Annotated in this window: 55 protein-coding genes (2 of these 55 running past the window's edge); 40 read left to right on the top strand and 15 right to left on the bottom strand. The window is 42.5% G+C overall.

Translation table 11 applies throughout. From position 1 onward, the window contains the following. The 18 genes from HMPREF1535_RS01045 to HMPREF1535_RS00955 all read left to right on the top strand — a co-directional run. Positions 1-43, top strand: partial view of a PBSX family phage terminase large subunit gene (locus HMPREF1535_RS01045; protein WP_046145044.1) — the final stretch only. Its footprint begins 1,226 nt before the window's first position; only the last 43 of its 1,269 coding nucleotides appear in the window; its start codon lies off the left edge, out of view; its stop codon occupies positions 41-43. 10 nt (positions 44-53) lie between these two features. After that, positions 54-1,535, top strand: coding sequence for a phage portal protein (locus HMPREF1535_RS01040; RefSeq protein WP_046145043.1), 1,482 nt, complete (start codon positions 54-56; stop codon positions 1,533-1,535). A 152-nt stretch (positions 1,536-1,687) separates the two neighbouring features. Continuing rightward, a complete protein-coding gene (locus tag HMPREF1535_RS01035) occupies positions 1,688-2,035 on the top strand; it encodes a type II toxin-antitoxin system RelE/ParE family toxin (RefSeq protein ID WP_046145042.1) in 348 nt (115 codons plus the stop codon). Continuing rightward, positions 2,001-2,303 (top strand): helix-turn-helix domain-containing protein, encoded by a 303-nt coding sequence (locus HMPREF1535_RS01030; protein WP_046145041.1) that lies wholly within the window; start codon positions 2,001-2,003, stop codon positions 2,301-2,303. Before HMPREF1535_RS01035 ends, HMPREF1535_RS01030 begins: the two co-directional genes overlap by 35 nt. Further along, complete coding sequence (locus HMPREF1535_RS26055; protein ID WP_187386415.1) at positions 2,303-2,647, top strand: hypothetical protein; 345 nt, start codon at positions 2,303-2,305, stop codon at positions 2,645-2,647. Before HMPREF1535_RS01030 ends, HMPREF1535_RS26055 begins: the two co-directional genes overlap by 1 nt. Positions 2,648-2,803: 156 nt before the next feature. Beyond that, positions 2,804-3,427 (top strand): hypothetical protein, encoded by a 624-nt coding sequence (locus HMPREF1535_RS01015; protein ID WP_046145040.1) that lies wholly within the window; start codon positions 2,804-2,806, stop codon positions 3,425-3,427. Positions 3,428-3,429: 2 nt separating this feature from the next. Next, positions 3,430-4,029, top strand: coding sequence for a head fiber protein (locus HMPREF1535_RS01010; protein ID WP_046145039.1), 600 nt, complete (start codon positions 3,430-3,432; stop codon positions 4,027-4,029). 17 nt (positions 4,030-4,046) lie between these two features. Beyond that, entirely contained in the window at positions 4,047-5,138 is a 1,092-nt protein-coding gene (locus tag HMPREF1535_RS01005; RefSeq protein WP_046145038.1) for a hypothetical protein, read from the top strand. A 10-nt stretch (positions 5,139-5,148) separates the two neighbouring features. Continuing rightward, on the top strand, positions 5,149-5,472 hold the full coding sequence (locus tag HMPREF1535_RS01000) for a hypothetical protein (protein ID WP_046145037.1): 324 nt from the start codon (positions 5,149-5,151) through the stop codon (positions 5,470-5,472). A 58-nt stretch (positions 5,473-5,530) separates the two neighbouring features. Further along, complete coding sequence (locus HMPREF1535_RS00995; protein WP_046145036.1) at positions 5,531-5,869, top strand: hypothetical protein; 339 nt, start codon at positions 5,531-5,533, stop codon at positions 5,867-5,869. Between the two features lies 1 nt (position 5,870). Beyond that, positions 5,871-6,188: a DUF6706 family protein gene (locus tag HMPREF1535_RS00990; protein WP_046145035.1), complete on the top strand. Its 318-nt coding sequence runs from the start codon at positions 5,871-5,873 to the stop codon at positions 6,186-6,188. After that, the gene (locus HMPREF1535_RS00985; RefSeq protein ID WP_046145034.1) at positions 6,188-6,517 is read left to right on the top strand and encodes a hypothetical protein; all 330 of its coding nucleotides are present in this window, start codon (positions 6,188-6,190) and stop codon (positions 6,515-6,517) included. The genes HMPREF1535_RS00990 and HMPREF1535_RS00985 overlap by 1 nt, the downstream gene beginning before the upstream one ends. Beyond that, positions 6,505-6,804: a hypothetical protein gene (locus HMPREF1535_RS00980; protein ID WP_046145033.1), complete on the top strand. Its 300-nt coding sequence runs from the start codon at positions 6,505-6,507 to the stop codon at positions 6,802-6,804. Before HMPREF1535_RS00985 ends, HMPREF1535_RS00980 begins: the two co-directional genes overlap by 13 nt. Further along, entirely contained in the window at positions 6,801-7,196 is a 396-nt protein-coding gene (locus tag HMPREF1535_RS00975; RefSeq protein WP_046145032.1) for a hypothetical protein, read from the top strand. Before HMPREF1535_RS00980 ends, HMPREF1535_RS00975 begins: the two co-directional genes overlap by 4 nt. Before the next feature lie 4 nt (positions 7,197-7,200). Then, a complete protein-coding gene (locus HMPREF1535_RS00970; protein WP_046145031.1) occupies positions 7,201-7,779 on the top strand; it encodes a hypothetical protein in 579 nt (192 codons plus the stop codon). A gap of 75 nt (positions 7,780-7,854) precedes the next feature. Next, positions 7,855-8,271: a hypothetical protein gene (locus HMPREF1535_RS00965; protein WP_046145030.1), complete on the top strand. Its 417-nt coding sequence runs from the start codon at positions 7,855-7,857 to the stop codon at positions 8,269-8,271. Between the two features lie 11 nt (positions 8,272-8,282). Then, positions 8,283-8,462, top strand: coding sequence for a hypothetical protein (locus HMPREF1535_RS26050; protein WP_046145029.1), 180 nt, complete (start codon positions 8,283-8,285; stop codon positions 8,460-8,462). Then, on the top strand, positions 8,459-13,459 hold the full coding sequence (locus HMPREF1535_RS00955; RefSeq protein WP_046145028.1) for a tape measure protein: 5,001 nt from the start codon (positions 8,459-8,461) through the stop codon (positions 13,457-13,459). The genes HMPREF1535_RS26050 and HMPREF1535_RS00955 overlap by 4 nt, the downstream gene beginning before the upstream one ends. 33 nt (positions 13,460-13,492) lie before the next feature. Here HMPREF1535_RS00955 and HMPREF1535_RS25700 read toward each other — a convergent pair whose 3' ends face one another. Then, positions 13,493-13,717 (bottom strand): hypothetical protein, encoded by a 225-nt coding sequence (locus HMPREF1535_RS25700; RefSeq protein ID WP_129698245.1) that lies wholly within the window; start codon positions 13,715-13,717, stop codon positions 13,493-13,495. Positions 13,718-13,769: 52 nt separating this feature from the next. Here HMPREF1535_RS25700 and HMPREF1535_RS00950 point away from each other — a divergent pair, with 52 nt between their 5' ends. The 9 genes from HMPREF1535_RS00950 to HMPREF1535_RS00905 all read left to right on the top strand — a co-directional run bounded on the left by HMPREF1535_RS00950 (position 13,770) and on the right by HMPREF1535_RS00905 (position 24,664). Continuing rightward, a complete protein-coding gene (locus HMPREF1535_RS00950) occupies positions 13,770-14,189 on the top strand; it encodes a hypothetical protein (RefSeq protein WP_046145027.1) in 420 nt (139 codons plus the stop codon). An 86-nt stretch (positions 14,190-14,275) separates the two neighbouring features. Continuing rightward, positions 14,276-18,859, top strand: a complete 4,584-nt coding sequence (locus HMPREF1535_RS25000; RefSeq protein ID WP_148499094.1) for a hypothetical protein — start codon at positions 14,276-14,278, stop codon at positions 18,857-18,859. After that, the gene (locus tag HMPREF1535_RS24995; RefSeq protein WP_052716625.1) at positions 18,856-19,218 is read left to right on the top strand and encodes a hypothetical protein; all 363 of its coding nucleotides are present in this window, start codon (positions 18,856-18,858) and stop codon (positions 19,216-19,218) included. Before HMPREF1535_RS25000 ends, HMPREF1535_RS24995 begins: the two co-directional genes overlap by 4 nt. A 4-nt stretch (positions 19,219-19,222) precedes the next feature. Beyond that, positions 19,223-19,516, top strand: coding sequence for a hypothetical protein (locus tag HMPREF1535_RS00935; protein WP_046145026.1), 294 nt, complete (start codon positions 19,223-19,225; stop codon positions 19,514-19,516). Positions 19,517-19,812: 296 nt separating this feature from the next. Continuing rightward, positions 19,813-21,873, top strand: coding sequence for a hypothetical protein (locus HMPREF1535_RS24990; RefSeq protein ID WP_052716624.1), 2,061 nt, complete (start codon positions 19,813-19,815; stop codon positions 21,871-21,873). Beyond that, on the top strand, positions 21,873-23,213 hold the full coding sequence (locus HMPREF1535_RS00920; protein WP_148499093.1) for a glycine-rich domain-containing protein: 1,341 nt from the start codon (positions 21,873-21,875) through the stop codon (positions 23,211-23,213). Before HMPREF1535_RS24990 ends, HMPREF1535_RS00920 begins: the two co-directional genes overlap by 1 nt. A gap of 101 nt (positions 23,214-23,314) precedes the next feature. Then, entirely contained in the window at positions 23,315-23,740 is a 426-nt protein-coding gene (locus HMPREF1535_RS00915) for a hypothetical protein (RefSeq protein WP_046145024.1), read from the top strand. Continuing rightward, positions 23,724-24,200 carry an N-acetylmuramoyl-L-alanine amidase gene (locus HMPREF1535_RS00910; RefSeq protein ID WP_046145023.1) on the top strand — a complete coding sequence of 159 codons (477 nt, stop codon included), beginning with the start codon at positions 23,724-23,726 and terminating at the stop codon, positions 24,198-24,200. Before HMPREF1535_RS00915 ends, HMPREF1535_RS00910 begins: the two co-directional genes overlap by 17 nt. Continuing rightward, positions 24,197-24,664 (top strand): hypothetical protein, encoded by a 468-nt coding sequence (locus HMPREF1535_RS00905; RefSeq protein WP_046145022.1) that lies wholly within the window; start codon positions 24,197-24,199, stop codon positions 24,662-24,664. The genes HMPREF1535_RS00910 and HMPREF1535_RS00905 overlap by 4 nt, the downstream gene beginning before the upstream one ends. Positions 24,665-25,071: 407 nt before the next feature. On the opposite strand, the gene HMPREF1535_RS00895 is transcribed toward HMPREF1535_RS00905, so the two are convergent. Beyond that, positions 25,072-26,085, bottom strand: a complete 1,014-nt coding sequence (locus HMPREF1535_RS00895; RefSeq protein WP_046145020.1) for a hypothetical protein — start codon at positions 26,083-26,085, stop codon at positions 25,072-25,074. Positions 26,086-26,385: 300 nt separating this feature from the next. Here HMPREF1535_RS00895 and HMPREF1535_RS25695 point away from each other — a divergent pair, with 300 nt between their 5' ends. Further along, the gene (locus HMPREF1535_RS25695) at positions 26,386-26,559 is read left to right on the top strand and encodes a hypothetical protein (RefSeq protein ID WP_154670863.1); all 174 of its coding nucleotides are present in this window, start codon (positions 26,386-26,388) and stop codon (positions 26,557-26,559) included. Positions 26,560-26,655: 96 nt separating this feature from the next. Beyond that, entirely contained in the window at positions 26,656-27,081 is a 426-nt protein-coding gene (locus HMPREF1535_RS00890) for a DUF5053 domain-containing protein (RefSeq protein WP_046145019.1), read from the top strand. Between the two features lie 302 nt (positions 27,082-27,383). On the opposite strand, the gene HMPREF1535_RS00880 is transcribed toward HMPREF1535_RS00890, so the two are convergent. Continuing rightward, entirely contained in the window at positions 27,384-28,292 is a 909-nt protein-coding gene (locus HMPREF1535_RS00880; protein WP_046145017.1) for a helicase associated domain-containing protein, read from the bottom strand. 354 nt (positions 28,293-28,646) lie between these two features. Here HMPREF1535_RS00880 and HMPREF1535_RS00875 point away from each other — a divergent pair, with 354 nt between their 5' ends. Then, entirely contained in the window at positions 28,647-28,973 is a 327-nt protein-coding gene (locus HMPREF1535_RS00875) for a D-Ala-D-Ala carboxypeptidase family metallohydrolase (protein WP_010802422.1), read from the top strand. Between the two features lie 73 nt (positions 28,974-29,046). On the opposite strand, the gene HMPREF1535_RS00870 is transcribed toward HMPREF1535_RS00875, so the two are convergent. After that, a complete protein-coding gene (locus HMPREF1535_RS00870; RefSeq protein WP_007658983.1) occupies positions 29,047-30,540 on the bottom strand; it encodes an IMP dehydrogenase in 1,494 nt (497 codons plus the stop codon). Positions 30,541-30,718: 178 nt separating this feature from the next. On the opposite strand from HMPREF1535_RS00870, the gene HMPREF1535_RS00865 reads away from it, so the two are divergent. After that, positions 30,719-31,426, top strand: a complete 708-nt coding sequence (locus HMPREF1535_RS00865) for a pirin family protein (RefSeq protein ID WP_010802423.1) — start codon at positions 30,719-30,721, stop codon at positions 31,424-31,426. A gap of 83 nt (positions 31,427-31,509) precedes the next feature. Here the strand turns inward: HMPREF1535_RS00865 and HMPREF1535_RS00860 are convergent, their stop codons facing one another. After that, positions 31,510-32,796: a M64 family metallopeptidase gene (locus HMPREF1535_RS00860; protein ID WP_046145016.1), complete on the bottom strand. Its 1,287-nt coding sequence runs from the start codon at positions 32,794-32,796 to the stop codon at positions 31,510-31,512. 376 nt (positions 32,797-33,172) lie between these two features. On the opposite strand from HMPREF1535_RS00860, the gene HMPREF1535_RS00855 reads away from it, so the two are divergent. After that, positions 33,173-35,026, top strand: coding sequence for a PAS domain-containing sensor histidine kinase (locus HMPREF1535_RS00855; RefSeq protein ID WP_046145015.1), 1,854 nt, complete (start codon positions 33,173-33,175; stop codon positions 35,024-35,026). Here the strand turns inward: HMPREF1535_RS00855 and HMPREF1535_RS00850 are convergent. Next, positions 35,010-38,954 (bottom strand): hybrid sensor histidine kinase/response regulator transcription factor, encoded by a 3,945-nt coding sequence (locus tag HMPREF1535_RS00850; RefSeq protein WP_046145014.1) that lies wholly within the window; start codon positions 38,952-38,954, stop codon positions 35,010-35,012. The two genes, HMPREF1535_RS00855 and HMPREF1535_RS00850, sit on opposite strands and share 17 nt — an antisense overlap. Before the next feature lie 178 nt (positions 38,955-39,132). On the opposite strand from HMPREF1535_RS00850, the gene HMPREF1535_RS00845 reads away from it, so the two are divergent. The 8 genes from HMPREF1535_RS00845 (at position 39,133) to HMPREF1535_RS00810 (ending at position 47,602) form a co-directional block, all read left to right on the top strand. Then, a complete protein-coding gene (locus HMPREF1535_RS00845; RefSeq protein ID WP_046146342.1) occupies positions 39,133-40,944 on the top strand; it encodes a glycoside hydrolase family 2 protein in 1,812 nt (603 codons plus the stop codon). Between the two features lie 130 nt (positions 40,945-41,074). Further along, positions 41,075-41,674, top strand: coding sequence for a DUF4290 domain-containing protein (locus tag HMPREF1535_RS00840; RefSeq protein ID WP_007658975.1), 600 nt, complete (start codon positions 41,075-41,077; stop codon positions 41,672-41,674). Continuing rightward, a complete protein-coding gene (murA, locus tag HMPREF1535_RS00835) occupies positions 41,671-42,975 on the top strand; it encodes a UDP-N-acetylglucosamine 1-carboxyvinyltransferase (protein WP_007658974.1) in 1,305 nt (434 codons plus the stop codon). Before HMPREF1535_RS00840 ends, murA begins: the two co-directional genes overlap by 4 nt. A gap of 11 nt (positions 42,976-42,986) precedes the next feature. Then, positions 42,987-43,508: a ribosome maturation factor RimM gene (gene rimM / locus HMPREF1535_RS00830; protein WP_046145013.1), complete on the top strand. Its 522-nt coding sequence runs from the start codon at positions 42,987-42,989 to the stop codon at positions 43,506-43,508. Positions 43,509-43,579: 71 nt separating this feature from the next. Further along, positions 43,580-44,452 (top strand): M23 family metallopeptidase, encoded by an 873-nt coding sequence (locus HMPREF1535_RS00825; protein ID WP_046145012.1) that lies wholly within the window; start codon positions 43,580-43,582, stop codon positions 44,450-44,452. A 4-nt stretch (positions 44,453-44,456) separates the two neighbouring features. After that, positions 44,457-45,623 (top strand): 1-deoxy-D-xylulose-5-phosphate reductoisomerase, encoded by a 1,167-nt coding sequence (locus HMPREF1535_RS00820; protein WP_007658969.1) that lies wholly within the window; start codon positions 44,457-44,459, stop codon positions 45,621-45,623. A 55-nt stretch (positions 45,624-45,678) separates the two neighbouring features. Beyond that, positions 45,679-47,010, top strand: coding sequence for an RIP metalloprotease RseP (gene rseP, locus HMPREF1535_RS00815; RefSeq protein ID WP_046145011.1), 1,332 nt, complete (start codon positions 45,679-45,681; stop codon positions 47,008-47,010). A gap of 199 nt (positions 47,011-47,209) precedes the next feature. Continuing rightward, positions 47,210-47,602 (top strand): HU family DNA-binding protein, encoded by a 393-nt coding sequence (locus tag HMPREF1535_RS00810; RefSeq protein WP_007658958.1) that lies wholly within the window; start codon positions 47,210-47,212, stop codon positions 47,600-47,602. A 91-nt stretch (positions 47,603-47,693) separates the two neighbouring features. Here the strand turns inward: HMPREF1535_RS00810 and HMPREF1535_RS00805 are convergent, their stop codons facing one another. From HMPREF1535_RS00805 to HMPREF1535_RS00765, 9 genes are all read right to left on the bottom strand, one after another. Further along, complete coding sequence (locus HMPREF1535_RS00805) at positions 47,694-48,413, bottom strand: tetratricopeptide repeat protein (RefSeq protein ID WP_007658956.1); 720 nt, start codon at positions 48,411-48,413, stop codon at positions 47,694-47,696. Between the two features lie 165 nt (positions 48,414-48,578). Next, on the bottom strand, positions 48,579-49,685 hold the full coding sequence (gene ald, locus HMPREF1535_RS00800) for an alanine dehydrogenase (RefSeq protein WP_046145010.1): 1,107 nt from the start codon (positions 49,683-49,685) through the stop codon (positions 48,579-48,581). Positions 49,686-49,848: 163 nt separating this feature from the next. Continuing rightward, entirely contained in the window at positions 49,849-50,589 is a 741-nt protein-coding gene (locus tag HMPREF1535_RS00795) for an acyltransferase (protein ID WP_007658953.1), read from the bottom strand. 6 nt (positions 50,590-50,595) lie between these two features. Then, complete coding sequence (locus HMPREF1535_RS00790; protein ID WP_046145009.1) at positions 50,596-51,780, bottom strand: glycerate kinase family protein; 1,185 nt, start codon at positions 51,778-51,780, stop codon at positions 50,596-50,598. A gap of 10 nt (positions 51,781-51,790) precedes the next feature. Then, positions 51,791-52,012: a DUF3791 domain-containing protein gene (locus HMPREF1535_RS00785; protein WP_007658951.1), complete on the bottom strand. Its 222-nt coding sequence runs from the start codon at positions 52,010-52,012 to the stop codon at positions 51,791-51,793. Further along, positions 51,996-52,514, bottom strand: coding sequence for a DUF3990 domain-containing protein (locus HMPREF1535_RS00780; protein WP_007658950.1), 519 nt, complete (start codon positions 52,512-52,514; stop codon positions 51,996-51,998). Before HMPREF1535_RS00780 ends, HMPREF1535_RS00785 begins: the two co-directional genes overlap by 17 nt. Beyond that, a complete protein-coding gene (locus HMPREF1535_RS00775) occupies positions 52,511-52,741 on the bottom strand; it encodes a DUF3791 domain-containing protein (protein ID WP_007658949.1) in 231 nt (76 codons plus the stop codon). Before HMPREF1535_RS00775 ends, HMPREF1535_RS00780 begins: the two co-directional genes overlap by 4 nt. A 92-nt stretch (positions 52,742-52,833) precedes the next feature. Then, positions 52,834-56,211: a preprotein translocase subunit SecA gene (gene secA / locus HMPREF1535_RS00770; RefSeq protein WP_007658948.1), complete on the bottom strand. Its 3,378-nt coding sequence runs from the start codon at positions 56,209-56,211 to the stop codon at positions 52,834-52,836. Positions 56,212-56,384: 173 nt separating this feature from the next. Further along, a protein-coding gene (locus HMPREF1535_RS00765) for an alkaline phosphatase family protein (protein ID WP_010802433.1) crosses the window boundary here: on the bottom strand, positions 56,385-57,671 show its 3' portion. 303 nt of this gene lie beyond the right edge of the window; only the last 1,287 of its 1,590 coding nucleotides appear in the window; its start codon lies beyond the right edge, outside the window; the stop codon is at positions 56,385-56,387.

Genomic DNA, 57,671 nt, shown 5'->3' with positions numbered 1-57,671 from the left:
GATTTTGAAACCCAAAGATAATTCTGGAGTATTTGCACATTAAAAATAAGCGTATGAAAACATTAGAAGAAATATTATCACTCGAAGATGTAGAACGTAAAATCTACTATCTTAAGAAAGGCCGGAAAACTCAGCTTCCGGATCGGGGAAAACTATATGCTGATTGGGATCCGAATAAGCATGAAATTTTCGATAAAGAGAAATATCCCCAGATCGAAATCACAATTGAGCAGGAGAAGGAAGAGTATGACGAAAAGGCCGGAAAAAAGGTAACTATCCCGAAAAAGACTAAGAAGGTCGATCCTAACCGTATTGCTCTTCCCTTGGAACAGGATATCGTGAATATTCAGACTGCTTTCACCGTTGGTACAGAACCAAAGATGGATTGTACCCCTGCTGAATCGGAGAAAGGTATCTTCGAAGCCCTGAAACAGGTTTTGAAGAAGAATAAAATCAAGTATCAGAACCGGAAGATTGTTCGTGCCTGGCTTTCAGAACAGGAGTGTGCCGAATATTGGTATGTGACAAAAGATGATGGCTTTTGGGCTAAGCTGAAAGCGAAAGTAGCTAATCTGTTTGGCAAGTCTATGCCTCAGTATAAATTACGTAGTGTTCTGTGGTCTCCGTTCCGAGGGGATAAGCTCTATCCCTTCTTTGATGATTCAGGGGATATGGTAGCTTTCTCCCGTGAGTATAAGAAGAAAGACCTGGACGATCACGAAATCACTTGCTTTATGACTGTAACGAAAGATATGGTTTATCAATGGGAATTAGACAAAGGCTGGCAATTGGTTGCTGCCTTTAAACATGGATTCAAGAAACTACCGGTTCTCTATTGTTATCGTCCTGAAGCATACTGTGAGAAGATAAAGACTATCCGTGTCCGATTGGAGAAACTTCTTTCCAGTTATGCGGATTGTATCGATTACCACTTCTTCCCGATCCTAAAATTGTTTGGAGACGTAGATAAAATGTCTGGCGAATTTAGAAACAGGGTTGTCCAACTGACAGGGGAGGGAGCGGATGCCGCCTACTTGACCTGGAATCAAGCAAGTGATCCGGTAAAAGTCGAATTTGAAAATCACTTCAATCAGGCGTATGCACTTACCAATACTCCGCGTATCTCATTTGAAAACCTGAAAGGAACCGGCAATGCTTTATCTGGAGAAGCTTTTCGATATGTTTTCATGGGCGCTCACATGGCGGTCGAAAATTCGGCAGAAGAAATAGGCCCTTTCTTACAGAGGCGTATTAATTTCTTAATTTCTGCGCTTGGTTCGATTAATACCAATTTCGAAAAACCTTCCGAAACAATTGATATTGATGTTGAAATACAGCCTTATATTATTGATAATTTGGAAGATAAAGTCTCTGTTGCTGTAAAGGCTGTTCAAGGACAGGTTTGGTCTCAAAAGCATGGCGTTATGTTTGCAGGTAACTTAGAACGGCTGGATGAAGAACTTGCTGAAATAAAAGAAGAACAAGCTGCTCGTAAGAATGAAATCTTAAAAACAGAACATAAAAACGCTTCTTAGTCAGAAAAAATACGGGGTTTATAATTTCGTTATTTAAAAATAGAACAGTTGGCGGTTGCTCCGGTGGGGTAGCCGCTATTTTTTTTACATATCAGTCTTATTTTAATTACGCAAAAGTTGCTCAACTGATATACTTTGTGTATCTTTGCTACATGAAACGAAAGATAAGAACATACGGTGGATACTTTGAGGCTTTTATGGATACGTTATCTGTAAAAGAGCAGGATAAAGTACAATATGCGCTACTTTTGCTTAAAACCCAAGATCGACTGCCAACCAAGTTTGTGAAGTTCATTAGAGATGGACTTTATGAACTGCGAATAGAATCAAATAGTAATATCTATCGTGTGTTTTTCATCTTTGATGATGGACAAATTGTGGTCTTGTTCAATGGTTTTCAGAAGAAAACACAAAAAACACCATCGAATGAAATAAAAAAAGCATTAAAAATAAAGGAGGAATATTATGGAGACAAACAATCACAAAATAGTGGATTATGATGTTGTGCTTGATGCGAAGTTTGGCAAAGAAGGGACACCAGAGCGGGCTGCAGCCGAGGAGAGAGCTAACGCTTTTTTCACTGGGATGATTATTGAGGAAGCCAGGAAGAAAGCAAAAATGACTCAAGCGGAGCTTGCTGAGAAGATAGGTACTAATAAATCCTATATATCCCGTGTAGAGAATGGAATTACTGAGCCTAAAGTTTCAACATTTTATCGTATTGCATCTGCATTGGGCTTGACTGTTGAGTTAACTCCTGCTATGTGATGGTTGAAATCAAAAACGACACTGAATATAAAGCCATTTGTCAAAGGATAGAAGAACTCCTTCCTATGACAAATAATGAAACACCTGCTACTGATAGGAGATTAGTTGAATTAGATATCTTATCAAATCTTGTAGCTGATTACGAAGAAGAACATCTTCCAATTGGAGAAGAATTGAAGTACCAAGGTTATTCAGGAACTGTCGAATATAGCAAAGAAGATGGTTGCTTGTTTGGTAAAGTTCTTGGTATGAAGAAAAGCCTTATAACCTATGAGGGAAGAACTCTAACAGAGTTAAGAAAAGATTTTGAACTGAGTATTGATTTCTATTTAGAAAACAGATAATAATAAAAGAGGCGCGATTCCTCCCCGGTTTCGCGTCTTTTTTATTTACTTTCCCACAATCGCCCGATTGTGGTTTACTACCTTCCTTAATATTTCCTTTCAATAAGTAAGCTATCTACTTTTATACCAAAGATTTTAAACGAAAATTCATACGGTATGAAAGAAAAGATTTTAGCATTACTCAAAACCAAATTCCCTGGGGTTGATGAAGCTACTTTGATCCGAATCGCAGAAAAGAAAGCGACCGGTGTAACGGATGAAAGCCAAGTACAGCCAATTGTGGATGGAGTAAGCTTTCAAGACGTGTTAAATTCCTATGGTGATTTCCGGGCTAATGGTGCAGTTTCTTCCGCAGTAATCAACTACGAGAAGAAACACAATCTGAAGGACGGTAAACCAATCGAGAACCCCAATCCGAACCCAGAAGAAAAGAAAGAAGATGTTCCTGTATGGGCGCAAACGTTGATTGATTCTAATAAGAATCTTTCGACTGAACTTTCGGCTTTAAAGCAAGAAAAGTTACAGGCTACCCGTCAAGAACAGATTTTGTCAAAGGCAAAGGAGTACGGTATTCCCGAAACACTTGTTCCCATGTTGAAAGTTACAGATGATGCGGACTTAGATGTCTTTATGAAGGACGCAAAGCAGACTTTCGTTAATGCGGGATTTGCAGAAGTGAAAAGCCCTGAAATAGGAGGAGATGACAAGACCGAAAGTGAAGCTATTGCCGGTATGATTTCGGAGGGCACAAAAACGATTGTTGAACAAAACAAAAATTAATTATGGCAGCAGGTACACATTATGATGTAACTCCGCAGTACGAACCGCAGGAGTTTTACCGTGTTGAAACTGGCGTTAGAAAGAGCGGCCCCTGGAAGTTGGACATTACCAATTTGCTTGTCGGTTCTTTCTTACCTGTATTCACTCCGGTTCAGGCTGATTTGGTAAAGCGCACACTGGTTCCGGTTCGCAACGTGAAAGTTGTAGAGGCCTACACCACTGAAGCAGATGCTTTATCCATCAAAATTGCAAAGAAATCGCTGGCTTATGTCGGCATGTTTATTGGAAGTGGCAAGAAAGGAGCGAAGGTAACCGCTATCGACAAGGCCAATAAGAACTATGACGTTCTGACCATCGAAGCCGCTTTTGGGGAGAATATCGCAAAGGATGCCGTTCTGTTTGAAGCGACCGCAGTAGGAGGCACAGCAAAGAAGAATACAGCAAACTTCGTTCTCTACGATGCGAAGAAAGTTGAAAGCGATGGCGTTGTTCTTTGTACTCTCCTGATGCAGGCCTATGAAGTGAAGGAAAGTAAGCTGATCCTTCCGATCCATGACCTGGATAAAGTCGGATTGACAAGCCGTTTCCAGTTTGAGTATTAATCATTAAAAGTTTAGATATGAATTTGACCATACAAACTTTATTTACAGATCCTAACATCGTCAAGGCGGTGATTGATCGTGTGCTCCAATTGAGATTGGATACAATCTACTGGAAGCAATACGGTGATTTCTTGGAAACCAAACAGCGCGTTTTCAAGACGTATATGGGGACGGTTACAGGTGTTGTTGCCGGTTCTATTCTTGGCAAGAATGACCAGAAGCCGTTGAGAGAAAGACGTAACCTCGGAAGTGGTTATACTGAAATCGCTTATCTAGGTGACCGTTACCAAATGGATATTGAACGCCTGTCACAGTTGCAGGATATCATTGACAAGTTCAATGCTGCTAACACTGCTGACCAGCGTACGATTTTGCAGGAAATTATTGACTTTATCGTTGATGATTATCGTCAAATCCTGCTTGCTCCGCACAAGCGTATGGATATCGTTGTTCCGGAGTTGATGATGACTGGAAAGTCTGTCGTTTACATGGCGGATAACAAAGAAAACATTGAACTGCTTGACATTGAGTTGCCGTTCCACTTTCTTACTCCGGAAGCCGCGGTAAAAAATATGTTTATCTCTTACTTACAGCAGGAGATTCAAAAGCTGAAAGCCAAATACGGTGTGTTCTCTAAGATGATTATGTCTCGGGGAACATTTATGAAGAACATCGTAGGGGCTTCCGAGTTCGGTGACAAGTTCAAGATGATTCTTGGCGAGCGTGAGTTCATGGTTAATGCAGGGTTGGTGACTGACCAGATGGCCTCCAGTGTTTTTACAGGCATCGGACTTCCAGCGATCGAGATTAAGGAGGATTACGTAGAGAATCAGGCGGGCGAGAACGTGCAGATTTATGCTGATAACCGTATTACCCTGTTGCAGACAGACAAGGTGATGAAGATGCGCCACCATAAGCCGTATGTTATGACCGATCCGGTTCCGGGACGTTCTTATAATACCGCTGAAGGTCAGATGTCAGTATGTAACTATCGTGACGAAGAAGGTCGATACATGGAGTATACCGCTGAGTGGATTCCTGAATTTACTTCTCCGAATAAGATTGTGAATTTCGATTTATCAACCATGAACGCTGTCCCGGAGGGATAAGGAGGATTCTATGAAGATTAAAGTGATTGATATTTTCCGCGACAAGTTTACTGGCGAAGTGTACAATCCAGGTACAATCCTCGATTTTGAAGACGAAACCCGCGTGAAAGACCTTTCGGAACGCAAACTTGCCGAAGTTATCGAAGAGAAGAAAGCCTCTAAGGGGATTTTTCTCTTCGAACAGGAGTTTGAAAAGAAAGACGTTGTAGAAGCATTGAAGTCTATCGGTGTCTCTGTAACTGCAAATATGAGAGAGGGAACACTTCTTTCTAAAGTAGGGGAACTGGATGAAGAAAAGACTTCTGCTTTGAAAGAAGCATTAGGTATCGAATAAAAGGGATAGGGTAGTATCTCTATCCTTCCATTGTTTAATTTTATAAATCAGTAAAGAAATGAAGAATTTTATTTTTGCCATGTGTGGCTTTTTGATGATGTCCTTGGTTTCATTGGGCGTACAGGCATCAAGTATTAGTGAACCTATTTTGCCAAAATCAGATGTCGTGATGGTTGATGTTGGTCTGCCGATGACTCAGAACGAGGTGGTTAAAATCGTTCCAATGGATTACTTGGTGTTAACAGCACCGCAACCTGTATTTGTTATTGCTGAAAGTCCGGCTATTCAAAGCAAGCTGGTTGCTGTTCCTAAATGTCCGTTCCGATACGTATATAAATCGAAGTATTGTACGCATTATAGTTACACTGCATATAGTAGATTGATTACACCATATTAAGATGACGGTAAACGACTACATACAACAGAAGTTTCAGACATTCGGCATTCAGGTGTCGGAGGCTGACCTTTTGGATATGTGTCTTACCTCGAAGATAAGCGGAGAGGATGAGATGAATGAGGATTGCTACGATCGTGTCTCTGTGGCAATAGCGAAGTTCATCCCCTCTCTTTTGCTTCGAGCAACCTCTATCGGAGAAAGCGGTTTTTCTATGTCTTGGAATATCCAGGGGATTAAGGATTATTATTCCTTCTTGTGTAAGAAGCATGGTTTGAAAGATGAGTTGAACACCAATAAACCTAAAGTTTCTTTCCGGTGATGATATTCGCTCCACACATATTGCAGGTTAAAGTGACTAAGCCGATGGACAAGGATGGTTTCGGTCGGCCGATTCCCGGTACCGGTGGTGAAAGCTGGCAGGATGTATGTAAGTGCCGTTGTGATGATGTGAGTGCGGAAAAGAAAGTTTCTATCAATGGTGTTCTGTATGATTTCAAATATAAGGTAGTCTTTGACAAGCCGATAAAGGTTGAAGCAGGTGAGGAAGTCCGTTGTTTGAATCTTGATGGAAGCATAAGAGGGGAGGGGATTGCTAAAAGTCCCTTAGAAACAAACTATTTTCCTTACAGACAGATATGGTTGGAGTAGATTTTGATTTCTCAGATGTTGATGATTTCCTCAATAAAGGGGAATGGGAAGTCGAGAAGAAGATGATTGATGTGGGCGATGAAGCCGTGAAGTACGCAGAGGAACATGGCGATTATAAAGACCATACGCTCACTTTGAGAACGTCCAATGATTATGATGTTGACCAAAGTGGTTTAACTCTGAAAAACGAAGCGGAATATGCTTCATTCGTAGAATCCAAAGGATTTGATGTTTTGAGTGGTGCCGCTTTATATGCAGAGAAACGACTAAAAGAAGAATTTGAATGATAGTAACTACCGACATTGGAAACATTCTTTACCAGGATTGCAAGGCTTTCGGAATAGACATAGTGCCTGACGGTGAAACGCTGACGGGTGAATTGAAGTCTGAAAGGATTGCTATCCACGCGAAGAAGCAACAGCCGGGGACTTATTGGAGAAAGTCTTTCGCGGAAGTGAATCTTTGCGTTCCTGATTTTAGCGAGAGCGAAGCGAATACTATCCGTTTGAATGAACTTGAAAGAGAAGCTATGAAACGGTTTGATAAAGTGGTAAGCTCCTATGACGGTACAACCTATTGTTACTCTATTGATGCTATCGGCACAGAAGCGGAAACAGCTTTAAAGTGTCATTATGTGAATGTGAGGATTTTATTTGAAGTGTTAAATGTAAAACTATAAAATTATGATTTCAGCAGTAGGAATTAAAAAAATCTTGTATGCCGACACAAGTGTAGTTACGGCAGACATTACTCCCGAAATTGCAAAGACTTTGATTCAGGCGGCTATTACCGCTAAGAATGAAGTACAGAATGTGCATGGGGAAACGTGGCAGATTGAAGAATCGGAAGCCTCCGTTACTGGTCACAAGAATCAGTTGAACGGTCAGAATTATCGCTATGATACTACCCCTGGTGACATTACGCCTTCTTTTTCGATTGGACAATACGATTGGAAAACGAAAGCCGATATGATGGGTGGCGAAGCGGTCAAAAAAGGCGGAAGTGGTGCAGATAAAGATGAAGTGGTAGGATGGAAACGTCCGACAGGCAAAGTCGTTATTAACAAGGCTCTTTTCTGCCTCACAGACGATCATGTTTGGTTTATCTTCCCTAATGCGCAGATCGTCGCCCGTGAATCGAATACAGACAAGGCGATTGCCATAGCTGTCAAAGGATTAGTACAGACATCTAAAGTCGCAGGCGTTTCTTCTGAATACAACTATGAAGAAAGCGCGGTTGGCTCCTTGGTTGCAGAGGGTTAATAGGTGATAGATTTAATAAAAACTAAGGGTGGGAGTGGCTTGGTTCACCTTCACCCTTTTTAATTCTAAGAGTTTATGAATCAAGCAGCAGAATTGGTGTCAGGTAGCCTGTTAGGTGAAAGTATGGCTACGATAATCATTGGAAGGAAAGTATATACGGTCAATCCTCCAGCAATAAAAGTTATTTGCCGCGCTTGCTCGGCTTTTGCAAAGATCAGGCTAGAAGGAGATTATACAAAGTTAAGTGTGATTGGAGAAATACCGTGTAATGCTCCGCATATAATCAAAGGACTTTCTGCTTTGATCGTAGGTGATGTTAAGCATTGGAGGTGGAAGGCTTATAAGGTAAGCCGATATCTACAATCAGCCACGAATAAAGAGTTGAACGAAGCCTGGGAGACTATTTATCCATTAATTGGTGGTGAGGATTTTTTCGCCTATGCGTTTTCCATGAAGAACGCCGTAAAAATGATAGCGAAGGAAAAGTTGTAGGAAACGAGACTATGCTAGGGCAGATCGCTTCGTTCATGGAAGAGCTTCACCTGTCATACAGAGAGGTCTTTGAGGTGATACCCTATCGGAATCTAATCATCATGCAGAAAGATAAACTACATGAGGCCCATGGAGAATTGGTCAAAAAAATATCAGGGAAAGAATTAGCTACAAAGAGAAGAAAGAAATGAGTAAACTATATTTCAAAGTAGGTAGTGACTGGCAAGAGGTTGTTCGTCTTCGTAATGAGATAACCAAGTTGGAAGCACAGATAAAGTCTATGGATGCAAATAAGGCTCCACAGGCTGTTGCTGTGCTTAATACCCAGATGCAACAGGCAAAACAACAGATGCAGGGAATGATAACCGAAGCGGCCAAAGCCGGGGCTGTGATGGACAATGATTTTAAGCAGAAAATCTTTGAAGCCTCACAGGGGGTAAATAGCTTTACCGAGAAGATTATTGCTCAAAAAGCAGTGGTTAAAGACGTAGAAGCTGATGTGAAACGGTTGGGCGAAGCCTATCGCTCTGCTTTGAAGAATAATCCTTTATCCGCTAATAGTAAGCTCTCCGAATATACATCTGCAAAGAAAACACTTAATGAAGAAAAAGCGGCATTGTTCGGACTAACTCAGGAACAGGCTAATGCTCGATTGTCTGTTAAAAAACTTCGGGATGAATACACATTGTTTAAAGACGATTCTCAAAAGATAGTCACCGTAAATGAGGGTGTGGGTGTATCATTTAAAAAGATACTGGCCGGCATTGGTGGAGTGGCGGCAATTAAACATTTGGGATCAGAGATTATCAATATTCGTGGTCAATTCCGGTCAATGGAAGTTTCTTTGAATACTATGATTGGAGAAACAAAAGCAAAGCCTCTTTTGACTGATATTAAGCAATATGCGGCTCTATCTCCACTCCAGTTGAAAGATGTATCTTCTGCTACTGAAATGATGATCGGCTTCAATATAGAAGCAGAGAAAACTCCGCGCTTCATCCGTGCGATCGGCGATATCTCCCGGGGCGAATCACAGAAGTTCAATTCTCTTACTTTGGCCTTTTCTCAGATGTCGGCTGCCGGTAAATTGATGGGGCAGGATCTTAACCAAATGATTAACGCAGGATTTAACCCGTTGCAGATTATCTCAGAAAAGACTGGCAAGTCCATAGCTCAGTTAAAAGATGAAATGTCAAAAGGAGCAATCTCTGCTGAAATGGTGCAACAAGCATTTATTGATGTCACATCAGAGGGAGGAAAATTCTACAAGATGTCGGAAAACGCCAGTAAAGAAATGGCGGGTCAGATGTCTATGCTTCAAGATGCTATTGATAGTGTGTTCAATGAAATAGGTCAAAACAATGAGGGCGCTATTGTCAAGGGTATTCAGATGACAACCAAGCTTGTAGAAAACTATGAGACAGTTGGACGGGTATTAACAGGACTGGTTGGTGTTTATGGAACTTATCGGACAGCATTGATTCTTAACGCTGTTGTTGAACAAGGATTTAATAAGGCTATTTGGGCGAATGTTTCAGCCACAAAGGCTTATACTGCAGCACAGGTCTTATTGCAAAAAGTTCTTAAACTTAACCCGTATATTGCCATTGGATCCGCTGTTGTTTCTCTTGGCCTCGCATTTTGGGCGTTAGCAGATCATACAACAGCCGCAGAAAAAGCACAGGCCAATTACAATAAGCGAAAAGAAGAAGCAGCCCAAGTTGAAGATAAACACAAACAGGAGATTGAAAAACTTATCACTACTGCTCAAAATGAGTACTCTTCATCAATAGATCGGGTCGATGCTTTAAATAAACTAAAGGATGCCTATCCTGGTATCATTCAGAAATATATTGACGAAGAAGGTCATTTAAAGGATATTTTGGGTCTTAAAAAAGAAATAGCAGAAATTGATTCCCGAAAGATAATTGAAGATACGGATTCTATCGTTACAGATTATCAATCTCGAATCAAAACTCTTCAGGATGAGATTGCTTTTCGGCATCAAAACTACGGAAATGGTCAGTATAAAAATCCTCTCTTACAAAGTAAGACAACTAATCAATTAGAGAAGGAGCTAAAGCAACTGGAAGAAGATGTAAAACCTTATGCAAAAGATCAGCGTCAGAATCGGTTAAACCAGTGGCAAATTGATCTTAAAAAAGAAACGGACGCTAAGATCAAGACTGAACTTGACGAAGCAAAACGTCTGCAAGCTATGCGGAAGAACAATCCTTTATACACTTTAAATATAATGGAGGGTTCTTTGCGGGGCCAGATATCGGGTGAAGAGTTGAATACGCGTATAGATGTTTTGCAATCAGAGCTTGATCTTCGATCCCCAAAGTCTGAAACAAAGAATAAAGCCTATTGGGAGAAAAAGAAAAAGGAAGCAGAAGCTGCCCGCGACGCTTTGGGGGTAGAAAAGCAAAACTCAAAAGATTGGAATGAGTATTCCATGCAGATCAAGGAAGCCCAGAAGAATATTGATAAGTATTCTGATTCAAAAACGACTAAGCAAGAGAATCAGGCCGAAAAGCTTCGTAAAGAATCAGAGAAATACAAACTCTTTCTTGATAAGAATAAACGCATCCAGGATCGAGCGGAAGTCGATGCTCAGAATGAAATTACTCAAAGTATCATTGATGCTATGGAGAATGGTTCCGCTAAAACTTTAGCGCAAAGAGAACTCAATCACAAAAAAGAGATAGAAGCTATCCGTCGTGAAGGAGAAGACCGGAAACAACAATTGATTGACGGCGCTAGAACTGAATTTCAAGCTGATCCTGTTAATAAAAAAAGAAGCTTCGATCTTACCGAGTTCCTAAAAAACAAATCTGTTCAAGACCAATTTAAACGGATAGATGAGCAGACGGCTAATAAACTGGGTACGAAAAATACTAAATATGTCCGTGGTGATGATATGGTTGAACTCCTTGATGAATACAAAGACTATACGGACAAACGTCTTATTATCGAAAAGAAATTTAATGATGATATTGCTGTACTACAAGAACAACGTAAACAGGCTGAGAAAAGTGGAAACACGGGTCAGGTAGAGCGAATTGATCGGTCTATTGCACAAGCAACGAAAGATAAAGGTAAATCGCTAATGGGATTGGATTATGAGAAGTTGAAACAATCCCCGGAATACGTACGTGCTTTCGAAAATTTAAGACAGACATCGACAGAAACGCTAAACTCCCTGTTGTCCCAATTTGAAAACGCTAAACAGTCGGCGGCTCAAGTATTGTCGCCCGATCAACTTCGGGAATATACTACCACTATTCAGTCAATCATGGATGAACTGGATGAAAGGAATCCATTTCAGGCGTTAGCAGATAGAAAGAAAGAACTGGCAGATGCCGAGAATGAACTGGCGGAAGCAAAGAGACAACTCGATCTTGTAAACGATGGTGGTAAAATTGTTACTGGTGTAAAAAACTCAAAACTGGAAAAGGGTAAGATCAGCTTTGAAAACACTTATCTATCTTCTGCTGATGCACTTAAAAAATACAACGAGGCGAAAGATAAAGCTGCAAAGGCAAGTAATAGGTATCAGAAAGCGGAAAAAGAGGTAGCCGATGTCGTTGATAAACTATTTACCTCAATAAAAGATGTCGGAAGTACGATCGGAGGAACGTCTGGCGAAGTTCTTTCTTTCATTGGCGATATAGGCTTGTTTGTCACAAGCTCTATTAACGCATGGGAGACAGCAGCTAGTGCCGGCTCAAAGGCTGTTCAGGCGGTGGAGAAAGCTTCTGTTATTCTTGCTGTTATATCTACCGTAATACAATTGATGGAGAAGCTTTCTTCTCTATCGAAATCTGCCTATGAGCAATATGAAGCATTTGCAGAGAAGGTTAAAGAGATAAATTTGCTTACCGACGCTGTTAATGAGTATCGCATAGCTGCATTAGAAGCACAACAAGTAGAAAACAACTGGTTTTCAAAGGATAATCTCCAGAATTTACGCGATTATCGTAAGCTGCATGAAGAGGTTGCCAAAGCTTATAAAGATAAAGCAGAAGAGGATCAGGCCACATATCAGAACCAAAAAGGAGGAGGGTGGTTAACTGGTGGACTGAATGGTATAATGAACTGGCTTTCCCCTCTGGGTTGGTCTGGCATGTGGCAGAAGTGGACTAATCAGAATTACAAAGAGGGGACAACCGCAGCAATCGATAACCTTCGAATTGAGACAAGGAAAAAGAGTAAGGGTTTTCTCGGTACTGGCATTGGATCTAAATCTCAAAAAACAGAAGATTTAGCTTCATGGATTAAAAAGCAAAAAGGATGGGAAGATGAAGATTTATTTGATGAAGACAAGCTTATTAATGCAGGTTTAGCAAAGGAGGTTATTGAAAAGTTTGGAGATAAGTTAGTAGGTCAAACAAAAGAAACGCTAGAGGCTCTTATCGATCTTAGAGAACAGTACGATGAGTATCTGGATCAGCTCCATGAATATGTGAGTTCTTTGTATGAACCGCTTGTCGATAATGTCGTTGATAGTCTTTGGGATTGGCTGGATACGGGCAAGGACGCTTTAGATAGTTTTAAAGATTATGCATCTGATACATTTAAAGACATTGTCTCTGATATGATGCGTTCGATAGTTTTAAGTAAGGTTGTAGATGGCTTTGATAAGCAAGTTTCCGATTTATATGAGAAGTATGCTAAAGGAGATATTGATGAACAAGAATTAATGAAACAGGTTGCAGAAAAGACTGGTGAACTTGTCGATAGATACGAGCAGAATATGCCAACGCTTCAAGAGATTCTTGGTACTGTTAATGGATATTTTAAAGATGCGGGAATTGACTTAAAAGATAAAAATGCTAATTCTCAGTCCTCTTCTAAAGCTGTTTCTGTAATGGCTTCACAGGATTCTATTGATGAAACAAATGGACGTCTTACGGGCATACAGATGGCCGGTGAAGAAATAAAGGTTCAAAACGTATCTCAGTCCGAATCGCTAAATATCCTTACTGTAAAAGCTGATGCAATCCTGTCAGTTAATACCGATACAAGGAATATTGCCGATGAAATCCGAACTATTCAGGTAAACTCATATCTGGAACTGCAAGAGATAAGGGAAAATACAGGAAATTCGGCTAAATACCTGAAAGATATTAAAGCTGATATGGCAGAAGTGAAAAAGAATACTTCAGGCCTTAATTCAAGATAAAAATAGGGTGCTAATGTGTGGCACCCTATTTGTTTATTGCTTTGAAAAAGTTAGTTGTATTACGTAATGCCGTTCTTCATTTTCATCTATTTCTCCCATGATTATTTCATTGGAAGTTAGCTTGTAAGAATTTCCATTACGATGAATAACAACATCGCTTTTTGTGTAAGCAAAATAGTCCGAGAGAGAATAGGGCTCTTCTATGGAATCACTTTCATAGGGACTGTTTACAAAAACATACTGAATTGTTTTTTCCATGATAAATTGAATTTGAGTATATAAACAAAGGTACAAATAAAAATTATAAATTATGGCAGACTTAATAATTAATGGCTTTGATGCCTTTTTACAATGGGGTATAAGAATGGGCGACGGCTTTCTTGATGCAATCTTCGCCCCGGAACCTTTGAAGGAATTTATAGAGAATAAATCCCGGTTAAACAACGGTAAGCAAGTAGTCTATAATAACCCTAAGATCGATGAAAGAGATGTTACGCTGGTATTCACCTTAGAAGGAGAGACTCCGGATGATTACCTATCGAAATACAGCGCCTTTAAAACCGAACTTCAAAAGGGAAAAATAGAGATTAAAGTACCGGCACTTGGCAATCAGGTGTATCGGCTTACTTATCTCCGATCTGCTTCATTCGGATTAAATACTCCCCGTACTTTCTCAAAGATTTCGGTCAAATTCAATGAGCCTAACCCTAGTCAGGAAGGCAGGAAATAGCTAGTTTCCCACAAGGCTTTAATTGTGGGAAACGGAAACTCTAATTTTTAGGGCTTCTTTTTTTTATCACCGAAATTTGATGTGTTATGATTGACATCAAAGACACATCAAATAACAATCGTTTGTCGACTCAAGTTAATGAAGGGTCGATTTATAAATACACACTGCTGAAGGAAGAATATATTCTTTTGAAGTTCAGTGTGGAAAATCCTATCTATTTCCGGTTAGGTGACTATACAGATATATATGAAGGTTTATTTGAAATAGTAGATTTAGTTTTTCCGACTTACAACAAGTCTACTGGCGGATATGATTACGATCTCCGTATGGACGCTCATTATTGGAAATGGAAGCACAAAAAGCTTTTCTATGATCGTCAGAAGGGCAAAGAAGCCAAGTGGAGTCTTACTAGAACGCCGGATGCCCATATGTCAATTGTCGTTTCTAATATAGCGGCATTGGGTTATACCTATAAAGGGAAACCGTATGTATTTTCAATGGATGCTACGGTGAAGATGGAGCCTATTTTTATTCAGTATGACAATACTAACATCATAGATGGTATATCGATGATTGCCGAAGCCTGTGGTTGCGAGTGGTGGGTAAAAGAGAACTATATCTTTTTAGGGCACTGTGAAGACACGATAAAGGATGTCATTACTTTAGAAATGGGCAATGAATTGTCCGACATGACTCGTAGTGATAGTACATCTACTTACGCCACAAGAATTATTTCGTTTGGTTCAGAGAGAAATATTCCCAAAAACTATCGTCCTGATAGTGATGACTTAGTTATTGAAGGTGTTGTTCAGAGGCGATTAAAGTTGCCGGAAGGTATTCCATATGTTGATGCTTATCCTGATATGACAACCGAGGAGGCCATCGAAAATGTCGTTTTATTTGATAATGTCTATCCTAGAAGAATAGGAACGATATCAGAAGTAAACGAGACTAGAGGAAACATCGTTGATGAGAATGGGAAGCCTACAGGAGAGACTTATCCTATCTTCACAATTAGAGATGCCGGCCTAAAGAACTTTAAAAAAGAATACCTGCTTGATGAACTTCGATTTGTGTTTCAATCGGGGAGTATGAATGGTATGCATTTTGCTCTTGAATTGAAATCGAGTGATGATACAGGAACTGTCTTTGAAATTGAAAGGAACCAGAATTACGGTCAGTTCTTGCCGAATGACATAATGAAGCCTGAGAAAGATGGAACTTACATTCTCTACGGCTATGACACATCTTTCATATCAGATACACTAATTGGTGAAGCTGAACAGGAATTGCTGGAAGAAACACAGAAATACGTAGAGAAGAGCAAGATTGATCCATCTGTCTACGTCTGCCCAACTAACCCGGTAAGGTGTGCCGGTTACATAGACGGTAAACATAATCAACAGAAAGAAATTGATCTGGAGATTGGTCGTCGAGTGAAGCTTATCAATAATGCGTTTTTCAAAGATGGCCGCGAATCCCGCATCTATGGTTTTGAAAAGAAACTGGATAATCCGTTTGAATGTACTTATACCGTTGGAGAATCAACGCAGTATTCTCGTATTGGTGATATAGAAAACCGGCTGGATGAACTTAAATATAGTGGAAATACTTATGTGAATACAGGGGGAGGATCTGGAGGAATCTATGTTATTAAAACAAATGATTCCACGATTCCAACGGACCAGAATGTGTATTCCGCCTTAATGACTGACGCAAAAATCTACAAGGCTATAGAGGACAATTTACAAGACCTTGACGGCATGTTTTTGCGCAAAGATATTCCGGATACAGCGCATGGCGCGATTTCTTTTGAAGATATGGCGCAAAGTACATTGTTTGCCGAAGGTTACGAATGGGGAGCCGGTTGGGGGATCAATAATGAGGGATTAGGCTGGTTTGGAGAATTGAAGGTTCGGGATAATGTTTATATCGGTAAGATGTCCGGTTCTCCTTCGTCTGCCTCTGGTATGATGGGTTACGGTACTATACTGGATATGCAAAAAGCGTCTGGGGAATTTGATTATCTCCTTGCCCGTAAAGAGTTCCGTGTTAACACAATGGTCGTAAATGAAACATTGGGACTGAATGGCAATCGTTTTGTATCCGATTTCAATAAGATCGAATCTGTTCAGGAACTTTCGGATCGTTACCGTTGTAAGATTGACAAGATCGAAGGAATGATGTACATGAACATACGAGGTGACGATCTTATTTGTTGTCAGCAGTTCTCAGGTCTGTCATCCCATTATTATTATGGAGAGGTATTAGGAATTACAGAAGATTACTTCGACCTTAGAAAGCCTCTTTTAGATGGTCATTCTGTGCCGATGGCCGGTGATACGGTATTCCGTGCAGGTAACGATTCCGATCCAAATCGACAGGGTGTAATCTATTTGGCAACATCGGATACAAACGCGCCTTATATAGACGTATTAGATGGTCTGACATCTCCTGATATGACTGATAAAACAAAGGTTCGTATTGGTAACGTATCCGGGATAACATCAAAGTATAAGGGCAATTTAGGACAGTTGGGTTATCATCATGGTATTTACATCAAGGGCGGTATCTTTGAAGAATGTGATATCTACCTGGAAGATGGAACAACTGTTTACCAGTCATTCCAGATTATAAACGGGAAGTTGGAAAGTGAGATATCTTCTATCAGGGATGCTATCAACGATAACGGTAACAATATCCTGTCCAATCCGACATGGACGGCAGGACTGGATAAATGGGACTATACTCAGGATATCAATTTATTCTCTGCAACAAATGGGTGGCTGTGGTTTAATGCGGCTTTCTATTCTGATAAAAAGAGTTCAGTTGAGGTGATCCGGGACAGTGCATCCCGCGTTCTTCGTATGTATAAAAGCGGTATAACACAGGTTAATGCAAACCTGCAAAGCCGGGAATCTGGTACATACGTGATGCGTATCCGATACAAGGCTATAACAGCCGGAACATTGACCTATGGATTCTCAGGGAAAGAACTTTATAAGTCAACTCTGGTAACAGCCACAACAGACTATCAGGAAGAAACAATAACAGCAGAATGGGATGGTACTGGGGATTTCTCCTGCACTTACTCCGGTGACATATACATAAAAAGCCTTACGGTTATTTCAGATAGGATTGCAGCAATCAGAAATGAATTCGAAACAAAGATCGAACAAACGGATCAAAAGATAGAATTACTTGCTACGCGTGTCACTACAACAGAAGAAGGTGTAACACAGGCACAAGCGAGCATTTCTGTTATGGCTGATGAAATTGCATTGAAAGCTACAAAGGATGAGTTCAACGCTTTGGGCAGGCGGGTTACTGCGAATGAAGCTTCGATCACTGTAAATGCGGATGCTATTAAACTGAAGGTGTCCCAGATTGATTTTGACAGCTTGGGACGTCGGATTACATCAGCGGAATCGTCAATAGAGACAAATGCTTATCAAATAAGTTTAAAGGCTTCTCAGTATTCGGTCAGTAGTTTGACTGGTCGTGTATTATCTGCGGAATCGGCCATACAAGTCAATGCGGATAATATCAGTAGCAAAGTAGCTGTAACTGATTACACCGGGACGAATATTGTCAGTATGATCAACCAGACGGCTGATGCAGTGAAAATTATGGCGTCAAAAGTAGATATTCAGGCGTATAACTTGAATATGATCCGGAACTCGGGAGAGTGTCAGAACACCGTTTACTGGCAGGTAGACGGTGGAGCTTCTAATTTATCAGTATCGAATGGTTCTATTTCTGTTAATTTTTCAAACATTTCCGGGTGGTTATACAATCGAAGCCTGGCCGGTATTCAGTTGTTGGTACGCAGGAAATACACATTACGAATTAGCCTGTATTCTTCGGTATCTACAACTGTTACAGTATGGATCGGACCATATCAAACCGATATACCAGTATCGGTCGGAGACAGAGAATATACATATACGTTTACTGTTTCCAGTAATACGGATGCTCAATTCTTTTGTATGGCTTGTTCGACTTCCTGTAGAATGATGGTACACCGAGTAAAGTTTGAAGATGGTGAATACGCAACTCCCTGGACACCGAATCCGAACGATTCGATCTATTCTCTTGACTCCGATCTGGTAGCGGCTTTAAACGGTACAACAATTTCCGGAGGTTTACAGCTGACGACAAAGATAAAACTAGGATTGTTGTCGGGTGGTGTGTGGACTGAACAGGGTGGTATATCTGCGAACATTGATAATATCATGTTGTGGGCGGGCGGTACCTATGACCAGGCAAAAGCAGGAAATGTAAAGACTATACTTCGTCATGACGGCTCTTTAAAAGCAGAAGGTGAATTTGAATGTGGTTCAAAAACAGGAAATAGATGTTTGTTATCCGGTGACGGACGATTCAGAATGTTTCGTGGAGAGGTGGAAATACTAAACTTAGGGTATTTTGTAGAAAGTGATACATACTACTATCCTTCATTGAGTATGACAAGAAAAACAAGTTCAGGAACTGCTTTTGGTGGAGTGACTTTAAGTCCTACAGAATTGCTGTTTTCCAGTCCGGACGGACTAGGGTGTCTGTATGGAAATAATAATATGATATTTAATATAAACAAATTCCCGACTTCAGGAAGCATGGTAGGTGCCGTGTATAGGGATGGGAATACTTTAAAAATAAGAACATCATGAAAGTAAATTTTAATGTAGCGTTTAAGAATTTCGATGGAAAAGATGTAACTGAAACGTATCAAGAAGTTGTACGTGAAGAAGTGAACGGGGTAGTAAAAGATGTCGTAAAAGATAAGGTTAAAACTCAAATGATTTATCGTATGGTAGCCTCTATACTCTTTGTTGGCAAAGAATGTAAAGATGTAGATGAAAAAATGGCTTCATTCAATTTATCTCAGCGCATTTACAATGCAAAGGGAGCGATAGAGGTAACAACAGAAGAAGCCGCTTTGATAAAAAAGTTAGTTGCAAACTCTCTTATCGCTGGGGCTTATGCTCAGGTTGTGAATTTATTGGAAAATGGTACATCAAAAAAATAGTATTATGGAAATAGTATCGAATAAAATCAATCAGATAGCAACAACACAGGCTTGTGAAGGTGTAATAAATACGTACACCTATTCTCAAGATGTCGGACAGCCGGTAACGGATATCCGGATCGAAATATCTAAAAACGGTAATAAGGTTGCCGGAGCTAATTACATGGGTAGTTCTAATCGACTTTTGATCGACGTAAATGATTACAAGTTTCTGACACTCGGAGAGTGCAAGGCTGCTTTGTCTGCCATGTTGGATGATATTGAAACAATTCTTGCAGATGAAGATCGTATACAATAACATATTGCCTGTTAAGGGGTTCACAGCTATGAACCTTTTCGGAATAATCTTTGCCCGAAATGAGTACAAACCCCTTGCCCGGCGAATACAGAATCATGAAGCCATTCATACGGTTCAAATGAAAGAAATGTTGTACATTTTTTTTATTTCTGGTATCTGGTGGAGTGGTTGGTTAAACTCTTTCGTTATGGTCGGAATGCTTACGAAAATATCTCATTTGAAAGAGAGGCTTATACATATCAGTATGACTACTCTCATTTAGAAAAGCGGAAAAAATATCATTGGATTAAACGACTATGACACAGGAAGAATTTGATAGTTTAGTTCAGCGGGTAACGAATGCGTTACAGGGAAGTTCAAAGATGGTAACCGATCTTAGGGTAGTAAAATCCCCGGTTGGTGTTAATCTTCTTCCGGGAGTACTCGGTGGAGAACTTGTAGCCTTGGAAGCTGCATCTTTAATGGGGACAGACGGTAAAACCCCATTATTTGAAGTTGGTTCTATTTCTTCCGGATTGGATGCAGATGCCTCTATTGAACTGTCAGGAACAGACCCATCCGGTAATCCTATTTATAAAATAGGTCTTGTACTGCCTAAAGGAGATGACGGTGCAATTCCTTTTTTGGAATTTGGAAGCATTTCAACAGGAGAACCAGATACGGATGCGTCAGCCACTTTTAAAGAAAATGGAACGACAGAAGATGGACGACCAAAGTATAAACTATTCCTTACTATACCACGAGGAAGTAAAGGGAATAAGGGCAATGACGGAAAAACTCCGGTAATGGAAGCCGGAAGTGCATCTAAAGGGCAGGAACCGTCTGTGTCTATAATTCGTAACGGTGATGATCCATCTGGTAATCCAAAGTATAAAATAGACTTGGTTCTACCACAAGGTGATGCTGGTAAAAATCCGGTTCTTGAACTTGGAGAAGTTATGACAGGTGAGCCAGGCTCAGAGGCTTCTGCCGTCTTTATTCCGGTCGGACAAACCCCAGAAGGTAATCCGAAATACTCTCTGAAACTGACCATTCCTAGAGGGGATACGGGATTGCCTGGTAAGGGTTCCGGGAATGTCTCTGTAAATGGCTCTGATTTAATCAGAGGAAAACAATATCTTTTTGTTCCTTCTTCCGGTGGAAGTACAGAAGGTTTTTTTGTTGAGTATATCCCTTTTAACGATGCAGAGTTGAGGGAAGAGATAGGACGAAATCTACAGTTGGCAAAAACATATACCAATGAGCAGATAGCCGGTATTGTTCAATTCGACATAAAAGTAGTCCTGGTACTGCCGGATACAGGAGTTAAAGGAACGATCTATTTAGTTCCAAAAACAGGATCAGGAAACGACGTTCACAATGAATATATCTGGAATGAAACTTCTGGCAAATTTGAATTGATTGGTTCTACTTCTGTCGATTTGTCTGATTACTATACTAAGAATGAAGCCAACGAACGTTATGTTTTGAAGGAAGCAGGGAAACGTTTAATGACGAATGCGGAAGGAGCAAAGCTGGAAGGTATAGAATCCGGTGCAAATAAGTTTGTCCTGCCAACAGGGGAGGGATATAACTTTATTCCGGCAGGTGGGGCAGTGGGACAGGTTTTAACAAACACTGCTCCAGGTGTAGCTGAATGGGGAAACTCAAATAGTGAATATATCGAAATAGGTGATGTTACTCAAATAAATAGAGTACGAACCACTAGTGAATTGGATTGGGGTTCATTTATAAACGGTAACACAATAGAGGATATGGAAAGGGCATATCAAGAAAATATACCTATATATTCCCGATCCGAAGGTCAGTATCATTCATACAAGAAAGGTTATTCCCGATGTACTTCCATCATGCAAAGATATGATGGGGAGGTGGTTCATTATTTGTTATCTTTTGTCATATCCGAAGGTGTTACAAATTCTGACAATATGTATCATTATTTGCTGGATTTGAGAGGTGTAACAGGCGATGGCTGGCGGGATGCTACTGTAAGGGCAGCATGTACATACGCCAAGACGGTCATTACTTCTGGTGAGAATATTCCTTTTACTGGCGGTTATGTGGTGTTTGATATGAGTATTAGCAAAAATTTGCTAATTGTTCCAGCAGGATTTTATCCACTTCATAACTCGGTTACTACTTTGCTAATTAGAAACACAAGTAGTTCAACCACTAAAATAACTTTTACCATCAAGTTAAATGCCAATGCTGGTTTAGAAGGTTCAAAACTGCTTATTGTATCAGAATTGCCAGAACTGGCAGGTAAAGAAGCGTGCGAACTTAGCATATTATGGGCGGACTGGAAATATACTGTTCGTGCGTCTGAACCTTTTATTTATAATGAATACGTAGAATAATGAACAGAAGAAGATCAATGCTTTTTGCTTCTGGAATGATAGAGGTCGCCCAGTTGGTGGTAATCAAATCATCAGGAATTTACATAGTACCTGCCAATACGGTAAAACTCGATGTCTTTCTGGTTGGTGCTGGTGGTGGAGGTGGTCTGCCAGTAGCATCCACATCTTATGGTTCCTATACAGCAGGATATGCTGGGGAAGGTGGTGCAGTTGTATATCAGGAAAACATGCCATTCATTAAAGGAGAAGAAATAAATGTTGTGATCGGACAAGGTGGGAGTGCTGCAACAACAGCCAATAATGCGGGAAACAAAGGAGGTGATACATCTTTTGGAACTCTCATTGCATTGGGTGGTAATGGTGGAACTGCCGGAACAAATTCATCGCCATCAATCGGGAGTGATGGAACAGCTTGTCCATTTGGAGATATAGAATCGGAAGCTGTTACGTCTTCTGATTTATTTGGTGCAAATGGTGGAGATGGAAGTACTACCACTACGGCTAATGTAGGAGGGAATACTGGCGCAGGAAAAGGGGCTAATCGTTCTACAGCTGCTGCTAATGCTGCTTTTTACGGTGCTGGTGGTGGAGGTGGCACTATTTATAGAACTTTTAGTAATACGATAAGAAATCCAGGATTAGGATATCAGGGTATTGTTATATTGAAAGTTACCCGTATGATAAAAGAAAGTGAAATACCCCTTGTTGAAAAATTTGAGATAATCACTGATATATCTCGGACCTCTTGGACTGTGCCTGACAATACAAAAAAAATAGACATCTTTATAGTAGGTGGCGGAGGTGGTGGTGACGGTTCAAACTCTGTAAACACTAATGGAGACTGGGTCAGTGGTGGCGGAGGTGGAGAAGTATTATATGTAGAAGATATTTCTTTCACAAAAAATCAAATATTTGAATTATCAGTTGGGGATTGGACTGCTTTATCGTATGGTGGTGAAAAAGGAAACCCAACAACATTTGGAGAATATACTGTAGCAGGAGGAGAAGCGGGAAAAGAAAGCAATGGTGGATATCCTTACACCAAAGATGGTACACTTTGTCCTTTTGGAGACTTATCTCATATAGACCCGGAATTGACTGCAATAACAAAATATGCGGCAACCGGTGGTTATGTAAGATATTCTAATGGTGAATTGCAGGGATATTCAGGTAATAAAACCGGCGGAGGTGGTGGCAGTATTAAGGGCAATGCCGGAAATGGTACATTCTATGGATCCGGTGGCGGTGGCATGGGAGTCTCTAGCGGCCAGTTTTCTCGTCCCGGAAGAGGGTATCAGGGTATAATAATAATCCGGTATTATGTAAGAGAGCTTGAATAACACCGAATTTATATGCAGATGAAAAATAAATAATCATGGCAACAACACGAAGAAAAGCACATTCGTAAATTGGTATTGTAGAAATATTAAATATAAAAATAATGGAGAACTACACAGATAAATTCCTTTTTGGGCTGATTGAGTTTTTTGCTTGGGCGAAATGGCTTTTCTTCCTGGCTTTAGTTTTGACGCTAGGTGATCTGAAGTTTGGTATTGAAGCATCTCGATACAGGAAAGACCCGATCAAACGATCGCGAGCTGTCCGGCGTACAATGGATAAGATTACAAGTTATATCATTTGGGTTGTAATGGCTTATTCGTTCGGCCAGGCTTTCGGGCAACCATTTGGGATCGACTTGCTACCGCTTATAATTCTACTCGTTATATACGGTGTTGAGTTAGAAAGTATATATGTCAACTACTTTGCTGCACGTGGAAAGCATGTAAAGGTGAAGTTCTTGAATTTCTTTGGAAAGAAAACAGATATAATAGAAATAGAAGGAGATAAAAATGAGACAGATAAATAAAATCATAATACATTGTACTGCATCACGTAAGGGACAACCCCTAACAGTTGCAGATATTGATCAAATGCACCAAACACGCGGATGGAACGGTATCGGCTATCATTACGTAGTTTATGCCGATGGATCAGTTCATAAAGGGCGACCAGTAGAAAAAGCCGGGGCGCACGTTTCAGGGCACAATGCGGACAGTATAGGTATTTGTTATGTCGGTGGACTAGATGGTTCCGGGAATCCCAAAGATACTCGTACAGAAGCGCAAAAGGCGGCCATCCGTGAATTGGTAAATGAATTGTGCCGGAAGTATCCAAACGTTGTAGAAGTAAAAGGTCACCGAGATTATTCGCCTGATCTGAATGGTAACGGTGTGATTGAACCTTTTGAATGGTTAAAGGCTTGTCCCTGCTTCGACGTACAGTGTGAATTTACATCGTTTCTCCCTAATGTAAATATAAAACCATGAAGGGGCTTGTATTACTCTGGTGTATGTTTCTTTTGTTTGGATGCGGAACAAAAAAGCAGAGTTACAGATCGGAAACGGTTAGTACGGCTGTCAGTAGTCAAAAGGATAGTACACATGTTACGGAATCTGTTCAACGAACAATTACGGAGCTATTGGAGTATAGCGGAACCGGTATCATAACTATAACAGAGTTATCCAAGCCGGACAGCATCGGGAATCAATATATTGTAAAGACTACCCAGATGGATATCCTTTCCGAACAAAAACGATCGGTGACAACAGAAGAGAATGGTGATAGGCAGGAAACAGATACATCTGTCAAAATGAAGGATGAAGGTATAAAAGATGTCGTTACAAATGATGTGTTGATTGATCGGGGGGCTGTTTTACCTAATTGGGTATTTGGGCTGATTGTTATTCTGTTCGGTTGCATGGGCTTGTGGATAGCTAAGAATTTTAAATAGTATTTTTTCTCATAGTAATAGTTTAGTTAGTAATTGTAGGCCGCTTTGCCTGAGATAGGTAGAGCGGTTTTAAATAAGTAAGGTTTTGAAAAAAATAGTGATATGAATAATTCCTTTGAACCACAAAAATTATGCTTTAGGATAAAAAAACATATATTTCATACTAATTTAGATAACTAAAACGTTATATATTTGCAGAGAGAAAAAAATGTTATGTTAGATACAATACGAAATATCATATCTTTTATAGCGACATTTCTGATAATCAGTAGTGTCTCTATATTATTTTTGAAGTATATTGTATCTTTGTTTGTTCATAAATATGATTATAAATATACAGGATATAAAATTATTTTGATTGGAGTAATTATAGCTTTAGCGTTAATGCCATTTTATTATTTCCCTTGTTAGTATTTTTCTCTAGAATTGTTTAATTCTTCGAGTAACTTGACTGCATATTCCATATTCTGTGGTGTACTCATATCTAATGAATCAAGTGAACTTTTAATGCTTTCCTTTAAATCTCTATCCACTTCTCTATCAAGATATTCATTGTACATGCCAATTAATCCATCAGTGGATAGGTCAAAATTGAAATTACCGGCGTTAATTTTCAATCCACCTCCATTGATTGATAAAATAGAAAGCCCAACTAGACCTAAAATTAAGAGATGTTTAGAACTTAAACGAACATTACCTGGAGATTCCAATTGTATCTTCATAACAAGATTTGCAGTTGTTTCAGGTATTCCATATTCAACACAAAAATTATCGACAATCTCAAAAATTTTGTATATGGCGAAAAAATTGCCAGCATTGATATCACCTTCTGTATTAATGCGGAGTACTAAATGAGTTTCATCATCTTTTACATAAAAATCATTTAATAAGCTGTCAATGTATTGAGCATAATCATCTACTCCCGAAATAATATGTCGTGAATTGAACATTAATTGTAATGAAGGATTTAATTTAAACTTGACAGTTGATTTTTTCCAATTGACTGTACGTCTTTTAGCAAAGGGACATAGGTCTGCTGAATGTAAATACTTATCTTCTGCCTCATATACATCACTTGTAATAATACCAAAACTAACGTAGTGAGAACTTCTACCAGGAACAACAACGAAATCTCCTATTTTCATGTCACGATAAAATTTGAGTATTTGCGATGCTGGATAACCTGCATTAGTTATATTTTCATTTCGGTCTTTCAGTTTCGTGGCAAGAACGTCTTTAGATAAATTATCACTTTCAGGAAGAGCCTTTAAATCTTCTGTGGTTATTTCATTATATCCTATAGCAATGAAACCATCCTCTACAAATTCTTTATAGAAATCTCCACCCATTGTTCTCATCATCCAATATTTGACTTCTGAATTGATCGATGGATCTAATATAATGTCTATTTGTTCCTCCATAGTAATAATAAAACTTATGTTTTGGAACCGGCATGTTCTTACTCCATAAGCTGAAAATATCTTTTAGCATAATTTGAATAGATGCCGCTATTCAAAACGGTTTACTTAACAATTGCAAAAGAACAAATAAAGATTTAATTTGACAAATATCAAAGTGTGTAATAAGTACTTTTCAATTCAATATTATTGGTGCTTTATTATAGTAAATAATTTTTTTTGTTAAATGTGTGAAATAATTCGTTGAATATTTGCGTAATAATCAAATGCTGATTATATTTGTGGTGTCTTGAAGAGACAGAGATGATTGATTTGATGGAAGGTTTCAAAGGCCGAGAGGAAATGCTTGATTATTTAAGATTCCTCTTCCGAAATGAAAAGGAACTCATTGAAGATGGGTGGTTTTCAGAATCGGAATTCTTTGAAGAAGTTTATTCAACAGTAGTTGTACTGGCGGAGGAACTAAACAAAGAATGAAAGTTTTAGGTGACCCCTTCGGGGGTTACCTTTAACATTCGTTAATATTCACATCTCTGTGCTCTTTGAGTTTTGTTGAACATTTATAATAAAGCTATGACCGAAGATTTGAGAAATAGAATAGATGGAATGATAAAAAGCATGCATCTATTACGTACGGAATCAGGTACGGTTGAATTTGACAAACTGTTTAACGAAGTAAGGGAGTTGGCTACAACTTCGGAAGAACGTAGGGAGGCTGGGCTATATCTTCGGGAACAGATGCGTATGCGTCGGAAGAGATCCGATATTGATATAAAAAAAATAGTCAGGGAAGCGCAAGATGTCGTTTCTTTATCGTATATTGCAAAACAATATTTTAATAAGGATAGAAGTTGGCTTTACCAGCGTATTAATGGAACGTTAGTAAATGGTAAGCCGGCTGCTTTTACAGAACAGGAACTGACGATTTTAGCCAATTCTTTAAAGAATATAGGTCTAAAACTTTCGGAAATATCAAAATCAATCAATCAAAGTCTTTAAGACGGAAGGGCTTCCACGGGTTGGAGGCCTTTTTTCTAAGGTATTTAGTCAGGTTCAAATACGCTTTTGATTACACATTTGTATTTAGTCTGCCGGGCTTTTCATTCGGGGACAGAATAGGGGAGATTTTGGTTTCAGTTTGGTGTTGAATCGTTCCGGTGATATAGTTGGCGAGTTTTGATTGAATGTTGATTTTTCGGAGATATTCATATAGAGAGAAATAGAGTTGAAGAAGTCGTATGTTCTGGTAGAACAACAAAAAAGGTTTGAAATTCAATTTCAAACCTTTTTTTATTTCTCCTTTATTCATTCTCTTTTCCCCATCTGAAGCCGATGCGATCCAGTAGTTGGATGCGTTCGCTGCTGAGTTTACCTCTTCTTTTCAGATAGCCCATTCGCATCCACCAGGAGTAAAGGGATTCTTCTTTTTCGTTCTCGGTCCCAGTCCTTGAGCGAGGGTATCGTTTTTCGTTTGTTATGAATTCGCTGAACTCATGGTACCTTTCGAGCCATATCTTTTCGAGCCGTTCCGGCGAACGCCCGTTACTTGACTGGCTGTCGGACCAGTCAAAACCCAGGTCGGTCAGCTTTTTGATCTGCCTGGGGGTTAGCGTGATGGTTGTATCGCTGCCGTTTTTGTAAGCTCTCATTTTGCTGCACCATTTAGCCAGTCGCGATTCCTCCTGGTCTCTGGTGTGGGCAGGCCAACGGCCGGTGTTGTTGTAGTAATCCCTGACCAGATTGAACGATTCCTTCCAGCTTCTCCTTTTGTTGTACGTATACCAGTTGAATCCTATGTCATCCAGCAATTTGATGCGTTCTTTATTCTGTTTGGTCTTAGGTGTGTTTTTTCGGGTGATTTTTTGGGTTGCACACCAATTGGACAATTTGATCTCTAACGGGTCTGAAGCACTGCTGGAAGGCCAGCGCTGTTCTTTTTCCAAAAAGATTTTCAGGTTATTATAATTATTCTGCCACTGTTCCGTCTTTTTCCGGATCTTGTCTGCGTCGATTCTGTCGATTAATCTAATCTGTTTTCCTATAAGTTTTTCCGGAGAATGATTTTTAAGGAATCTGCATCTGCTAATCCATTGGCCCAAACTTCGTTCTTTTGCCTCTTTCGCCGTAGGCACAGGCCATTTGTTATGTTTATCGTAAAAGACAATAATAGCACGCAAGATGCCGTTTCTTTTTTTCTTTCTTTTATTCATATACTTACTACTCTGGATCTTCTTTGTCTGTTATGTATGCTCAAAGATATTCAAATATTTGATTTTTAGTCATATCATTTTGACAGAATGTTATTTTATCCCTGTTTTCTATGCTTTTTTACAGGAATATTCACTTCTGTTTTCAAAATACCAGAATCTCGTGAAGATAAATGAATACAAAGCGCTTGTATTTTATCCGTTATGATGTTGTTTTGATTCGCATTATATTTTGTCAACCAGCATCAAAAAGGCTTTCTTTTAGTTCTTATTTTTAGTCTGATTTCTACTTTTCATCCTTTTAGGGAGATTGTTAAAAAAATCATCCGTATGATTTCATAAATCCATCCGCACAGTATGCACAAAACTTCTGCCCGTTGTGCCCTTTGTGAATTGGTAAAATGCCTTCTCCAGCCGCTCCGTATTGCTTACAACAAACCGATTGTAGTCACCAGCGGTTATCGTAGTCCGGAAGTAAATCGCCTGGCGGGTGGTGTCCGTTCCAGCCAGCATGTGAAAGGGGAGGCGGCAGATTGTTATGTCCCTGATATTTATTTCCTGTTGGATACTCTTAAAAAGAGCGGCCTGCCCTTCGACCAGGCTATTCTCTACCGAAAGAAGCATTTCCTGCATTTATCATACCGGGTGAATGGAAAGCAGAGACGTCAGGTATTATATAGATGAATAAAAATCCCCCAATCGCAAAAAAATATTTGTGAGTTTTGCAATTGGGGGATATTCACTATATCAGAAATGATTAATTCTGTTCTTTCAGGATCACATCGTGTGCACCACCTTCTACGATACTTGTTGAAGAGACCAGTGTGATCTTGGCATTTTTCTGTAAATCAGGAATTGTGATGGCTCCACAGCTACACATAGTAGCTTTGATTTTACCTAATGTCAGATTGAGGTTGTCTTTCATTTTTCCGGCATAAGGCACGTAGCTGTCTACTCCTTCTTCAAACTTCAGTGAAGCTGTGCCTCCCATATCGTAACGTTGCCAGTTCTGGGCGCGGTTTGAACCTTCACCCCAGTATTCTTTTACGAAATTATTGCCGATGCGCAGTTTCTTTGTAGGAGACTCGTCGAAACGGGCAAAATAACGTCCCATCATCAGGAAGTCGGCACCCATTGCCAGGGCAAGTACCATATGGTAGTCATGTACCAGGCCGCCGTCGCTACAGATAGGAACATAAATACCGGTCTGTTCTTTATATTCGTCACGCGCCTGGGCGACATCGATCAGGGCAGTAGCTTGTCCGCGTCCGATACCTTTCTGTTCACGGGTAATACAGATAGAACCGCCACCGATACCTACTTTGATGAAATCGGCTCCGGCTTTTACCAGATATAAGAAACCTTCTCTGTCTACCACGTTTCCGGCACCAACCTTAACTTTATCGCCATATTCTTTTTTGATCCATTGCAATGTTTCGCATTGCCATTCGGAGTAACCGTCGGAAGAGTCGATACATAATACATCTACACCGGCTTCAACCAATGCGGGAACACGCTCCATATAGTCGCGGGTATTGATACCGGCACCAACCAGCAACTTTTTATCTGCACCGGAAAGTTCGTTCGGGTTTTCGCGGTGGTTGTCATAATCCTTGCGGAATACGAAATAAGCCAGATTCTGGTCTTTGTCTATGATAGGAAGTGTATTCAGTTTATGATCCCAGATGATCTGGTTAGCTTCTTTCAACGAGATGCCGACTTCGCCGACGATCAGTTTGGAGAAAGGAGTCATAAACTCTTTTACTTTTGTGGAAAGATCGTCTTTTTCGGCACGATAGTCGCGGCTGGTAACTAATCCGAGCAGTTTACCGTTAGGAGTTCCGTCATCGGTAATACCGATTGTGGAATGTTCTGTCTGATTAACCAGGTCGATAACGTCGGCCAACGTGTTTTCGGGAGTCAGGTTAGAGTCGCTGGTGACAAAACCTGCTTTGAACTTTTTCACTCTTCTGACCATCTCTGCCTGGCTGGCGATTGGCTGTGAACCGAAAATGAATGAAAGACCACCGTTACGGGCCAGTTCGATAGCCAGCTCAGGACCGGATACCGATTGCATGATTGCCGAAACAAACGGGATATTTAATTCAATAGGAGACTTCTCGCCGACATTGTGTTTGACAAGTGATGTTTTCAGTGAAACGTTTGTGGGCACACATTGTTTGGTGGTCAAACCGGGAATAAGCAGGTATTCTCCGAAGGTTCTAGATACATCGTTTAAGTAAACTGCCATATGATTAATATTTACAGGATGAATTTTTGTGCAAAAGTACTGAATTCTGTTCAGATATGTTTTCATTTAGGTGCATTTTTCATACTAATTAAAGGACTATTGTCTGAGGAAGGGAGGTATCGGAACTTTTTCAGCGGATGGAATGTTATATATGTGAATTAAAGAGGAGGAATATTTTATGAAAATGGTAGTAGATAAGGCGAACTCTCGTGGATATGCAAATCATGGTTGGCTTAAAACATATCATACATTTAGTTTTGCAAATTATTACAATCCCAAAAGGGTACATTTCGGGATGTTGCGTGTGTTGAACGATGATACGGTTGCTCCGAGCGAAGGCTTTGACACACATCCGCATAAGAATATGGAAGTGATATCCATACCGCTGAATGGCTATCTGCGTCATGGCGACAGTATACAGAACAGTGAAACCATTACCCCGGGTGATATCCAGGTGATGAGTGCCGGTACAGGTATTTTCCACAGTGAATTCAATGACAGTGCCGAACAGCAGCTTGAATTTTTGCAGATATGGGTTTTCCCTCGTGAGGAAAATACGAAACCGAAGTATAATAATTATGATGTACGTTCTTTACTGAAGAAGAATGAGTTGTCGTTGATCCTTTCGCCTGACGGTGAAACACCGGCTGCGATCAACCAGGATGCCTGGTTCTCGATAGGTGAACTGGATGCGGGACAGATCAAGGAGTATAAACTTCATAAGAAGAGTACAGGCGTTTATCTTTTCGTTATCGAAGGAGAAGTGGAAGTGAATAACACAGTGCTTTCCAAACGGGATGGTGCCGGTTTTTATGAAACAGACAGTATTACGATAGAAGTGCTGAAAGATTCCCGGATCTTATTGATGGAAGTTCCGATGAATTGATAGTATCTGATCTTTTGGGTGAATATGAATCTGAAAGAGTCTGAAGGAGGTATGTCAGGAATGGCACACCTCCTTCTATTTTTTTAGTAGTCCCTGTCAGACAGGAAATCGATCATCCGCAGGATGGCCCGGCTACAGGCCGGACAGAAGGGGGCATAATCACGCATCATACAATGGTCCATCGGGCGATAGATACCTTTGGGTATGTAACCGCCTCCTTCAAATACACCGGGTTTGTCTTTATGCGCATCGTCCAGCGGGGTGGGTACCGGAGTTTGGGCAGGCAAAAGGTCTTTCCATTTGCTGTCGAAATCGACCAATGTGGTGATATTGGGCTCCCAGGGTTCGTATTTCAGATTGTAGAAATCCTGATAGGCGACTTCAGAAGAAAAATACTCGTCGGCCAGTCCGGCAAAGCTGTGTCCGAATTCGTGAACGAAAACATGCTGTGTCCGCTCATTATCGGCTGTCCCCATGGCGTAGAAGTTGTACATGCCGCCCCCTCCGTAGGTGTCGGTGTTGACCAACAGGAATATAGCATCGCAGGGAACATTCCAGACAGCGTCGCGGATGGATTTCATATCCGGTGTTGTCAGGTAACGGTCTACGCCGAACGTATAATATCCTGAATTTAAGGCGGTGTTCTTATAGATGCCTTTTCCGGAGATGTCTGTTCCGCGGTCTTCCGAAATCAGGTTAACGGCCCATACATTAAAATTTTCCCGTTGTGTTGTGTACGGAGGTGTCTGGAACAACGATTCCGTGAATTTTTTAGCATCGGCAACGAATTTATCCTGATCGTCAGCCGTATATCCTTCTGCAATAAAAACCAGGTCGACCTTCTCACTGGAGTCTCCCTTGTATTGGATTTGTGTGACTTTGTTGTCCTTGAGTTTTCCGCGATCGATAAAAATGCTGGCCGGGTCGATATCCATTTTCAACAGGGGATGGAATTGCATGTCCGCCTTGTCGCGGGCTGTGATCTCAACTGTTACGGTTGCTTTCGGATAGGGAACCGAGATGCTGTTTGTCCATGCTTGTGTTTCGGTCTTGGCTTGTTCTGTGCTGCGCCACTCTTCAAAAAGCGTATTGAATCCGCGCGAATAGATTAGTTCGTTATTTGATTTGTCGTATATGTTGACGTAGTAACCTCCGTAATTGAATTTGTCAATCAGGTTTTTGACCGGGCCTCCCCATACGGGTTCTTCCCGCAACTGTTGGATAGCGGCTGCCTGAAATTGGGAATTGCCACTTAAAGCAAAGTCGATCCGTAAACTTTTTTTGGTGAAGTGTTTGTCAAAGTCACTTTGCGCCAGGCAAGCAAGGCTGCAAAGGCATGTTATCAGAAGCAAGGAAATTTTTGTTTTCATCTTTTGGTGTTTTATTCGGTGTGATTTATACGCGCAAATGTAATATAAATAATTAATCCCAGGAAAAAATCTCGGGATTAACCCTCTCTTAGTTATGTCGGGACTTTCTTGTGCCATCTCTCTTGGCAAATCCCTTATCGCCTTTTTCCTTTTGACTAATTATATCCCTATATTTTATAACATTACCATGATCATGTAACAAAGTTCGTTTATTCGTTTTACCTTGCCAAACTTATCTGATGGATAATATTTATGAGCTGATAGACTTTGTTTATAACAGGAGGTATTTTGTTTTTAATAAATTATTTTGGTTTAATATAGTCTTTGATTTATAAAGTTTGCTTTTCTTTGTAAACTGATTCAAATCTAAATTGTGATGGGAAACTCATTAGTCGAACAGCAGCTGATAACAAATTTCTTTGTTTATTATCCTAAGGGAGGTGCCTTATATGATAGTGATGGTTTGTTGATTGCTTTAAATAAGGCAATGTGTGAAAAGTTTGCTATAACAGATTTATCAGACTTCCTTTTGAGTAATTTGTTTGAAACGACTTTTCTTTCAGATATGCAAAAGACTTATTTGCGGAATGGGAGTGTGGTCAGCGATAACCTGCCAGTCGGGTTTTCTATTATTCCCGGATTTAGTGAGGATGGAAAGATCATAGGTTACACCTTATTGCTGACCGATCCGAGTCCCAAAGAATGGGATGTTACGATGTATGACCAGAAGATGCGGGAGTTGACCGATATTTCAGAGAAGGTCGCAGAAGCTGTTCCCGACACCATCCTGTTGGTAAATGACAAACTCATTGTAGAGCGGATCATCGCCTATGCTGCCGAAACCTGCATTACCCCCGAAGCTGCCAATCGACGGATTGACGATTTACCCGGTTTTATCTATCCGGATGAAACAAAGAGGAATATGGCGAAAGTTGTACAGAAATGTCTGGATACATCGGAAGTTATTAATCTGGATATGTCGATACCCGGTCATAATGCTCCTATTGTCTATTTTAAGATACGGATGGTACCGTTGCATCATAAATATGTGGTGATTTATATCCGTAACGTCTCCGAAGAAGTGGAACGGGAAAAGGAGAACAAAACATTGAGCGGTAAATTGTCAGAGAGCCGGACCATGATGGAACTGGCTTTGAAGAATAGCCATATCACGACTTATTCATTTAACTTTCACCGTTTCCAGACTTGCGACAAGGAACATTGTAACCATTGTTTCCAGTTTTACGGAGCCAACAATTACCTGTTGGAAAGGAACAAATACATCTGCCGGGCCTTGTCTAATCTGCGTCACCCGGATGACAGGGAAGACTTTTTCTTGTTATTCAATGAGATAAGGAATAAAAAGCTGCCTGAGTTTGCCGTTAATTTCCGTTTGAAAAACGATGAGGGCGAATATCGGAGCTATGAGGTAATAGGGAAGGCTCTGGAGTATAATGATGACGGTCAGGTTAATCTTATTGTGGGATGTATGGTCGATAATCAGAAATATATAGAATATGAGCAAACTCTGATAGATGCAAAGGAGAAGGCAGAGAATGCCGATCAGCTGAAATCTGCCTTTCTGGCAAATATGACACATGAAATCCGTACCCCGCTGAATGCTATAGTCGGCTTTTCGGACCTGTTATCTATAGAGACGGACCCGGACCTGAGAGAAACGTACATAAGCCTTATAAAATCGAACAATGAGTTGTTGCTGCGACTGATAAACGATGTGCTGGATATTTCAAAGATAGAATCAGGCATGGTGTTTTTCGCTTATACGGACGTGTATCTGCCTTCTGCTATGCGGGATATGTACAATATCATGCAACTCAGGATGCCGGAAAATGTGGAATTGATTCTGGATCCGTGTCCTGATATTATGATCCGGACGGATAATAATAGAATGGTACAGATTCTTAGTAATTTACTGACGAATGCTATAAAGCATACTTCTTGTGGCTCTATCCGTTTTGGGTATACCTTGAAAGGGGATCATGTTCATTTTTATGTATCAGATACCGGCAAAGGTATTCCGGAGAAGGAGCTGGATCATATTTTCGGTCGTTTCGTACAACTGAAAGGGGCTTATAACGGTATAGGATTGGGATTGGCTATCAGTAAAGGACTGGTGAATAAGATGGGGGGCGAAATTTCCGTTTCATCCAAAGTCGGGGAAGGATCTACTTTCCGTTTCACATTGCCTTTGGCTAACATTCTTTCATAAACTCCGTCGGTGTTTTTCCGTACTGCTTCTGGAAGCAGGTGGAGAAATAGGCCGGAGAGGAGAAACCTGTCCGGAATGCAATTTCGTTGATTCGGTTTTCCCCGTTTTTCATTAGCAGGACTGCTTGTTTCAGCCGTGCGATCTTAATGAATTCGACCGGAGATAAACCTGACAGACCTTTTACTTTCCTGTACAGGCTGGAGGTACTCATGCCCATTTCTGTTGCCAGCATTTCAACGTTCAGCGCATCGTTGGTGATATGTTCTTCCAGGTATGCGTTGAGTTTCCGGAGGAAAAGATCATCGACTGTAGAAACGGCCAGGCTGGTTGCCGGTGTGGAAGGTGTTTCCTTGTATGTTCTGGTCAGTACTTCCCGGCTTTTCAGCAGGTTTGCGACCTGGGCAACAAGCAACTCTATCGAAAACGGCTTTTCCATATAAGCATCGGCTCCGTTGTTCAGTCCTTTTAACCGGGATTGCAGATTATGCTGGGCTGTCAGCAGGATGAAAGGAATATGGCTGTAGTTGACATCATTCTTTACTACGTTGCATAGTTCGAAACCATCCATAACAGGCATCATGACATCGCTGAGGATCAGGCTTACCGGATGGTCTTTCAGGATACAGATTGCCTCTTTTCCGTTGGCGGCTTCCCGGATGCGGTATGTTTCTGCCAGTTCTCTGGCGATAAATCGCCGCATATCTTCCTGGTCTTCTACGATCAGGATCATAGGCTTATCATCATTCTGATCGTCGTTGCTTTCCGTAATGGCGTCTTCCGTATTCTTTCCGGTTGTCAGCAGGTAGCAGTCTTCCTGTTCTTTGGGCAGAGTCAGGATAAACCGGTTCATTCCTTCCGGAGTCTGTGTGTAGTTCAGGGAACCTTTATGAAATTCGGCTAACGAACGTGCCAGGGAGAGGCCGATACCGCTTCCCAGCTGGTGTTCTGTCTCTTTCAGGCGGTAGAAAGGAGTGAAGACGTTTTCTATTTCGCTGTCAGGGATCAGCATGCCGTCGTTGGTAACGGATATGATAAATTCCTTCCTGTCTTCCTGTCTCTGTAATTGCAGAGAGATATATTTGTCCGAGTATTTTATAGCGTTGGTCAGCAAGTTGTTTATGATCTTGGAAAAAGCCTCCCGGTCGATGAAGGCATAGAATGATTCATCGGGAATATCACAGGTGAATGTCTTATTCTCCTGTTCTATGACTGGCAGGAACGGTTGCAGAATAGTATGGAGCCAGAGCGTTATGTCCGTGTGTACATAATTCAGTCTGAATCCCCGGCTTTCCGTTTTCCGGAAATCGAGCAACAGGTTACTCAGGTTCAATAACTGCTGTGTGTTTTTCTCTATGATTTGCAGGTTCTCCCTGGTAGACGGATTACCGTCTTTCGATTTGATGATCTTTTCCAAAGGGGCCTTGATAAGGGTAAGCGGGGTGCGTATCTCATGGGTGATAAAGGTAAAGAACTGTATTTTTGCATCGTATAGTTCTTTCTCTTTTTTGCTTTCAAACAAGTCCTGGTTTATACGGTGTTTTTCCTCCAGTTTGGCCTTTTTATAATTGTAGAAGAGGACTATGCAAATACAAATAATCACGATATAGACAAAAAATGCCCATCCGGTAGCCCAGAAGGGAGGCGTGATAATGATTTGTAACGATTGTTCGTTGTCCTGCCACAAGCCGCTGCTGTTGGTCGATTTCACTTTGAATGTGTATTCACCCGGGGAAAGATTGGCAAAAGTTACATTTTTATTCTGGTCCATATAGTTCCAGTCTTTATCTACCCCTTCCAGCTTGTACGCATACCGGATGGCATCCGGAGAGGTATAGCTGAGAGCTACATACGACAGAGTAAATGTGGAGGCATTATAGGGCAACTTTAACACTTTCGTGTCTTCGATGGAGGAAGTAGGAAGGTTATATTTGTTTTCTTCATTGTCCGGGAGATTGATCCCGGTGATATACATGGGAGGCATAAATGTGTCTTCTTTGAATTGGGACGGGTTGAATGACAGCATTCCGTTGATGGTTCCCATATAGATTGTCCCGTCGGGTGCCTGATAGGAAGAGCTGTAGTTGAATTGTGTTTCATGCAGCCCGTCGGTATACGTATAAGTCCGCATTGCATAGGTCTCCGGATTGAATCTGACCAGGCCGTTTGCCGTAGATAACCAGAAATTATGTGAATCGTCTTCAACTATCCGGTAAACGATATTGCTGGGCAGTCCGTTGTCAGTGGTGATCCGGTTAAAAGACTGTGTCTCTTCGTTGAAAAGGGAGAGGCCGCTTACTGTGGTAACCCAAATCCGGCCTTTTGAATCTTCGAATACGGAGGTCGTATTGTTATTGCCGATGCTTTCGGATTTATTACTGCCGGACCGGTATTGCTCTACTTTGTTTTCTTTGCGGAGGTAATGGTAAATACCGTTGGAGGTTGCCACCCATATATTGCCCCGGCTGTCCTGGTATATCTGTCTGATAAGAGCGTAAATATTATTCCAGGGACTGAAACTTTCCGTTTGTTTATTGTAAATCATTAAGCCGTTGGATGTACCCACCAGCAACTCATTTTCGCGTGTCTTATAGAAGCAGAGGATAAAATTACTGTTGAGGTTTGTTTGGCTGTTTTCCCGTGAATAATGTTTGATGATCTTGCCGGAGGGGATGTCCAGCACATCGATCCCTTTGTTGAATGTCCCGACCCATAGCTGGTTTTCGACAGCCAGTAACCCGTGAATGTTGGTAGCCGATAGCGGATGGCTGGGATTATTGTATGAATAATTGGTGATCTCTCCGGTCCGGGGATTGTAGCTGTTGACCCCGTTATCCTCTGTTCCCAGCCATAGGTTGCCGTAGCGGTCGGGCGTGATTTCGCGGATTGCGTTTCCGAGTAGCTGGGGATGTGTTTTGCCTCCGATAAAATAGCTGAATCGGGTATACTCCTTTGGCAGGTAACTGATCCCTCCGAAAAAAGAGCCGGCCCATATACCTCCCTCACGGTCTTTGGTGAGTGAATAAACGGCGTTGTCGGCAATGGCGTATTCGTTTGTCAGAGATTTTCGTAGATTCGTAATTGTTTGGTCCTGTGTGTTATAAATGTAGATGCCTGATTCCGAAGCAATCCAGTAGATGGTAGTATTGTATGGAATGATGGCACGGACCTGTATTTCCGGGATTATTGTCACGACACGCTGGTCCTGATATTTGTAAAGCAGAAGCCCGGCCTGGTTGGTGCCGCCCAGAATGCCCAGGTCGGGAATCTGGCATACCGCTTGCAGGGCGATCTGGTTACTGATCTGCGTTTCATTCAGAAATGGAATCTTCTGAAAGTTATCTGTCTCAGCCTTGTAGGTATATAGAGATTGCCTGTCAGAAAAAAGAGGTTTCCCGTCATTTGTCAGGGTAATAATAGCCGGATGGAAAAATTCTTCTGCCGGATAAGTTCGTGAACTGCTGTCTGCCGGATTATAGCAGACAATCCGGTTATAGTCGATAAACCAGAGATTCCGGTCTTTGTCTTCCGTACCGGCAAAAAATGATTCGGACTCATTTTGTCCGGACGATAACCGGAACGGATGGAATGTATCCGTCCTGTAATCGTAGTAACAAGTTCCTCTGGCTGTAAAAATCCATATCTTTTCGTCGGAACTTTCAAAAAGGTTGACGATACAATCGTTGGGCAGGCTGTTCGGGTTGTATGAATTGTGCCTGTATATTTTAAATGTATGTCCGTCGAAACGGTTCAATCCGTCTTCGGTACCAAACCACATGAATCCCCGCTGGTCCTGTAGGGAGCAATAAACCGTGTTATGAGATAATCCCTGCTTATTGTTGTAATGTCTGAAATGCGGATCGTTGGCATATCCGGGCAGGCAGAGCAACAATATAAATAAACAGGCGGCTAGCAGCGGTATTTTCTTCATATCGATTGATAATAGTGTTTCTCGAAGGCAAAGCTAATAAATAAATAAGAAAAATAAGCCAATTATGGTTGTTCTGAATGATATTTGAAAGCATATGCCCGAAAATTGAAAGCCTTTATGCTTGAGAAAGAGTTTCTTTGCTCAAAAATAACGAATGGTAACTTTAATATCCGAGAACATGAAGAAAGCAGTATTGGTATGTTGTGCTTTGGCACTTACTGTATGTGCGCAGGCTCAGTGGAAGCCGGCAGGTGATAAGATCAAAACAAAATGGGCGGAACAGATCAACCCCCAAAACGTATTACCCGAATATCCCCGTCCGCAACTGGAACGTACGGACTGGGTAAATCTGAACGGTGAATGGGAATATGCCATTAAACCGAAAGGGGAGGTGGAACCGAACTCGTTTGACGGGAATATCCTGGTTCCCTTTGCGGTGGAATCTTCCTTGTCCGGTGTTCAGAAAGAAGTAGGAGAAAATAATGAATTGTGGTATAAGCGTTCATTCGCTGTTCCTGCGAACTGGAAGAATAAAGATGTGGTACTTAATTTCGGTGCCGTAGACTGGAAAGCAGATGTGTTTGTCAATGACATTCTGATAGGCTCTCATCAGGGTGGGTTTACTCCTTTTTCATTTAATATCACTCCTTATCTGACTGGAAAAAGTAATCAGAAACTAGTTGTACGTGTGTGGGATCCGAGCGATAGAGGCTATCAGCCACGCGGGAAACAGACCTCTAATCCGGAAGGCATCTGGTATACCCCTGTTACCGGAATCTGGCAGACTGTGTGGTTGGAGCCGGTAGCCACCAACCATATTACTTCGGTAAAGTCGATCCCGAATATTGATAACGGGACGATGAATGTAACGGTAGGTACTTCGCAGCCTTGCAATACGGCTGTTGTCGAAGTCAAGTTGCTGGATAAAGGGCAGGTTGTTGCTTCGGCAAAAGGCGTTCAGGGAAAAGAACTTCGCCTGGCTGTGCAGAACCCGACTCTTTGGGATACTTCCAATCCGTATCTGTATGATATGAAAGTATCGTTGACGAAAGATGGAAAAGTAGTGGATGACGTGAAATCATATACGGCTTTCCGTAAAATATCATCCAAAAGGGATGCGAACGGGATTATGCGTATGCAGTTGAATAATAAAAATCTCTTCCAGTATGGTCCGCTGGATCAGGGCTGGTGGCCGGACGGATTATATACGGCTCCGACGGATGAGGCTTTGCTGTATGATATCGTTAAAACAAAAGACTGGGGTTTCAATATGATCCGTAAGCATGTGAAAGTGGAACCGGCCCGTTGGTACTATCATTGCGATAAGGAGGGTATCCTGGTTTGGCAGGATATGCCGAGCGGTGATATGGGTAATCAGTGGGCACCTCATACTTATAATGGCGGAACGGATAAAGAACGTTCTTCCGCATCGATTGCAAACTACTATCAGGAATGGAAAGAAATTATGGACTTATGTGTATCCCATCCGTCCGTTGTTGTATGGGTTCCTTTCAATGAGGCATGGGGACAGTTTGATACCGAAAAAGTGGCTGAATGGACAAAGAACTATGATCCTTCCCGCCTGGTAAATCCGGCCAGCGGAGGAAACCACCGGGCTTGCGGCGACATTCTCGACCTGCATAATTATCCGGGACCGAGCATGTTCCTGTTTGACCCGCAACGGATAACTGTGCTGGGTGAGTACGGCGGAATCGGTCTGCCATTGGAAAACCATTTGTGGTGGAATAAACGCAACTGGGGATATGTCCAGTTCAAGAACAGCGACGAAGTAACAGCCGAATATGTAAAATATGCCAACGAACTGAAAGAGATGGTTGACCGTGGTTTCTCCGCAGCCGTTTACACCCAAACGACAGATGTGGAAGGCGAAGTGAACGGCCTGATGACATACGACCGTAAAGAAATCAAGATAAACGAAGCCGCCGTGAAGAAAGCCAACCAGGCGGTGATTAACCAATTGTCAAAGTAGATTTATTCTATACCAAGTAAGAAAATTTACATTGTTGAAATAGTTGTCCCTATACCTTTTTTGTAGGTATAGGGACTTCTTGTGTAAATCAATTAAAATAAGTACATTTGCCGGATAAATGAATATGATAATGAAATATAATACAGAAGAAAAGAAATTGGTTATGCCCGAATACGGACGCAATATCCAGAACATGGTTGATTATTGCGTTGCAATAGAGGACAGAGAAGAACGTAAACGTTGTGCCAATACGATAATCAACATCATGGGAAATATGTTTCCCCACCTGCGTGATGTAAACGATTTCAAACACATTTTGTGGGATCACCTGGCTATCATGGCAGATTTCAAGCTGGATATCGACTATCCTTACGAAATCGTGAAGAAGGAAAATTTATATGCCCGTCCTCCCCGTATCCCTTACAATAACAACCGTATCCGCTACCGCCATTACGGAAAGACATTGGAACTGATGATCCGTAAAGCAACGGAACTGGAAGCGGGAGTGGAGAAAGACCAGCTTATCAAACTGCTGGCTACCCAGATGAAGAAATCTTTCCTTACCTGGAATAAAGAGTCGGTCGACGACCGTAAGATATTCAAAGACCTTGACGAACTGTCAAGCGGTAAGATCGTTTTGGATGAAGAAGTTCATAAATTAGCAGAAAGCCGCGATATCCTGGCCCGGAATAATACTAACAAAAAGAATTATCCCCGTAAAAGCCGATGAGTTCGTTTGTTATAGAAGGTGGTTATAAATTATCCGGTGAGATCACTCCGCAAGGAGCCAAGAACGAGGCGCTGGAAGTGATCTGTGCCGTATTATTGACTTCGGAGAAAGTAACGATCCACAATGTCCCCGATATCCTGGACGTGAATAATCTTATCCAGCTATTTCGTGACATGCAGGTGAAAGTGGAACATCCTGCTGCCGACACCTATACCTTTCAGGCAGATGCCATCGACCTGGATTATCTGAATACGGAAGACTTCCTGCGTAAAAGCGGGTCCTTGCGCGGTTCGGTGATGATCGTCGGTCCGCTGGTAGCCCGTTTCGGAAAGGCTTTGATACCGAAACCGGGAGGCGACAAGATCGGACGCCGCCGTTTGGATACGCACTTTGTCGGTATCCAGAAGTTGGGTGCTTGTTTCAGCTATGATGCCGAACGCCAACTGTATGAAATCGAAGCTAAACGTTTGAAAGGTGCTTATATGCTCCTGGATGAGGCTTCAGTGACCGGTACCGCTAATATTCTGATGGCAGCCGTGCTGGCCGAGGGGACAACTACCATTTATAACGCCGCCTGCGAACCCTATTTGCAGCAATTATCGTCCATGCTCAACCAGATGGGTGCCCGCATATCGGGGGTAGGTTCTAATCTGCTCACCATCGAAGGGGTCGAGTCCCTGGGAGGAACTACCCATACCATTTTGCCGGATATGATCGAAGTCGGCAGTTTTATCGGTATGGCAGCCATGACCGCATCGGACATTACCATAAAAAATACCGGATATGACAAGCTGGGAATAATCCCCGAGTCGTTCCGCCGCCTGGGTATCACGGTCGAACAGATAGGCGATGATATCCATATTCCTACACACGATTCTTACGAAATAGATACCTTTATCGACGGTTCTATCATGACGATAGCCGATGCTCCCTGGCCGGGACTTACGCCTGACTTGCTGAGTGTCTTCCTAGTGGTTGCCACCCAGGCTGTCGGTAGCGTGCTGATCCATCAGAAGATGTTCGAAAGCCGCCTGTTCTTTGTGGATAAACTGATCGACATGGGGGCGCAGATCATCCTTTGTGACCCGCACCGGGCTACGGTGATCGGTTTGGGTAACCGTTTCAAACTACGTGGTTCCAATATGGTATCTCCGGATATCCGTGCCGGTATCGCCCTGCTGATTGCGGCAATGAGTGCCGAAGGAACCAGCCATATCCATAACATCGACCAGATCGACCGTGGATATCAGAATATCGATAAACGTTTGAATAACATAGGAGCCCGTATTACCCGGCTCTGACATTCCCTGTTATGATAAGAAAAGAAGAAGTTTTTAAGATCGGGCAGTTTGCCAAGCCTCACGGGATAAAGGGAGAAATCTCGCTGGTGACCAATTGCGACCTGTTTGATGATGTCGAAGACCCTTGTATCATCTGTGAAATGGATGGCATCCTGGTACCTTTTTTTATAGAGGAATACCGTTACAAGACCGATACCGTCATGCTGGTGAAGCTGGAGAATGTAGACGACGAGAAAGCCGCCCGCGAGTTTACGAACCGTGAAGTCTTTTTCCTGCTGGAAGATGCGGATGAGGAAGATTTGGTGGGCGACATGTCATGGGATAGCTTTATCGGATACACTGTGATCGACGAGCGTCACGGGGAATTGGGCAAGATCACCGACGTGGATGAAACGACGATCAATGTACTTTTGCAGATCGACCATCACGGCAATGAACTGCTGCTCCCGGCTGCCGAAGAGTTGATAACGGCTGCGGATCATGAAAACAAAACACTGCGGGTATCCGTTCCTGAAGGTCTGCTTGATTTATAATAACGTTAATTAGAGTAAACAATGCCCGTGTAGATACGGTTTTTGTTACTTTTGCGTTTTAACATAAAAACATGGCACGAAAACAACGAAAGAACAATAAGAAATCATTCTGGCACCGGATAAGGTTTAAGTACAAGCTGTCTTTTTTCAATGAAACGACGCTCGAAGAAGTATGGTCTTTCCGCTTGTCGCAATTGACGGCATTTCTTACCCTTGCTTTGTTTGCTTTCATGCTGATCGCTTTCACTGCGTTGATTATCATTAAAACACCGATACGAAATTATTTGCCGGGTTATCTGGACGTGGAAATACGTAAGGAGATTGTGGACAATGCGTTGCGTGCCGATTCGCTGGAGCGGATGATCTCCATTCAGTCGCTTTACCTGGAAAATGTCGCCGGTATCCTGTCGGGTACGATCGAACTAGATTCTATCCGTCAGATAGACTCCCTGGCCCATGTGGATGCCAATTATGAGATTCCCCGCAGCAAATCGGAAGAGAAATTTGTAAAGAGTTTTGAGGAAGAAGAAAAGTATAACCTGACGGTGCTGAATCCGAATCCGGTTCCTACCGACGGTATCTTTTTCTATAAGCCGGTAAACGGTGTGGTCTCTTCGCATTACGAGGCGGATGCCCGTCATTTCGGGGTAGACCTGGTGGCTGCTCCGAAAGAAAGCGTACTGGCAACTCTGGACGGAACGGTGGTATTCACCGGCTTTGATCCCAATTTCGGAAATGTGATCCAGTTGCAACACAAGAACGGATTCCTGTCCGTTTATAAACATAATGAATTATTGCTGAAAGAGATTGGCGACCATGTTGTTGCCGGCGAAGCGATAGCTTTGGTGGGAAACACGGGGAAACTGTCTACCGGTCCGCATCTCCATTTCGAGTTGTGGTATAAAGGTATTCCGGTCAATCCTGAAGAATATATAGCTTTTTAAATCGATGAAAAGAAGTTTAGCCATATTAGGTTCTACCGGCTCGATCGGGACACAGGCTTTGGAGGTGGTCAGCGAACATGCCGACCTGTTTGAAGTATATGCTCTGACCGCTAACAACCAGGTAGATTTACTGATTAACCAGGCACGAAAATATATGCCCGAAGTGGTTGTTATTGCCAACGAACAGAAATATCCCGAACTGAAAGAGGCTTTGGAAGATTTGCCGATCAAGGTGTGGGCCGGTTCGGACGCTATCGCCCAGGTGGTACAGTCGGAGCCAATCGACATGGTACTGACTGCCATGGTCGGATATTCCGGCCTGAAACCGACGATAGCCGCTATCAAGGCAGGTAAGGCTATAGCGTTGGCAAATAAGGAAACATTGGTGGTGGCCGGCGAACTGATTACCTCGCTTGCAACGGAACATAAAGTGCCGGTATTGCCGGTCGATTCTGAACATTCCGCCATTTTCCAGTGTTTAGCGGGAGAATGGGAGAACCAGGTGGAAAAGATTCTGCTTACCGCATCCGGTGGTCCGTTCCGCACGAAGACGATGGAGGAACTGGCAGTGGTCACCAAGGCACAGGCGTTGAAGCATCCGAACTGGAGCATGGGGGCAAAGATCACGATCGATTCGGCTTCTATGATGAACAAAGGCTTTGAGATGATCGAAGCGAAATGGCTGTTCGGCGTAACGCCTGAACAGATACAGATCGTGGTGCATCCGCAGTCGGTCATTCATTCGATGGTGCAGTTTGAAGACGGTGCTGTGATGGCTCAGTTGGGTATTCCGGATATGAAATTGCCTATCAGTTATGCGTTTTCTTATCCGAAGCGCCTGACGAGTAAGGCTCCCCGGTTGGATTTTAACCTCTATTCCACGTTGACGTTCGAGGAACCCGATATGACGCGTTTCCGTAACCTGGCTTTTGCGTTCGATGCCATTCGTACGGGAGGAAATATGCCGTGTATCCTGAATGCTGCCAACGAAGTGGTGGTAGCTGCTTTCCTGCGCGACGAAATAGGTTTCCTTCAAATGAGTGATGTGATTGAAAAGACGATGGCAACCTCTTCTTTTATCGCAACGCCTACTTATGAGGATTATGTGGCGACAGATGCCGAGGCACGTAGGGTAGCGGCCTCGGTCATGAATACGATAGCCGGAAAATAGACCGGGGAAGGTTATATGAGTAAAAAGAAATAAATTAATACAGACAAACAAATAGATGGAGACATTTTTAATTAGAGCGTTACAGCTCATCCTGAGCTTATCGATATTGGTCCTTGTACATGAGTTCGGACATTTTATCTTTGCCCGTATTTTTAAGGTACGGGTAGAGAAGTTTTATCTTTTCTTCGATCCTTGGTTCTCATTGTTCAAATTCAAGCCGAAGAACAGTGATACGGAATATGGTATCGGCTGGTTGCCTTTAGGCGGTTATTGCAAGATATCCGGTATGATCGACGAAAGTATGGACAAGGAAGCGATGGCACAGCCTGCCAAACCGTACGAGTTCCGTTCCAAGCCGGCCGGTCAGCGTTTGATGATCATGATTGCAGGGGTTTTGTTTAACTTCCTGTTGGCGTTGTTTATTTATTCGATGGTGCTTTATACCTGGGGCGAAACTTATTTGCCACTGAAGAATATGAAGCATGGCATGTATTACAGCGAAGCATTTCAGGAGGTAGGTTTCCGCGACGGTGATATTCTGTTGAAGGCCAACAATGAGGAATTGGACCGCCTGGATCAGTCCAGCTTCCGTAAGGTTGTGGAAGCAAGTAATGTAACAGTCTTGCGTGATGGTGTGGAAACGGTTATTCCTATACCGGAAGATATGATGCAGCGTTTTATGCGCGAAGGAAAAGGATTTGCCAGTCCGGATCGTGTACCGATGGTTGTAAAGAAACTTTCCGAGAAAGATTCGCCTGCTGCTATTGCCGGTTTGCAACCGGGAGACAGTATTGTCTCGATTAACGGCCAGGCAACCCCTCTGTTTGAAGATGTGGCTAAAATGCTGGATCAGAATAAAGGAAAGGATATTACTTTGGGATTTTACCGTGACGGAATGGAACAGTCGGTTGTTATCCAACCGGATACGGCGGGTAAGATCGGTGTTTATCTGATGAGCAAAACGGATTTATACCCGACGGTAACCCGTACTTACGGCTTTTTCGAATCGTTTCCTGCCGGTGTCAGACTGGGTATCAATACCTTGAAAGGCTATGTGAACGACATGAAGTATGTATTTACTAAGGAAGGCGCTTCGAGCCTGGGCGGCTTTGGTACGATCGGCAGCATTTTCCCGACAGTTTGGGACTGGCAAGTGTTCTGGATGCAGACGGCTTTCCTGTCCATCATCTTGGCCTTTATGAATATATTGCCTATTCCGGCGTTGGATGGCGGTCATGTGATGTTCCTCTTGTATGAGGTAATTGCCCGTCGCAAGCCGAGCGACAAGTTCCTCGAATATGCCCAGATAACCGGTATGTTCCTGCTTTTCGCTTTGCTGATCTACGCAAACGGTAATGATATATTCCGCTTCTTCTTCAAGTCCTGAAGTAGACCGAAGGTTTTTTGAGCACGTGTTATCCGAATAGATAAAATTCGGGTGACATGTGCTTTTTATTTATACTTGTTTGTATTATATTTGCGGAAAGATGAGGAATCATCCCCGATGATTCATACAATCAATGGGAATGATTTATATAATCATCCGGAATGATTCTTTGTCGATTCACAGATAAGGAGGAATGAATATGGCATTTTACAAGAAACAAAAGTTAGGAAAAAAATGGTATCCGCGGGCAGTGACGGGAAAGAGCCCGTTTACGACAGACGATGTAGCAGCTCGTTTGTCAAAGATTTCCACTGTGAGCCGTGGGGATACGTATGCCGTATTGGCAAATCTGGGTGATGTGTTGGCCGATATGTTGAGCACAGGGCAGTCGGTACGCTTGATGGGGATTGGAACTTTCTATCTGACCTGCCAGTCCGTCGGGCAGGGGGTGGATATGCCTGAAGAGGTATCACCTCGGCAAATTACAGCCGTTAAGGTGGGGTTTATTCCTGAATACAAGCGTGGTCATAAAGGGCAGATTACCGAACAGACCTTGATTGCAGAGGATTTGGAATGGATTTGTTTGGAGTAAATCGAACGGAGATTATAAAATAAGGCACGGATTATGATGTGTATCCGTGCCTTGTTTTGTTGTATAACCGAATGTGTGGATTCAGGGGATGTTATTTAGCCAATGTTTCGTTGATGGAATCAAGGATTTTCTTGGCGTTAGCGTTCGCTGCGTTAAGAGCTACTGCCTGTTCCATATATTCTTTTGCCTTTTTCATCTGAACGTCTGCCTTATCTTTTTCAGCTTCATATTTAGCCGGGTCGGTAGCAGCAGCCAGAATCTTGGCTCCTTCGTTGTAATACATGGCTCCTAAGCTATACAAAGCATTTTCTTTGTATTTGGGATTGCTTACGATCAGCACGTCTTTGTATAATTCTTCAGCATCAGCAATCTTTCCGCTTTTTTGTACAGCCTGACCTTGTTTCATGCAATATACATAAAGCAGTTTTTCCAAATCTGCATCACCCGGTTTAGCTTTCAGGCCGGCTTCAACGGTTGCAGTAAATTCGGCAGCTTTATTCAGGTTACGCAATGCCATTGCTTTACCTGTATAAGCGTCATCAATGTTTTTGTTCTTTTGAATAGCCAGATCGTAATACTTTACAGCATCTTCATACTTTTTTGCCTGGAAAGCGGCAAATGCACAGTTGAAAACACGGTCTGCATCTTCATTGTTTGTTTGTTTCAGGAACCCGTCATACTTTGTAAAAGCTTCTGCATAGTTCTTTGCTTTCAAGGCAGCATCACCTTCATCACGCAGTTTATCAGCGTCTTGTGCAAATACGTTTCCAATACTCAGGCAAAAAGCCAATAACAAAACAATTTTCTTCATGGTTGTTAAACGATTTAATTTTTATTATTAGTTGCGCTAAGGTAGTAACCTCAATAAAAGTATCAAAGCGATTTTACATTTTTTTGTAATTATAAAGGAAAGAGAGGGAGTAATTGATTTATCAAAGTTGGATGAAATCAGTGTCATCTGCGTGCTATTTGTAGATTATAATACCGCCGGATAACAAGGTAATCCGAATGCTTCGGCAACGGCGGGATAGACAATCTGTCCCTCAATGATGTTCAATCCGGGATAGAGTGTCTTATCTTCTTTGCAGGCTTCTTTCCAACCTTTGTCTGCCAGTTCCAGCACGTAGGGGAGGGTAGCGTTGGTCAATGCCAGCGTGGAAGTCTGGGGCACGGCACCCGGGATATTGGCTACGCAATAATGTACGATACCGTCGACTGTGTAAACGGGATCGGCATGGGTTGTCGGATGTGAAGTTTCGAAACAACCGCCCTGGTCGATCGCTACGTCTACCAAGACACTGCCGGGTTTCATTAGTCCCAGCATCTCTTTTGTGATCAGATGAGGAGCCTTGGCTCCGGGAATCAGGACGGCACCGATCACCAGGTCGGTCGCCGGAAGTTCCGTTTCGATGTTATGCGTAGAAGAATATAAAGTCCTGACATTGGCGGGCATGACCTCTTCCAGATGGCGCAGGCGTGGAAGTGAGATATCGGCTATTGTCACGTCGGCACCCATTCCGGCAGCCATCAGCGCGGCATTGTAGCCAACGATACCGCCACCGAGTACCAGTACGCGGGCAGGTTTCACTCCCGGTACGCCACCCAACAGGATGCCTTTGCCTCCCTGGGGTTTCTCTAGGAAACGTGCGCCTTCCTGTATCGACATGCGTCCGGCGACTTCGCTCATAGGGATTAATAAAGGAAGTGTACCGTCCGGATTTTCTACCGTTTCGTAGGCCAGGCAGACGGAGCCGCTGTCCATCATGGCAAGCGTCAGCTTTTCGTCCGAGGCAAAATGAAAATAAGTAAAGACCAGTTGTCCTTTCCGTACTAAAGGATATTCTACGGCAATCGGCTCTTTTACTTTCACGATCATTTCAGCAGTCTGGTAGACGTCGTTGATCGACGGGAGAATCTTTGCTCCGACTGTCTCATAGGCTGAATCTGGAAAACCGCTATTCTCACCCGCAGTATGCTGTACATATACGGTGTGTCCTCTTTTTACCAACTCTTTTGCTCCGGCAGGCGTAAGCGCTACCCGGTTCTCATTGTTCTTGATTTCTTTAGGAATTCCGATGATCATAATGTTAGTCTTTAATAGTTATTATGCTGCAATGTACAGAAAAATATGACATTATGTTATAGATAATCAACTTTTTGTCGCGTAAAGTAATCTGTATACTTCGGAATATCTGTTAATGTACGGCTTGTTACCGGTTGATTATAAAGGAATGCACCGGGAAGTCTTATTTCTCTTTTAAATACTTATTAATACATCTGCGGTCCCAATTTATTCCTCGCTTTATGATTTTGGCGGGGGTACCTGCAATAATCACATTCGATTCATTAAATTCTTTGGTTACGATGCTTCCCCAACCGACAATACTGTTATCGGATATTTTTACATTCTTGCCAACTTTCACATCTTTTCCTATCCATACATGTTTGCCAATTTCTATACTTCGGGCAAAATTTATCGGTTCGCCTTCTAAATCTGTTATCGTATGTGCATCGGTGCACCATATATCGACGCCCCAGCTTAACTGACTGTCATCTCCAATACTGACATGCGAATCATCTTCTTGTAAATATAATGTAACACCATTGATCACCACACGGTTCCCGATATCTACCCGGCAGTTGTTGGCAACCCGCGAAACGCCTGCGCCCAGTCCGGGCAATTGTCCGATGATAAGTTTCAAGCCTGTCATGCCTAAAATAGTAGAACATCGTAGCAGTATCGTTCCCATATTTATACTATTGTTATCTCCTTTTACAATCAAGAGAAATCCGTCGCTGAGCAGTAATTCCTCCGCACTGTCTTCCGAATCGAAACACATTGAAATGTGATTGTTATTTCCTGTGATTGTAATATTGGCCTGGCTGATAATCTGGTTGAATTTTGTGTTTTGAGAAGAAATACAATCAATTCTGTCATGTGGGAAAATGAATGTGATTTCGTTGTTCTCTCCGTTAATATGTTTCATGTCATGCTAAATTTTATGATCTGTATTTATATCTTTCTTGTTTACAAAGATAAGTAGTGTCCGGCAGGTTTGTTCTATTGTTCTCCGGATATTCCGGAAAGCATAATTGGGGTGCATAGCTTCTTCCAAACTAACCGGAGCGGGGTGTATAGGAAAGATTGCGGATAATCCGGCCTGTTGTAATTGTTTGTCCGTTTCTGCATCTGTTTCCACTTGTCCGGTGATGGCGATAACAGGTATATGCTGTGATGCTGCAATGCGGGCGATTCCGACCGGGACTTTTCCGAACAGGGTTTGCCTGTCTATTCTTCCTTCGCCGGTGATGACAAGGTCGGCCTCCCTGATTATTTCTTTGAAATGGATATATTCTGTAATCAGTTCGATACCGGATGAAATCTTTGCCTGAAGGAAAGCTACGCAGCCGCCTCCCATGCCTCCTCCGGCTCCTGCTCCGGGCAGGTCACTGATGTCTCTGCCGGTTGTTTCAAGAATCAGGTCGGCCAGGTGTTTCATCCCTTTGTCGAGTGCTTCGACTTGCATTTCATTGCCTCCTTTCTGAGGACCGAAGATGTGGGCGGCTCCTTGCGGACCAAAGAAGGGGTTGGTCACGTCTGTCGCTATATGGAAGGTACAGGCAGATAACTCGGGAAGCTGGCTCCGGGTGTCGATATGGCAGATAGCAGATAGTACTTTTCCGCCCTTTTCTACTTCGTTGCCGTTATCGTCGGTGAAACGGACTCCTAAGGCTTGCATCATGCCGACACCCGCATCGTTCGTGGCACTGCCGCCCACACCGATGATGAAGTTACGGCAACCGCGATCGATGGCATCGGCTATCAGTTCGCCGGTTCCGTAAGTGGTGGTGTGCATCACGTTTCCTTCTTTCCGGGGAATCAGGTCCAGTCCGCTGGCTGCCGACATTTCGATGACAGCGGTTTGTCCGTCACCGGTTATGCCATAGCTGGCCTGGATGGGTTGCATGAATGGATTATGTACAGGAATCGTAATAACTTGCCCGTGAGTAGCCTGTGTCAGTGCTTCAACAGTACCTTCGCCACCGTCGGCAATGGGAACCTTTATTACTTCGCATCCGGGGATGACATGGTGAATTCCTTCCGCAACAGCTTTCGCTATATCGGAAGAAGAAAGACAGCCTTTAAAAGAGTCGACGGCGATGACAACTTTTTTCATGTTCAATGGCTTATGAACCCTGTTTACCGGTATATTCGATAATCAATTCATCAATGAGGTAGTTATCACTCATGCAGTGCAGATCTCCTATTTTCTGACGTAGATATTGATAGGTATTCGATTCATAAAAAAGTGCTAATGCTCTGCGACTACTGATTCCCAGGCGTTTGGAAAGTCCCATAATAATCCGGGCATATTTCATTTGAAGCAATGTATTATTGGCTTGTGACATCGTTTCTTTCCTCCTTGTTAATGTTAGTAGCATCTATAAAATGCAGATATTTATCTATAAGTGATTGGTTTAACAGACATATCTGATTATTCGGTTGTTCATAACTAAGACGCTTCAAAGCCTCGCCTTTATCGATCAGACCGTTAAAATATAGTTCTATTGTGTTGAATACACGATCGTTGGCTATGCCTCCTTCTATTATGTCATAATCAGACCAACGACGCTCGCCACGCCGGGAAGCCATAACGAAGTCGAGCCAGGTTTCGTTGTAGGTTTCAAATGATAATATCCGGTAATTCCGGCATATTGTTTCATAGTCTAATTCATATTTATTGAGGTATGCGTTCGGTTTGTTGTAAATAATAGCTACCCGTTTGGCCCAGCTAATGGCTTGTTCACATATATCCGTGAGGTAAAAGCCCTTGCCAAAGTCAAGATTGTCACGGCATACGCCAACTAAAGGATTTTCTACGCAAAGGGTAGAACCATGATATACTATCATTGACTTATTTCTCCTTTCTCCCTGTTTTTCAGGGCTAATATAATATCTTCCGTTATATGTTGCTTGCTTTGGGTATGAAGAACTTCGTAACAGTCGAATAATAAATCATCAATAAGTCCCAGGTTATTTAATCTGGAATAAATATTTTCCGGCAGTTCATTCAACTGTTCCGCAACATTTTCGATACAGAAAACAACGAATTCCATTTTCTTTTCTTCTAATGTCATGGGATTTATCTTTATTGTGATCTGGTGCAAATATAGAAAAAAAGGGCAGCTTTTACAAGCCACCCTTTTCTTATCTGTTATTCTGTCAGGTATTATAAACCTTGTCCGTGACAGTTTTTGTACTTCTTTCCGCTTCCGCAAGGACAAAGATCGTTACGGCCTACGCGTTTTTCGGCGCGAACCGGTTCTTGTTTAGGCTGTTGCGGTGCACGTTCTTCCGGATCATTGTTTCCGCTGATGTCGGTTTTCTCCGTACGATAGCGGCTCATGTCCTGGCGTTGTTCCGGACCGGCCTGTTTTACTTCGATACGCTGGCGTTCGGCAGCTTGCTGAGCAGCTTGTGCAGCAGCCTGGCGCTGAGCCATTGCCTGTTTTTCTTCTTCTGTCGGTTCCTCACGTACCGGAATCTGTCCGCGCATCAGGACGGCGGCAGTCTTACGGTTCATGGTGTCGACCATTGTCTTGAACAGGTTGTATGATTCCAGTTTGTAGATCAACAGCGGATCTTTGTTTTCGTAGCTGGCATTCTGTACCGAGTGGCGCAGTTCGTCCATTTCACGCAGGTGTTCTTTCCAAGCCTCGTCTATCGTATGCAGAACGATTGATTTCTGGAATGATTTTGCGATTACCTTGCTTTCTGTTTCGTATGCTTCCTTTAGGTTACATGAAACATTGTACATGCGTTTTCCGTCGGTTACCGGGATCATGATGTTTTCATACATCGCACCCTGGTGTTCGTAAACCTGCTTGATAACCGGGTTGGCTACCTGCGTCATACGTTCCATACGGCGTTTGAATGTCTGTAATGCGTTTTCGAACAATTTGTCTCCCAACTGAGAGGCTTTCATGCTCTTGAACTCTTCTTCGGTGAACGGACTTTCCATTGCGAATGTCTTGAACAGTTCCAGTTTGAAACCTTCATAGTCCAGACCGTCGGAATGCTCTTCGGCGATAGCGGTAGATGTATCGTAGATCGTATTCAATACGTCCAGTCCGATACGTTCTCCCATCAAGGCGTGACGGCGGCGGGTATAGATTACGTTACGCTGTGAGTTCATTACGTCATCATATTCCAGTAAACGTTTACGGATACCGAAGTTATTTTCTTCCACCTTCTTCTGTGCACGTTCCACTGACTTGCTCAGCATATTGTGTTCCAGCACTTCACCTTCTTTGAATCCCAACTTGTCCATCAGTCCGGCAATCTTGTCGGAAGCGAACAGACGCATCAGGTTATCTTCCAGTGATACGTAGAATACAGAAGAACCCGGGTCACCCTGACGTCCTGCACGACCACGCAACTGGCGGTCTACACGACGGCTTTCGTGACGTTCCGTACCGATGATAGCCAAACCGCCTGCTGCCTTTACTTCAGCCGACAGCTTGATGTCGGTACCACGACCGGCCATATTGGTTGCGATAGTTACCGTTCCGCTCTGACCTGCCAGGGCAACGATCTCGGCTTCTTTCTGGTGTAACTTCGCATTCAATACATTATGTTTGATCTTACGCAGGGTAAGCATACGGCTCAGTAATTCCGAAATTTCTACGGAAGTCGTACCTACCAGTACCGGGCGTCCGGCTTCAACCAATGCGCTGATTTCTTCGATAACAGCGGCGTACTTTTCGCGTTTGGTCTTGTAGATACGGTCGTTCATATCGTTACGGGCAATCGGACGGTTGGTCGGGATCACTACGACATCCAGTTTATAGATGTCCCAGAATTCACCGGCTTCCGTTTCTGCCGTACCTGTCATACCTGACAGTTTGTGGTACATACGGAAGTAGTTCTGCAAAGTGATAGTTGCGAATGTCTGTGTGGCAGCTTCCACTTTTACACCTTCCTTGGCTTCGATAGCCTGATGCAAACCGTCTGAGTAACGACGACCGTCCATGATACGTCCGGTCTGTTCGTCGACGATCATAACCTTGTTGTCCATCACTACATATTCATCGTCCTTTTCAAACAATGTGTAGGCTTTCAGCAACTGGTTGATTGTATGTACACGTTCGCTCTTGACAGAATAGTTAGCCAGGATTTCGTCTTTCTTAGCTTGCTTTTCTTCTTCTGTTCCCTTGAAGTTTTCCAACTGGGAAAGTTCGGAAGTGATATCCGGCAATACGAAGAATGTCGGGTCGTCGGAACGGCCGGTCAGCAGGTCGATACCCTTATCGGACAGTTCGATACTGTTATTCTTTTCGTCAATCACGAAGTACAGTTCGTCGGTAGCTTCATGCATGTGGCGCATATTTTCAGACATGAAGTATTCTTCCGTCTTCAACATCTGTGCCTTGATACCTTGTTCGCTCAGGAATTTAATCAACGCTTTGTTACGCGGATACCCCTTGAATGAACGATATAATTGGATAGAACCTTCTTCTACTTCTTTCGGGTCGCTGCTGGCCATTTTCTTTTTGGCTTCGATCAGCAACTTGGAACAAAGGTCTTTCTGTGCGTTTACAACGACTTCCACATTCGGACGGAACTGTTCGAACAACTGTTCTTCGCCACGGGGTATCGGACCGGAAATGATCAACGGTGTACGGGCATCGTCGATCAATACAGAGTCGACCTCATCGACGATGGCATAGTTGTGTTTGCGCTGTACCAGATCGTTCGGACTGATCGCCATGTTATCACGCAGGTAGTCGAAACCGAATTCGTTGTTTGTACCGAAGGTGATGTCTGCATTGTAAGCCGCGCGGCGGGCATCCGAGTTAGGCTGGTGCTTGTCGATACAGTCTACGGAAAGTCCGTGGAACATATAAAGCGGTCCCATCCATTCCGAGTCACGTTTTGACAGGTAGTCGTTCACAGTTACAACGTGTACACCGTTACGGGTCAAGGCGTTCAGGAATACCGGCAGGGTTGCTACCAATGTTTTACCTTCACCGGTTGCCATTTCGGCGATTTTACCTTTATGAAGAACGACACCACCGAACAACTGAACGTCGTAGTGTACCATGTCCCAGGTAATTTCGTTACCGCCGGCCTTCCAGTGGTTCAAGAAGATAGCCTTGTCGCCTTCGATACGGACAAAATCGTGTTTGGTTGCCAGGTCGCGGTCGAAATCGGTAGCGGTAACCACTACTTCTTCGTTTTCCGTGAAGCGGCGGGCTGTTTCCTTCATGATAGAGAATACTTCCGGAAGAGATTCTTCCAGGACCACTTCCATCTTGTCGGTGATAGCCTTTTCAATTTTATCTACTTCTGCCCAGATGGCTTCACGTTCTTCCAGTTCTTTATCATCGATGCCTTTACGGAGGTCTTCCACCTGTTTCCGTTCATCGGCTACATAGTCCTGAATACGTTGTTTGATTTCATCTGTTTTTGCTCTCAACTCATCGTTTGAGAGCTTCTGGATTGACGGATATACGGCCTTGATCTTATCCACGTATGGAGTGATCTCTTTCAGGTCTCGCTGCGACTTGTTGCCGAACAGCTTCGTCATAAATTCATTAAATCCCATGATATATATTAATTTATTTTATTTCGTAAAGTGATTATTTGCTGACGATCGGATTTAATTGATCACCGGAATGATATATCACTATCAAATTCCGTGCCAAAGTAAATACTTGTCAAATTTTGTTTATTCCAGGGATGGGAGGTTAACAATAATACCAGTGACCGGTCAAGATCTCATTTTTTGATCGTCAACTCCCAAAGAGGTAAACTCTGGGATGCATTCGGTGGCCGTATCCTCAGCACATGGGTTACCGTGGGGGCTACCTCTGTGGCTTTTACTTCGCGGTAGATATGTTCCGGTTTGATGCCGTTACCCATAAATACCAACGGGGTAATTACTGCGTTATTACGAATTATTTTTACTTTTTCTTTCGGGTTGTCATTGTTGATGATCCAGCCGGGTTGCAGTTCGATGATCAGGTCGCCGCGTTTCAGATGGTGCGTTCCCTGACGGAATTTAACCGTTCCTTCGTTCCATTCACCGGCAAGCAGGGCATGGTCGGTGGTTACATGCTGTACACCGCTGAATTCCATCAGGAATTCGGCTGCTTTATCCTGTATCGTTCTCAGGTCGAGTTTGGCGTCTTCGATAGCTTTGCGGTTCAGGTAAATCTGGTTATTATAGAAACCTTTTACCCAACTGCTTTGCTGCCCGTATATTGCCATCAGATACATGTTAAGCAGGGCGACGCAACGTTTCGGATGGAATTCTCCACCGTTTATCAGTAGTCCGTCTGCATATTCTTCTTCGCTGGTATAATAACCGGAGCCGGTGAATACGACGAGGGTATTAGCCAGGCCGACCTTTTTATCGATGGCATCCAAAAACTGTTCCAGGTCTTTATCCAGCTGATAATACGTATCCTGAATCTCCCGGGTGTAGTCCTTGTTCATGATTCCTTTGTAGTTACCCGCATAATAGGTGACCGACAGCATATCCGGACAACTTCGTGTGCCGAATGCACCGTATTCAAGGAATTGCAAGGCCAGCCGGTTAATCTCTTTATTAATGAAAGGGGTCGTCTTCAGCTTCGGAAAACAATCGTTTGTCTTTTCATTAAATGTATATTTGAAAGGAATATCATCCAATACGTAAGGGAAAGCGTTATACTTGTCCAATGGAAGGGTAGGAGTCCACACCATCTGCTCCAGACGTGCCGACAAGGATTCCACTCCATTATTATAACGGTCCACATACCAGGGAAGACCTTTATAATAGGTGGTCGTCGCCCATTTCCCGTTCATGTCGTCCATCCAGAATGCTCCGTTTGCCGCATGACCGGCAGAAAGGATTGCACTCTCCGCATCGGGGGCAATGGCATACACGTCGCTTCTGCCTTTGGACGCAATCTTCAGTTCGTCTCCGATTGTGGAGCTGAACATCTTTTTAGGAGAATAATTTTCGCGGGTATAATTACCGATATAATCTTTGTCGTAAAGGATAGAGACTTCTTTATCATT

This window comes from Parabacteroides goldsteinii DSM 19448 = WAL 12034 (assembly GCF_000969835.1).
Taxonomy (GTDB): domain Bacteria; phylum Bacteroidota; class Bacteroidia; order Bacteroidales; family Tannerellaceae; genus Parabacteroides; species Parabacteroides goldsteinii.
This window is presented reverse-complemented; position numbering and strand designations above follow the sequence as displayed.

Bases quoted from the DNA above. Each gene is read 5' to 3' on its own strand.
- HMPREF1535_RS01015 (WP_046145040.1), top strand. From the start codon at position 2,804: ATGAAAGAAAAGATTTTAGCATTACTCAAAACCAAATTCCCTGGGGTT.
- HMPREF1535_RS00780 (WP_007658950.1), bottom strand. From the start codon at position 52,514: ATGATAGTATATCATGGTTCTACCCTTTGCGTAGAAAATCCTTTAGTT.
- HMPREF1535_RS00955 (WP_046145028.1), top strand. From the start codon at position 8,459: ATGAGTAAACTATATTTCAAAGTAGGTAGTGACTGGCAAGAGGTTGTT.
- HMPREF1535_RS00935 (WP_046145026.1), top strand. From the start codon at position 19,223: ATGGAAATAGTATCGAATAAAATCAATCAGATAGCAACAACACAGGCT.
- HMPREF1535_RS00845 (WP_046146342.1), top strand. From the start codon at position 39,133: ATGAAGAAAGCAGTATTGGTATGTTGTGCTTTGGCACTTACTGTATGT.
- HMPREF1535_RS00910 (WP_046145023.1), top strand. From the start codon at position 23,724: ATGAGACAGATAAATAAAATCATAATACATTGTACTGCATCACGTAAG.
- HMPREF1535_RS00865 (WP_010802423.1), top strand. From the start codon at position 30,719: ATGAAAATGGTAGTAGATAAGGCGAACTCTCGTGGATATGCAAATCAT.
- HMPREF1535_RS00980 (WP_046145033.1), top strand. From the start codon at position 6,505: ATGGTTGGAGTAGATTTTGATTTCTCAGATGTTGATGATTTCCTCAAT.
- HMPREF1535_RS00915 (WP_046145024.1), top strand. From the start codon at position 23,315: ATGGAGAACTACACAGATAAATTCCTTTTTGGGCTGATTGAGTTTTTT.
- HMPREF1535_RS00905 (WP_046145022.1), top strand. From the start codon at position 24,197: ATGAAGGGGCTTGTATTACTCTGGTGTATGTTTCTTTTGTTTGGATGC.
- HMPREF1535_RS26050 (WP_046145029.1), top strand. From the start codon at position 8,283: ATGCTAGGGCAGATCGCTTCGTTCATGGAAGAGCTTCACCTGTCATAC.
- HMPREF1535_RS00970 (WP_046145031.1), top strand. From the start codon at position 7,201: ATGATTTCAGCAGTAGGAATTAAAAAAATCTTGTATGCCGACACAAGT.
- HMPREF1535_RS25000 (WP_148499094.1), top strand. From the start codon at position 14,276: ATGATTGACATCAAAGACACATCAAATAACAATCGTTTGTCGACTCAA.
- HMPREF1535_RS00825 (WP_046145012.1), top strand. From the start codon at position 43,580: ATGGCACGAAAACAACGAAAGAACAATAAGAAATCATTCTGGCACCGG.
- HMPREF1535_RS24990 (WP_052716624.1), top strand. From the start codon at position 19,813: ATGACACAGGAAGAATTTGATAGTTTAGTTCAGCGGGTAACGAATGCG.
- HMPREF1535_RS01005 (WP_046145038.1), top strand. From the start codon at position 4,047: ATGAATTTGACCATACAAACTTTATTTACAGATCCTAACATCGTCAAG.
- HMPREF1535_RS01035 (WP_046145042.1), top strand. From the start codon at position 1,688: ATGAAACGAAAGATAAGAACATACGGTGGATACTTTGAGGCTTTTATG.
- HMPREF1535_RS00880 (WP_046145017.1), bottom strand. From the start codon at position 28,292: ATGAATAAAAGAAAGAAAAAAAGAAACGGCATCTTGCGTGCTATTATT.
- HMPREF1535_RS00875 (WP_010802422.1), top strand. From the start codon at position 28,647: ATGCACAAAACTTCTGCCCGTTGTGCCCTTTGTGAATTGGTAAAATGC.
- HMPREF1535_RS01010 (WP_046145039.1), top strand. From the start codon at position 3,430: ATGGCAGCAGGTACACATTATGATGTAACTCCGCAGTACGAACCGCAG.
- rseP (WP_046145011.1), top strand. From the start codon at position 45,679: ATGGAGACATTTTTAATTAGAGCGTTACAGCTCATCCTGAGCTTATCG.
- HMPREF1535_RS00840 (WP_007658975.1), top strand. From the start codon at position 41,075: ATGAAATATAATACAGAAGAAAAGAAATTGGTTATGCCCGAATACGGA.
- HMPREF1535_RS01000 (WP_046145037.1), top strand. From the start codon at position 5,149: ATGAAGATTAAAGTGATTGATATTTTCCGCGACAAGTTTACTGGCGAA.
- murA (WP_007658974.1), top strand. From the start codon at position 41,671: ATGAGTTCGTTTGTTATAGAAGGTGGTTATAAATTATCCGGTGAGATC.
- HMPREF1535_RS00890 (WP_046145019.1), top strand. From the start codon at position 26,656: ATGACCGAAGATTTGAGAAATAGAATAGATGGAATGATAAAAAGCATG.
- ald (WP_046145010.1), bottom strand. From the start codon at position 49,685: ATGATCATCGGAATTCCTAAAGAAATCAAGAACAATGAGAACCGGGTA.
- HMPREF1535_RS00985 (WP_046145034.1), top strand. From the start codon at position 6,188: ATGATATTCGCTCCACACATATTGCAGGTTAAAGTGACTAAGCCGATG.
- HMPREF1535_RS00975 (WP_046145032.1), top strand. From the start codon at position 6,801: ATGATAGTAACTACCGACATTGGAAACATTCTTTACCAGGATTGCAAG.
- HMPREF1535_RS00895 (WP_046145020.1), bottom strand. From the start codon at position 26,085: ATGGAGGAACAAATAGACATTATATTAGATCCATCGATCAATTCAGAA.
- HMPREF1535_RS00920 (WP_148499093.1), top strand. From the start codon at position 21,873: ATGAACAGAAGAAGATCAATGCTTTTTGCTTCTGGAATGATAGAGGTC.
- HMPREF1535_RS26055 (WP_187386415.1), top strand. From the start codon at position 2,303: ATGGTTGAAATCAAAAACGACACTGAATATAAAGCCATTTGTCAAAGG.
- rimM (WP_046145013.1), top strand. From the start codon at position 42,987: ATGATAAGAAAAGAAGAAGTTTTTAAGATCGGGCAGTTTGCCAAGCCT.
- HMPREF1535_RS00850 (WP_046145014.1), bottom strand. From the start codon at position 38,954: ATGAAGAAAATACCGCTGCTAGCCGCCTGTTTATTTATATTGTTGCTC.
- HMPREF1535_RS00860 (WP_046145016.1), bottom strand. From the start codon at position 32,796: ATGAAAACAAAAATTTCCTTGCTTCTGATAACATGCCTTTGCAGCCTT.
- HMPREF1535_RS00965 (WP_046145030.1), top strand. From the start codon at position 7,855: ATGAATCAAGCAGCAGAATTGGTGTCAGGTAGCCTGTTAGGTGAAAGT.
- HMPREF1535_RS00820 (WP_007658969.1), top strand. From the start codon at position 44,457: ATGAAAAGAAGTTTAGCCATATTAGGTTCTACCGGCTCGATCGGGACA.
- HMPREF1535_RS00995 (WP_046145036.1), top strand. From the start codon at position 5,531: ATGAAGAATTTTATTTTTGCCATGTGTGGCTTTTTGATGATGTCCTTG.
- secA (WP_007658948.1), bottom strand. From the start codon at position 56,211: ATGGGATTTAATGAATTTATGACGAAGCTGTTCGGCAACAAGTCGCAG.
- HMPREF1535_RS25695 (WP_154670863.1), top strand. From the start codon at position 26,386: ATGATTGATTTGATGGAAGGTTTCAAAGGCCGAGAGGAAATGCTTGAT.
- HMPREF1535_RS24995 (WP_052716625.1), top strand. From the start codon at position 18,856: ATGAAAGTAAATTTTAATGTAGCGTTTAAGAATTTCGATGGAAAAGAT.
- HMPREF1535_RS00795 (WP_007658953.1), bottom strand. From the start codon at position 50,589: ATGAAACATATTAACGGAGAGAACAACGAAATCACATTCATTTTCCCA.
- HMPREF1535_RS00810 (WP_007658958.1), top strand. From the start codon at position 47,210: ATGGCATTTTACAAGAAACAAAAGTTAGGAAAAAAATGGTATCCGCGG.
- HMPREF1535_RS00950 (WP_046145027.1), top strand. From the start codon at position 13,770: ATGGCAGACTTAATAATTAATGGCTTTGATGCCTTTTTACAATGGGGT.
- HMPREF1535_RS01040 (WP_046145043.1), top strand. From the start codon at position 54: ATGAAAACATTAGAAGAAATATTATCACTCGAAGATGTAGAACGTAAA.
- HMPREF1535_RS01030 (WP_046145041.1), top strand. From the start codon at position 2,001: ATGGAGACAAACAATCACAAAATAGTGGATTATGATGTTGTGCTTGAT.
- HMPREF1535_RS00805 (WP_007658956.1), bottom strand. From the start codon at position 48,413: ATGAAGAAAATTGTTTTGTTATTGGCTTTTTGCCTGAGTATTGGAAAC.
- HMPREF1535_RS00785 (WP_007658951.1), bottom strand. From the start codon at position 52,012: ATGTCACAAGCCAATAATACATTGCTTCAAATGAAATATGCCCGGATT.
- HMPREF1535_RS00990 (WP_046145035.1), top strand. From the start codon at position 5,871: ATGACGGTAAACGACTACATACAACAGAAGTTTCAGACATTCGGCATT.
- HMPREF1535_RS00775 (WP_007658949.1), bottom strand. From the start codon at position 52,741: ATGACATTAGAAGAAAAGAAAATGGAATTCGTTGTTTTCTGTATCGAA.
- HMPREF1535_RS00855 (WP_046145015.1), top strand. From the start codon at position 33,173: ATGGGAAACTCATTAGTCGAACAGCAGCTGATAACAAATTTCTTTGTT.
- HMPREF1535_RS00790 (WP_046145009.1), bottom strand. From the start codon at position 51,780: ATGAAAAAAGTTGTCATCGCCGTCGACTCTTTTAAAGGCTGTCTTTCT.
- HMPREF1535_RS00870 (WP_007658983.1), bottom strand. From the start codon at position 30,540: ATGGCAGTTTACTTAAACGATGTATCTAGAACCTTCGGAGAATACCTG.
- HMPREF1535_RS25700 (WP_129698245.1), bottom strand. From the start codon at position 13,717: ATGGAAAAAACAATTCAGTATGTTTTTGTAAACAGTCCCTATGAAAGT.